Consider the following 42083-nt stretch of genomic DNA (forward strand, 5'->3'; position numbering starts at 1 on the left):
ATCTAACTCATTGAAACTCAAAGAGTTTTCCGTTTCGACTGCGCCGGAAGTGGGGCGAATTATAGAGACTCAGAATCTGCCGTCAACCCTTAATTTTGCTTTTTCTATCAATACGTTGCAGCACACCCGATAAACATCAATGCCTCTTCTATATAGAAGAAAGCCTCAAATGACTTGTGCCTCTTTAAAAGCCGTCACAGTCGACTCATCCAACCCGAGCACCCGCTGCAGCACCTCCAAGGTGTGCTCCCCCAGCAACGGAGGCGCGCGACGGTACTCCACAGGCGTCCTAGACAAGCGAATCGGGCTGGCGACCTGCGGCACCTTACCGGCCAATGCATGGGGCAGCTCCATCGCCAGCCCGCGAGCCCGCACCTGGGGATCGGCAAACACCTGCTCCAGATCATTGATCGGTCCGCATGGCACGCCGGCCTGCTCCAGCTGGGCTACCCATTCGGCCGTGGTCTTGAACACTGTCGCCTGGCGAATCAATGGGATCAGCACTGCTCGGTTCGCCACCCGCTGCTTGTTCGTCGCAAAACGAGGATCATCCGCCCACTGCGGCTGACCGGCGACCTCAGCAAATTTGCGGAACTGGCCGTCGTTACCCACGGTAAGAATAAAGTCGCCGTCAGCAGTAGGAAAATCCTGATAAGGCACGATATTGGGATGAGCATTGCCCAATCGCTTCGGTGCATTGCCTGTCGTCAGGTAGTTCATCGCCTGGTTGGCCAGGCAAGCCACTTGAACGTCCAGCAATGCCATGTCGATATGCTGACCATCGCCCGCCTGGTCGCGATGAGCCAGCGCCGCCAGGATGGCCGCGGTGGAATAAAGCCCCGTGAGGATATCCGTCAGCGCCACCCCGACCTTCACCGGCCCGGCGCCCTCATCACCCTCGGGCCGACCGGTGAGACTCATCAAGCCCCCCAGTCCCTGAATCATGAAGTCATAACCGGCGCGCTTTGCATAAGGACCGGTTTGGCCAAACCCGGTGATCGAGCAATAGATCAAGCGCGGATTGAGCGCCTTCAGCGAGTCGTAGTCCAGACCATACGCTGCAAGCCCACCGACCTTGAAGTTCTCGATCAGGATGTCGGATTTGGCCGCCAGCTCCCGCACCAGGTTCTGCCCCTCGGGCCGGGTGAAGTCGATGGTGACCGATTGCTTGTTGCGATTGGCCGATAGGTAATAAGCCGCCTCGGTCGTATTTTCGCCACGGCCATCCTTCAGGAAGGGTGGCCCCCAGGCACGGGTGTCGTCGCCATTGCCCGGACGCTCGACCTTGATGACCTCCGCCCCCAGGTCGGCCAGGATCTGGCCGGCCCACGGCCCGGCCAGGACTCTCGATAAATCCAATACCCGCAAGTGCGAAAGCGCGCCCATGGCCGTTCTCCTATTAATAGAACGCCTGGATACCGGTTTGCGCACGACCGAGGATCAGCGCATGAACATCGTGGGTACCCTCATATGTGTTCACCACTTCCAGATTTACCAGATGACGGGCAATACCGAACTCATCCGAGATGCCATTGCCGCCCAGCATGTCCCGCGCCAAACGCGCGATCTCCAAGGATTTGCCGCAAGAGTTGCGCTTCATGATCGAAGTGATCTCCACCGCCGCCGTGCCTTCATCTTTCATACGGCCCAGACGCAGGCATCCTTGCAGGGCGAGGGTGATTTCAGTCTGCATGTCAGCCAGTTTCTTCTGGATCAACTGATTGGCCGCCAATGGCCGACCAAACTGCTGACGATCCAGCGTGTATTGGCGAGCGGTGTGCCAGCAGAATTCGGCGGCACCCAAGGCGCCCCAGGAAATGCCGTAGCGTGCCGAGTTCAGACAGGTAAACGGACCTTTCAGGCCACGCACATCCGGGAAGATGTTCTCTTCAGGAACAAACACGTTGTCCATGACGATCTCGCCGGTGATGGAAGCACGCAGCCCGACCTTGCCATGAATGGCCGGCGCGCTCAGGCCCTTCCAGCCTTTCTCCAAGACAAAGCCCCGGATGTCGCCGGCGTCGTCCTTGCCCCAGACGACAAACACATCGGCAATCGGGCTGTTGGTGATCCACATCTTGCTGCCCGTCAGACTGTAGCCGCCTTCGACTTTGCGCGCGCGAGTAATCATCGCACCCGGGTCGGAACCATGGTTTGGCTCGGTCAGACCGAAGCAACCGATCCACTCACCGGAGGCCAGCTTCGGCAGGTATTTCTGCTTCTGGGCCTCGGTACCAAACTCGTTGATAGGCACCATGACCAGCGAGGACTGCACACTCATCATCGAGCGATAGCCGGAGTCCACACGCTCCACTTCACGAGCGATCAGGCCATAGCTGACGTAATTCAAGCCACTGCCGCCGTACTGCTCGGGAATGGTGGCGCCCAAAAGCCCCACTTCTCCCATCTCACGAAAAATCGCCGGGTCGGTTTTTTCATGACGGAACGCTTCCAGCACCCGGGGCGCAAGCTTCTGCTGGGCGAACTGCTCGGCAGTGTCGCGGATCATGCGCTCTTCTTCGGTGAGCTGTTGGTCCAGCAACAATGGATCGATCCAGTTGAAGCTCGCTTTACCGGCCATGAAAAAACCCTCGCCAATCAAATGAAAAATCGTGGATTGATCCTAGGCGCGGTTTCCTACAAGGGCAAACGACGATTACGCATGTGCTTGTGCTAATTTCTCACTCCGTAATCGTTACAACGCCTGTTTATCCCAATGATCAGTGAGGTCGCCGTATATGCGCCGCAAAATTCCCAGTACCGCCGCACTGGTCAGCTTCGAGGCCGCCGCACGCCATGAGAGCTTTACCAAGGCCGCACAGGAGCTTTCCCTCACCCAGGGAGCAATCTGCCGACAGATCGCCAGCCTGGAAGACTTTCTCAGCGTAGAGTTGTTCCGACGTTCGCGGCGCGGCGTCAAGCTGACTGAAGCCGGCCTGTCCTATAGCCGCCGGGTTGCCACCCAGTTGGACGCCGTCGAGCGCGACACGCTTTCAGTAATGGGACACACCGGCGCGAACGTGATCGAGCTGGCCGTGGTGCCCACGTTTGGAACCCAATGGCTGTTACCACGCTTGAAGGAGTTCCAAGAGCAACATCCGGAAGTCACCGTCAACCTGACCAACCGCACCCGCCCTTTTCTGTTTGCGGACACGGACTTTGACGCCGCCATCTATTTTGGCGATGGCGACTGGTCCGGTACCGAATCCCACAAGCTCATGGGCGAAAACCCCATGCCAGTCTGCAGCCCCGCGCTGTTGGGCGACCGCAACAATCTGACACCGCAAGCCATTGCCGAGTTGCCTCTGCTCCAGCAAACCACACGCCCATATGCCTGGCGCCAATGGTTCAACGCCCAGGAACTCAACGTTGCCCGCGACCTGACAGGCCCGCGTTATGAACTATTCTCCATGCTTGCCCAAGCCGCCATGCACGACATGGGAATAGCCTTGATTCCGCCCTTCCTGATACAGCGGGAATTGGCAGAAAAACGCTTGGTCATTGCCAACAGCAATGCGTTATCGAGCATCAAGGCCTATTACCTGATGATCCCGGAGCGAAAGGTCGAATCCGCGTCTCTGAGGGCTTTTCGTGATTGGCTGGTAGGCCAGGCCAGAGGCTATCTTCTTGATTAATAAAGAAATCACCCATAACCCACTCTGGTAGTAAGCTAATAAAAAGCGCTACAGATATAAGTTTTTGTCGCAATCAGTCAATCTGTTCAGAAATCAGTACAGTAGTCTCAGAAGCGTTCAAATACGTGGCTTTGAGCCATATCGCCCCACTCATCACGGCTCATTCATCTGGCCGATGGGAAAATTTATAAAATTGAGCCTGAATCCGGGAAAGGCACGGCCTGCATGGGTTTATAACCGATGATTGCGACATTCGGTCACAGGGTGACTTGTAGTTAATTTTTCGTCACCCGTCATAATCCCTTGAAGGGCTGTATTTTCGCCTGCAAAATGCCGCGCCCCGCCTGATTCGGCGGGATCGTGCTGATCCGCCGCCCCAGCCGCACCATCCGAAGTGCATGGGTTTACTCAATAAGATCACGCAGGAGATTTGACGTGCACATTGGTGTTCCTCTCGAAACCCAGACGGGTGAAACACGGGTTGCTGCTACCCCGGAAACCATCAAGAAGCTGATCGGCCAGGGTCATAAAGTCACTGTTCAGAGCGGCGCGGGTCTCAAGGCCAGCGTTATCGACAGTGCCTATGAAGCCGCCGGCGCGACCATTGGCAGTGCCAGCGACGCGTTCGGGGCCGAACTGATCCTCAAGGTGGTTGCTCCCAGCGACAGCGAACTGGCGCTGATCAAAAGCGGCACCGTGCTGGTGGGCATGCTCAATCCGTTCAGCAACGAAACCATCGCCAAACTGGCCGAATGCGGCATTACCGCGTTCGCCCTCGAGGCAGCGCCACGTACCTCCCGCGCCCAGAGCCTGGATGTACTGTCGTCCCAAGCCAACATTGCCGGCTACAAGGCCGTGCTGCTGGCCGCGCACTACTACCCACGCTTCATGCCGATGCTGATGACCGCCGCGGGCACCGTGAAAGCGGCGCGCGTGCTGATTCTCGGCGCAGGTGTAGCCGGGTTGCAGGCGATTGCCACGGCTAAACGCTTGGGTGCGGTGATCGAGGCTTCGGATGTACGTCCCGCAGTGAAGGAACAGATCGAATCCCTCGGCGCGAAGTTCGTCGACGTGCCTTATGAGACCGATGAAGAGCGCGAATGCGCGGTCGGTGTCGGCGGTTACGCTCGCCCCATGCCCGCCAGTTGGATGCAGCGCCAGGCCCAGGCGGTGCATGAGCGCGCCAAGCAGGCCGACATCGTCATCACCACGGCGTTGATCCCCGGCCGCAAGGCACCGACCTTGCTGAGCGCCGAAACTGTGGCACAGATGAAACCCGGCTCGGTGGTCATTGACCTCGCGGCTGCCCAGGGTGGCAACTGCCCGCTGACCGTGGCCGATCAGGTTGTCGTCGAGAACGGCGTGACCATCGTCGGCCCGACCAACCTGGCCGGAGAAGTCGCAGCCGACGCTTCGGCGCTATACGCCCGTAACCTGCTGGACTTCCTGAAGCTGGTCTTCACCAAGGAAGGTCAGTTCGACGTGAACCTGGAAGACGACATCGTCGCCGCGTGCCTGATGTGCCGCGACGGCCAGGTCATCCGCAAAAACGCCTAAGCAGGGATTCAGACAATGGAAGAGCTTATCTCCCCCGGTATCTACAACCTGATCATCTTCGTGCTGGCGATTTATGTCGGTTACCACGTGGTCTGGAACGTAACGCCTGCACTGCACACTCCGTTGATGGCAGTGACCAACGCCATTTCGGCGATCGTGATCGTCGGCGCGATGCTCGCCGCCGCGCTGACCGTGACACCACTGGGCAAGACCATGGGCACCCTGGCTGTCGCCCTGGCCGCCGTCAACGTATTCGGTGGCTTCCTGGTAACGCGCCGCATGCTTGAGATGTTCAAGAAAAAAGCCCCGAAAGCAAAAGAAGAGGCGCCCAAGTAATGAGCATGAACCTGGTAACGACGCTGTACCTGATTGCGTCGATCTGTTTCATCCAGGCCCTCAAGGGCCTGTCGCACCCGACCACATCCCGTCGCGGCAACCTGTTCGGCATGCTCGGCATGGCGCTGGCGATCGCCACGACCGTGGGCCTCATCTATAAGCTGGGGGCCGAACTTGCGACCGCAGGCATCGGTTACGTCATCGTCGGCCTGTTGATCGGCGGCACCGCCGGTTCGATCATGGCCAAGCGCGTCGAGATGACCAAGATGCCGGAGTTGGTGGCGTTCATGCACAGCATGATCGGCCTGGCGGCCGTGTTCATCGCCATCGCCGCCGTCGTCGAGCCGCAATCCCTGGGCATCGTCAAGCAACTGGGCGATTCGATTCCGGCCGGTAACCGCCTGGAGCTGTTCCTCGGCGCGGCCATCGGTGCAATCACCTTCTCAGGTTCCGTGATCGCCTTCGGCAAGCTGTCCGGCAAGTACAAGTTCCGCCTGTTCCAAGGGGCGCCGGTGCAGTTCGGTGGCCAGCACAAGCTCAACTTGATTCTGGGTCTGGCCACGCTGGGACTGGGCGTGATGTTCATGGTCACGGGTAACCTCGGCGCCTTCGCCCTGATGCTGGCCCTGGCATTCGTGCTGGGCGTGCTGATCATCATCCCTATCGGCGGTGCGGACATGCCGGTGGTGGTGTCGATGCTCAACAGCTATTCGGGCTGGGCAGCAGCGGGTATCGGCTTCTCGTTGAACAACTCGATGCTGATCATCGCCGGCTCGCTGGTGGGCTCCAGTGGTGCGATCCTCTCGTACATCATGTGCAAGGCCATGAACCGTTCGTTCTTCAACGTGCTGCTGGGCGGCTTCGGCAACAGCGCCGATGCGGCAGGCCCAGCCGGCTCGAAGGAAGCGCGTCCGGTGAAATCGGGCTCCGCGGATGACGCCACGTTCCTGCTGACCAATGCCGACACCGTGATCATCGTGCCAGGCTATGGCTTGGCGGTCGCACGGGCGCAGCATGCCTTGAAAGAGCTGACCGAGAAGCTGACCCACCACGGCGTGACCGTGAAGTACGCGATCCACCCGGTGGCCGGGCGCATGCCCGGACACATGAACGTATTGCTGGCCGAGGCCGAAGTGCCTTACGACCAGGTGTTCGAGATGGAGGACATCAACTCCGAGTTCGGCCAGGCCGACGTGGTCCTGGTGCTTGGTGCCAACGACGTGGTCAACCCGGCAGCGAAGAACGATCCGAAATCGCCGATTGCCGGCATGCCGATCCTCGAAGCCTTCAAAGCCAAGACCATCATCGTCAACAAGCGCTCCATGGCCAGCGGCTATGCCGGCCTGGACAACGAGCTGTTCTATCTGGACAAGACCATGATGGTGTTCGGTGACGCCAAGAAAGTCATCGAGGACATGGTCAAAGCCGTGGAATAACGCTCTGTGCCTCACTAAAACGCCCCGACTTGTCGGGGCGTTTTGATTTGTATCAAGGCCTGATGTTACCGATCCGGTAATGATGTTTTGCCTGAAACCCCCGTAATAGACGCCTCAAATGCGACTTTTGTCGCGGGTCGGGTACGGCGCGAATTCACTAGACTGCGCATCCTTGCTCCCAGCCCGAGAACACATTCCATGTACCGTGACCGCATTCGCCTGCCTTCGTTATTGAATAAAGTGATGAGCGCTGCCGACGCAGCCTTGTTGATCGAGGACGGCATGACCGTTGGCATGAGCGGCTTCACCCGTGCCGGTGAAGCGAAAGCAGTCCCCCACGCCCTGGCCGAGCGCGCCAAGGTCAGCCCGCTGAAAATCAGCCTGATGACCGGCGCAAGCCTGGGTAACGACCTCGATAAGGAGCTCACTCAGGCCGGCGTGCTGGCACGGCGCATGCCATTCCAGGTCGATAGCACGTTGCGCAAGGCGATCAACTCAGGGGAGGTGATGTTCATCGATCAGCACCTTTCGGAAACCGTGGAGCAGTTGCGCAACGCCCAGCTCAAGCTACCCGATATAGCCGTGATCGAAGCCGTCGCCATCACCGAACAAGGCCACATCGTCCCGACCACATCAGTGGGCAACTCCGCCAGTTTTGCTATCTTCGCCCGACAAGTGATCGTTGAAATCAACCTGGCCCACAACCCGGACCTGGAAGGATTGCACGACATCTATATCCCAACCTATCGCCCAACCCGCACGCCGATTCCCTTGGTGAAGGTCGACGACCGTATCGGCAGTACCGCCATCCCGATCCCGCCGGAGAAAATCGCCGCCATTGTCATCACCGACCAGGGCGACTCGCCGTCAACCGTGACACCCCCGGACAACGACACCCAGGCCATTGCCGATCACTTGATCGATTTCTTCAAGCACGAAGTCGCGGCCGGGCGCATGACCAACAAGCTTGGCCCGCTGCAGGCCGGTATCGGCAACATCGCCAACGCCGTAATGTGCGGGTTGATCGATTCGCCGTTCGAAGAACTGACCATGTACTCCGAGGTACTGCAGGACTCCACGTTCGACCTGATCGACGCCGGCAAACTGAGCTATGCCTCAGGCAGCTCCATTACGCTCTCGAGCCGGCGCAATGCCGATGTGTTCGCCAACCTGGAGAAGTACAAAGACAAGCTGGTCCTGCGGCCACAGGAAATATCCAACCATCCTGAAATCGTCCGCCGCCTGGGCATCATCGGCATCAATACCGCTCTGGAATTCGACCTGTATGGCAACGTCAACTCCACCCATGTCTGCGGCACACGAATGATGAATGGCATCGGCGGCTCGGGCGACTTCGCCCGCAACGCGCACCTGGCAATTTTCGTGACCAAGTCGATTGCGAAGGGAGGCGCTATCTCCAGCGTCGTGCCGATGGTCAGCCACGTGGACCACACCGAACATGATGTCGACATCCTGGTCACCGAGATCGGCTTGGCCGACTTGCGAGGCCTGGCCCCTCGGGAACGGGCGCGAGTCATCATCGACCGCTGTGTGCATCCGACCTATCGCCAGGCCTTGAACGAGTATTTTGAAGCGGCATGCGCCTTGGGTGGGCATACGCCTCACATCCTGCGCGACGCATTGAGTTGGCACCTGAACCTGGAAGAAACCGGATGCATGTTGGCTGTTTGATACAGCTGAATCAGCGCTGCAGCGGATACAGTTTTCGTCGGTCATGGACTTCTGGTGTTTACCGACAAAAACTGTACTGCTGTACCGGTGTTTTCAGAGCGAATTTTATTGCTTAACGCGCAAAAGCACCATAAAGCGCACCATAATTGTGCAGACAGGTACAGTTGCCTCAATATGGACCAGTACACCGCTCTTTAACAGTTAACTGGTCGCGCACAATACTAATGAACTGTATCTACAGAGTCTGGCCAAACGAGAGGATCATGGGCACCAGTTAAAGTTAAACCACTACCTAATCCCGCCATAAGCGGAAGGATGTCAACCATGGAACGTACACTCAGTTCCGAGCTGTTTTTCGAAGACAACGCTGCAAAAAACCAGGCTTCCCTGCCTCTTCGCATTATTGCCAACCTGATGCTGTGGCAGCGCCGTATCGCCAGCCGCCATCAACTGGCCCGTCTGGATGCTCGCCTGCTGGCTGACGCCGGTATCAGCGAAGCCCAGCGCTACGAAGAGCTGAGCAAGCCGTTCTGGCGCTAACTCAGCGTCGCTGGCCCTGACCCACCGGGTCCACCGCCAGCACCGAATTGAACAAGACAAGACCCGTCGCGGGAAACCGCGACGGGTCTTGTCGTTTCAGGGCTCTGAAACAAGCGTCTCAGCCCAGAACAGGTACAATTCTCATATTTCTTAATTTCAACAGGTACAGTTTGATTTTTGGCAATTCGAGAGAGTAGGCGCTCTATATCAGAGCTGTCCTACGCCGCGATCTGACTTACTATCCAGGCGAACGTGGCGAAGCGAGTCGGACAGGCGTCTCCTCTTCCCGCTAAAGAATCGGCATTCATCACCCAAGGAGTCTCATCATGATCCGTCTTCGTCTGCTCAGCGTTGCAGCCTTGCTGGCCGTAACTGCCCATGCCAATGCCAGCAGCTTCATCGTCACCACCGACTCCCTCGTTGGGGCTCTCAAGGCCACGTCCGATGCAACTTCCGATGCGACTTCGTCGCTGCGGGACAATAAAATCGTCCAGGCGGCCCGTGACGATGCCGCCAGCTTCGTGGCCAGCGAAGGCGCCATCCGTGGCGTGAAACTGGAAAGTGCCTTGGATTTCATCCGTCAGCAGGCGCCGCAGTTGAACGCCACCGATGCCCAGTTGGCCCAGGCGATCCTGGTGATCTGATCCAACATGAAACATCGGGCGGCCGAAGGTATCCCGATGTTTCAACGCTGGCTCTGGCCCGGCGGTTTGCGCTAGCCTTCAGGTTCACCATAAACCGTCGAGTGCCATGCGTTTTACCTCAGATCTGCCTATCGTTTTGTTCCTGGTCGCTGCCTGCTGGTCCGTTTCGGCTCATGCCTTCGATGTATCCACCCAACAGGTGGTGGTCAGCGGCTATGCCACGAGCATGGTGACCTCTGCGCCCTTCGACCATAAACTGATCGTCGCCGCTCGCGATGACGCGGCAGTATTCGTTGCCAGTGATGGGCAGTTGCGGGGCGCACGACTGGAGTCGGCCTTGGCTTATCTACGTCAGACCCAGCCAAAACTTCATGTCAGCGACCTTGAACTGGCACAGGCAATTCTCGTCCAATAGTTATCCCAACTTTCCGGAGTCGTTCCATGCGTAGCCCGCTGATTGCTGCCGCCCTAGGCCTGCTGGTATTGGCCGATGTGGCCCAGGCCCATACCCTGGTAGCCACCAGTAACATCATCGTTCGCGCCTCGCAGCGCACGATCGATTTCACTTCCGATACCACCACTTCCATCCGGGATTCGAAGATCGTCCGCGAAGCCCATGACGATGCAGCCAGCTTCGTCGCCAGCAACGGTGAAATCCGTGGCGCTCACCTCGAAGCCGCCTTCGACACCTTGCGTACCCGCGTGCCGGAAGCCCGCGATGCCAGCGATCAGGTCCTCGCCGAAGCCATCCTCGCACTGTGAGGCGGCTCGCCGCCTGGCTGGCGGCCGGGGTCCTGCTGCTCATGGGCAGTACTGCCCAGGCCGGCCTGCGACTGCACCTCAACGGCGAAGGCCTGAGCCTCGCGCAGCAGCAGGCCAGCCAGGCGCTGCTCGATGAAGCCATGGCGGCCCTGCCGCCACGTTTCATCGAGCAATTGGACCGCCGTATCGATGTCGGTTGGACCGACCGGATGCCAGCCAACGCGTATGGCCAAGCCTCGTTGGTGTCGCAGCTCGACCTCAACAGCAACCTGCTCGACAGCCTCACGGACGGCAGCGCCGCTACGCAAAAGACTCGCCGTCCCCACGGTACCGTGCGGCGAGAATTGCTGGCCACCGTCCTGCATGAACTGACCCACATCTATGACCGCGCACGTTTATGGCCGGATGCCGAGCGTGCGTTGATCCAGCGCTGCACGCGACGCCACAGTAGCGCCGGGCTGATCGGCCTCCCGGATGAATGCCGGGGCCAGAACGACCGCCGCTTCACCCTCAGTGATGATCCTCGTCTGCTGGACCTCGCTGGCTGGCCGCAATACGTCGGTCGTCGCGGTGAACGGGAGCAGCACAACCGCCAGGTCGCCCGCAGCCCAGACCTCTATGAGACCAGCAGCCCCAAGGAGTTCGTCGCGGTCAACATGGAGTACTTTCTCCTCGACCCGAGCTACGCCTGCCGACGGCCCGCGCTGTACCGCTATTATCAGGAACACTTTGGTTGGGCCCCGCCCGCCAAAGACACCTGCGCCAAGTCGTTCGCCTTCCTCAATGCCGGCAACGACTTCGCCAGGACACCACTGGGCAAGGTCGACCCAGAACGGGTCTACGCCATCGATTACCTGTTGGCAGAAGCCAACCAGAACTGGGTCAGCCGCTGGGGCCACAGCATGCTCCGCCTGGTGATCTGTGCACCCGGCCGCCCACGTGGGCCGGATTGCCGGCTGGATCTGGATCAACACCTGGTGCTCTCGTACCGTGCCTTCGTCGGTGATGTGCAGTTGTCCAGCTGGGACGGCCTGGTGGGCAAGTATCCGTCGCGACTGTTCGTGTTGCCGCTGGCCCAGGTGATCGATGAATACACCAAGACCGAACTGCGCAGCCTGGCGTCCGTACCGCTGAACCTGTCACGGACCGAGATCGAGGAGACGGTCGAGCACGCCGCCGAAATGCACTGGAGCTATGACGGCAGCTATTACTTCCTGTCCAATAACTGCGCGGTAGAGAGCCTGAAGCTGCTGCGCAGCGGCAGCAATAACGGGCAACTCAAGGGCCTGGACAGCATCATGCCCAACGGTTTGCTGGAAGTGCTCAAGGGGCGGGGCCTGGCGGACACCAGCGTGTTGGACGATCCCAAGGAAGCCCTGCGCCTGGGCTACCGCTTCGATTCATTTCGTGATCGGTATCAGGCGATGTTCAACGTGCTGAAAAAGTACCTGCCGATCAAACAGCAATCGGTAGAGGACTGGCTGGCCCTGGACGCCGCCGAGCGCCGTGTCTGGTTCGAACAGGCCGACCTGCGCACCAGCGCGGCATTGCTGTTGCTGGAACAGGCCAGTTATCGCCGGCAACTGCTGCTGGCCCAGGATGAAGTCAAACAACGCTACCTCGGTGCCCGCGAACTGCAGAACGGTGGCATGGAACGGGCCAACGCGACACTGCAGCAGATCCTCGCCAACAGTGGCTTCCTGAGCCGCCCTGCGGAGTTGCTGGGCAGTAGCGGCTACGGGTTGCCCCAGCCCAGCGAGTGGCAGCGACTGGAATCGGAAAGCAGCCTGCGCCAGAAACAGCTACAAACACTGACGGGCGATCTGGACAAGGAAGTCCGGGCTCTGCTCGAGCCAAGCCGCGCCGCTGAAATCGCCGCGAGCGAGGCCAACGTCAAGGAGCTTGGTGAACATCTGCGCAAACTGCATAAGGCGGGGGGTGGGTTGGAGCTGCCTTGATGAACCTCGCCACAATGAGCAGCCCGGGCAAAACTACAGATCATTTTCATGCACAACAAAAAAGGTTCAGAACCAGGTTCTGAACCTTTTTTGTTGCAGCAATAAATCAACTCATGCGTGCATTACGCACACCGTCGGCCAGGGCGGCGCACAAGCTCAGCACGCCATCGACGGCCTGCTCCGATGTCTCGGCGCTGGCGATATGGTCGATCAACGCCGAGCCGACCACCACGCCATCGGCCAATCGTGCAATGGCAGCGGCTTGCTCCGGCGTGCGGATGCCGAAACCGATGCTGATCGGTAGATCGGTATGGCGACGCAGACGCGCCACGGCTTCTTCCACATGCTCCAGCGTCGCGGCACCGGCGCCGGTCACGCCCGCCACCGATACGTAGTACACAAAGCCCGAACTGCCATTGAGCACCGTCGGCAACCGCACATCATCGGTGGTCGGTGTGGTCAGGCGGATGAAATCCAGACCCGCAGCCTGGGCCGGATCGCACAGTTCGCCGTTGTGCTCGGGCGGCATGTCCACCACGATCAGGCCATCGACGCCGGAATCCAGCGCTTCGCCAATGAAGCGTTGCACACCATATCGATGGATCGGGTTGAAGTAGCCCATCAGCACCAAGGGTGTCTCGCTGTTGTCCTTACGGAACTCGCGAACCATCTGCAGGGTTTTTGCCAGGTTCTGTTGAGCCCCCAGCGCGCGGATGTTCGCCAACTGGATCGCCGGGCCGTCGGCCATCGGATCGGTAAACGGCATGCCCAGCTCGATCACATCGGCACCGGCCGCCGGCAGGCCCTTGAGGATTGCCAGCGAGGTGTCGTAGTTCGGGTCGCCGGCGGTCACGAAGGTCACCAGGGCGGCGCGGTTTTGTTGCTTGAGTTCGGCAAAACGGGTTTGCAGGCGGCTCATCAGTGTTTCTCCTGCTGGGACTGTTCCATGTGGTGCATCACGGTTTGCATGTCTTTGTCGCCACGGCCGGAGAGGTTGACCACCATCAGGTGATCCTTGGGCAGGTTCGGCGCGCGCTTGAACACCTCAGCCAGGGCATGGGAGCTTTCCAGCGCAGGAATGATGCCTTCCAGGCGGCAGCATTTGTGGAAGGCGTCCAGGGCTTCGGCATCGGTGATCGAGGTGTACTGGACGCGACCGATGTCGTGCAACCAGGCGTGTTCCGGACCAATCCCCGGGTAGTCGAGGCCGGCGGAAATCGAGTGGGCATCGATGATCTGGCCGTCTTCGTCTTGCAGCAGGAAAGTACGGTTGCCGTGCAATACGCCGGGGACGCCACCGTTCAGGCTCGCCGCATGCTTGCCGGTTTCGATGCCGTAGCCAGCCGCTTCGACGCCGATGATCTCGACGCTCTTGTCGTCCAGGAACGGGTGGAACAGGCCCATCGCATTGGAACCACCGCCGATGCACGCCACCAGACTGTCCGGAAGGCGACCTTCCTGAGCTTGCAGTTGATCGCGGGTTTCCTTGCCGATCACCGCCTGGAAGTCGCGAACCATGGCCGGATACGGGTGTGGACCGGCCACGGTGCCAATCAGGTAGAACGTGCTGTCGACGTTGGTGACCCAGTCGCGCAGGGCTTCGTTCATGGCATCTTTCAGGGTACCGGTACCGGCGACCACCGGAATCACTTCGGCGCCGAGCAATTTCATGCGGAACACGTTGGCCTGTTGGCGCTCGATGTCGGTGGTGCCCATGTAGATCACGCAATCCAGGCCGAAACGTGCGGCCACGGTGGCAGTGGCCACGCCATGCATGCCGGCGCCGGTCTCGGCGATGATGCGTTTTTTGCCCATGCGCCGCGCCAGCAGGATCTGGCCGATGCAGTTGTTGATCTTGTGCGCGCCGGTGTGGTTCAGCTCCTCGCGCTTGAGATAGATCTTCGCTCCACCGCAGTACTCGGTCAGGCGCTCAGCGAAGTAGAGCGGACTCGGACGACCGACGTAGTCCCGCTGGAAGTAGGCCAGTTCCTCGATGAATGCAGGATCTTCCTTCGCCACTTCGTATTCACGGGCCAGGTCGAGGATCAATGGCATGAGGGTTTCAGCCACATAGCGGCCGCCGAATGCACCGAACAGGCCATTGGCATCGGGACCGCTGCGCAGGTTGAAGGGGGTCGTAGGCTGGGTCATGGGAACGCTCCAGGCAAATGCGTGAGAAGACAATGAGGTTCACTCTACCCCTGACATCTCGCCCTGAAAACCGATAAGATCGCCACAACCTGTCAGAAAAACTCACATATACCATGCGCCACGACCTGCCTCCCCTCAACGCCTTGCGTGCCTTCGAAGCCACCGCTCGCCTGAACAGCGTAAGCCAGGCAGCCGAACAGCTTCACGTCACTCACGGCGCCGTCAGCCGACAGTTGAAGGTGCTGGAAGAGCATCTGGGCGTCAGCCTGTTCGTCAAGGATGGAAGAGGCCTGAAACTCACAGATGCGGGCCTGCGCCTGCGTGATGCCAGCGCCGAAGCTTTCGAGCGGCTACGTAGCGCCTGCGCCGAACTCACCCAAAGCACGGCGGATGCTCCGTTTGTGCTGGGCTGCTCGGGCAGTTTGTTGGCGCGCTGGTTCATTCCTCGCCTGGGCCGACTCAATGCCGATCTGCCGGACTTGCGCTTGCATTTGTCCGCCGGCGAAGGTGATCTGGACCCCAGGCGCCCAGGGCTGGACGCTTTGCTGGTCTTTGCCGAGCCACCTTGGCCGGCGGACATGCAGGTGTACGAGTTGGTCAGCGAGCGGATCGGCCCAGTCATCAGCCCGCGTTATACCGGCTTCATCGACCTGAAATCCGCCCCGGCCAGCGCGCTGTTGGGCGAGTCGTTGCTGCATACCACGTCCCGCCCACAGGCCTGGCCGACCTGGGCAGGGCAAAACGACCTCGATCCACAGGCACTGAAATTCGGCCAGGGTTTCGAGCATTTATATTATTTGCTGGAGGCTGCGGTGGCAGGGTTGGGCGTAGCCATCGCTCCCGAGCCGTTGGTGGCCGAGGATGTGCGCGCCGGACGCCTCGTCGCGCCATGGGGCTTCGTTGAAACCCCGGCGCGACTGGCATTATGGCTACCCAAGCGCGCCTCAGACAGCCGCGCCCGGCAGTTGGCCCAATGGCTCAGGCATGAGTTGAGCCAACCGGCTTAATCACCGCGCTTGCACAGCAGATAAGCGGCCAACAGACCAAGGGCCCCGACCGCGACACCGGCGGTGGTCCACGGGTGCTCTTGAGCGTAATCGCGTGTGGCGAGCCCGGTTTCGCGGGTTTTCACCTTGACCTCTTCATACGCGTCGCTGAGCAGATGACGGGAATGCTTCAATGCATTTTCGGCGTTTGCCTTGAGCGATTTGAGGGTCTTACGCGACTCGTCCGAAGCGTCGTCCTTCAGGCTTTCCAACGACTTGAGCAGATTCTCGATTTCCGCTTCCATGCTTTGCAACGAGGCTTTGCGTAATGAATTGCTGGCCATGGTGGCTCTCTCCTGCAGTGGTTGAGTGCGTGTGAAAGTTGGGACTCCCGCCGTTTCTGAAAGTGCAGTAAATCTGAACTTCAGCGCGTGAACGGCACCACACGTAAGGCGAAAAATCGCTGCTAGGCTTTTGGTAGCCAAGCGGCTGGAAATAATCAGGAGAAACGTCATGACTGATCATCACACGTACAAAAAGGTCGAGCTGGTCGGCTCATCCGCCACCAGCATCGAAGATGCCATCAACAATGCCCTGGCCGAAGCCAGCAAGAGCCTCAAGCACTTGGAATGGTTCGAAGTCACCGAAACTCGCGGGCATATCGAAAACGGCCGGGCCGCGCACTTCCAGGTAACCCTCAAGGTCGGCTTCCGGATCGCAAATAGCTGAGGCGCGTGGAACTTGCACGCTGGCGGAGTGCCATAGGAATGGCGATGCGCTATCCGACGGGCGCATCCCTCCTGTTTAATACCAGCCTAATGATCCGACCAAGGAGTGCGAGCGATGAAAAAGTTGATGGTTGCTGTGGGTTTGCTGAGCCTTGCGGGTTCGGCGTTTGCCGCCGGTAAGTCCTGCGAGGAGCTGAAAAGCGAAATCGCAGCGAAGCTCGATGCCAAGCCCGTGTCAGGCTATTCGCTGGAAATCGTCGATAAAGGTGCGGCGGGTGACGGGAAAGTCGTCGGTACTTGTGAGGGCGGTACGAAGGAAATCGTCTACAAGCGCTGATGCTGCTCGAATGTCAAAGCCGACGCATGCGTCGGCTTTTTCATGGGCACGATTCAGCCCTTCATGACCTGCGCCAGCAATTCATATGAATGCAAACGGTCGGCATGCTCATACAGGTCGCTGGTGAATATCAGCTCATCGGCCTGGGTCTGCTCAATCAGTACCTCGAGGCGGGCGCGGATCTTCTGCGGCCCCCCGATCATCGCCAGGCCAAGGAAATCGCCCACCGCTTCTTTCTCATGGGGTAACCAGAGACCGTTCATGGTTTCGACCGGTGGACGCTGCACCAGGCTCTGGCCGCGCATCAGCGCGAGGATCCGCTGATACACCGAAGTCGCCAGATAATCAGCCTGCTCATCGGTATCCGCCGCCACCAAGGGCACACCGAGCATCACGTAGGGTTTGTCGAGCACCGCCGACGGCTTGAAATGGTTGCGGTAGATGCGAATGGCCTCATGCATAAAGCGCGGTGCGAAATGGGAGGCGAAAGCGTAGGGCAAACCGCGCTCACCGGCCAGCTGCGCGCTGAACAGGCTCGAGCCCAACAACCACACCGGCACGTTGGTCCCGGTGCCGGGCATGGCGATGATGCGTTGATCGGGGGTGCGCGGGCCGAGATAGCGCATCAGCTCGGCCACGTCGTCGGGGAAATCGTCCGCGCTACCGGAGCGCTCACGACGCAGAGCCCTGGCGGTCATCTGATCGGAGCCGGGTGCACGACCCAACCCCAGATCGATCCGACCCGGGAAGAGGCTTTCCAGGGTGCCGAACTGCTCGGCGATGATCAGCGGCGCATGGTTGGGCAACATCACCCCGCCAGAGCCGACACGAATAGTCGAAGTACCACCGGCCAGATAACTCAACAGCACCGCTGTCGCGGAACTGGCGATGCCATCCATATTGTGGTGTTCAGCCACCCAGAAACGGGTGTAGCCGAATTTTTCCACGTGCTGCGCCAGATCCAGCGAGTTACGCAAGGAACGGGCGGCATTGCCATCCTCGCGGACTGGCACGAGGTCGAGGGTTGAGAATTTCACTTCGGACAGCTGTTTCATGGGCCGGCGTCTCCAACGGGGCTTTTCCTACGGGCAAAAGCCTGCCGTTTTCTGTAGGTGTGTGCCTTGCAATGTGGGCATATACCCGAGTTTCAATAGCTGCAACGAATTTTCCTACTAAATTAGTCGACTAATCGATGAAGTGAACTTTGTCAGGCGGTCTATCCTCACAAGCCTGGCAGTCAAAAAACACCCGGCGCAACCCGCGCGCCGGATCTTGAGGAGGCAGACATGGCTATCATTAAGAAAGCATCGGCTCACTGGGAAGGTGACCTGAAAAACGGCATCGGCTCCATCTCCACGGAAACCGGCGTGCTACGTGAAGCACCCTATGGTTTCAAGGCCCGTTTCGAGGGCGGCCGCGGCACTAATCCCGAAGAGCTGATCGGCGCAGCCCATGCTGGCTGTTTCTCCATGGCATTTTCGATGATCCTGGGGGATGCCGGGTTCAAGGCCGACAGCATCGATACCAATGCCGAAGTGACCCTCGACCAGGTCGAAGGTGGCTTTGCCATCACCGCAGTGAAGCTGATTCTCAAGGCGAAGATTCCCGGCGCCAGCCAGCAGCAGTTTGAAGAGCTGAGCAACAAGGCCAAGGAAGGTTGCCCGGTTTCCAAGGTGTTGAACGCCAAGATCACTCTGGATGCCACGCTGGTGAACTGACCCCCCGCATCAGGATCGCAGCCGCCAAAGGCTGCGATCTTTCCCTGTTACCCGTTGAACGATGTGTGGTCGAATGCAGTAGGCAGTTTCAACGTACAAGCGGTACGTGCTGCAGTGAGGAGTTCGAGCATGAAACGGTTTGCCTTGGTCATTATTGGTTGCGCCTTGACCACCTCAGCCCTGGCGGCGCCAAAATCCTGTGAAGAACTGAAAGCGGAAATCGAGGCGAAGATCCAGGCGAACAAAGTGTCGTCCTACACCTTGGAAATTGTCATGAAGAAAGAAGTCCACGATCAGAACATGGTGGTCGGCACCTGCGAAGGCGGCAGAAAGAAAATCATCTACCAGAAGAACGACAATTAAGGAACGCAGTTGACCTGCCGCTCCTCGGCAACAATTTCACGCTTGGCATTATAGAGCCGGGCGCTTGGGGTAAACGCCAGGTTGCGGGCTTCCAGACGATAACGCTGGCCGGCCTCGAAATGATCGTAACGCACGATCATGTAGCACAACCGTTCCTGCGGTTCGGCCTGCATGCCCAATCCGCCACCACTCATGACCTCGAAGTCGAAGCGCACTTTCAACTCATGGCTGCCCGGCGAAACCTGGAAGAACCGCCCATCCCGCAGACGTTGCCCATCCAGGCCCTCGGCCATGAGCACTTTGCCGCCCGGCATGGGGGTCGCAAAATCGACCCAGGCCATGTTCGGATCGACCGGGGGCAGCGGACTTGATGCACAACCGCTCACCGAGACCAGGGCCAGTAACAGGATATGAAGGCGCATGATGAATTTCCTGAAGTCGAGTATTGAGCATAGCGCCGATCAACTCTGCTGGCAGCCCGCTGGCGTACCTTGGCCCACGACCTTGCGCTGCTGATCATAGAGCTTGGCCCACGGACGGAAACCGATGCTGCCGGCCTGCAACTGGTAACGCTGGCCTGCGTTGAAGTCCTTGAATTTCACATTCAACCGACAATCCCGCCACAACGGCTCGGCATCCGGGCCTATATTGCCGGGCTCGACGGCAAACTGATAACGCACGGTCAGCTCATGGGCGCCGGGCTGCACTTCGAAATAACGCCTGTCCACGGACATCTTGTCATCGACTTCCAGCGCTTGCAGCGCTGTATCCTGATGGTTGCCAAGATCGATCCACGCTTGCGAAGGATCAGGGTCGGGCAAGCTGGCACAACCGGTCAGCAGCAACAAGCCACTCGTCAGCATCAACACGCGCATAGCGAAGCTCCGGGCAGGCGGGATAGTCTTGTGGGCAGACTTTTCCCAGGGTGACTCCAATTGATCAGGCCGCGTTCCAGCCATCGGTTACTCGACCGTGTTTTCAGGATTTTGTTTCCGGGCCTCCTGCTTTTGTTACTCAACGGTTGTTCCAATGTCGGTTACTACAGCCAGCTCATCGGCGGACAGTTGCGGCTGTTGCAGGCCAGGGAGCCTGTCGACCAAGTGATTGCCGACCCCACCCGCGACGCCCGCTTGCGGCAGCACTTGGCCCAGGCCCGTGAAGCACGAACCTTCGCCAGCTCACATCTGCATCTGCCGGACAACAAAAGTTACCGCCTCTATGCGGACATTGGTCGGCCTTATGTAGTCTGGAATGTCTTTGCCACGCAGGAGTTTTCCCTGGCCCCACAAAACCACTGCTTCCCCATCGCCGGTTGCGTGGCGTATCGCGGTTTCTACAGCCAGAGTGCCGCCCGTGGCGAAGCGGCCTTGCAACGTTTGCGTGGCATGGACGTATCGATTGGCGGAGTAGAGGCTTATTCAACCCTGGGCTGGTTCAACGATCCGATCCTGAGCTCGATGATGCACTGGGGCGACGAACGCCTGGCCACGCTGATTTTTCATGAACTGGCACACCAGCGCTTCTACGTACAGGACGACACCGAGTTCAACGAATCCTTCGCCACCTTTGTCGAACAGGAAGGCACCCGGCAATGGCGTGCCAGCCGCGGGCTGGCACCGGATGATGGCAAGCAGATACTTCAGCGCGACCAGTTCATTCAATTGATCCTCGACACCCGTCAACGACTGGAAAAGCTTTACGCCCAGCCCCTGCCAGCCGAACAGATGCGCCAGAAAAAGGCCCAGGCGTTCGAACGGCTGCGCGCCGAGTATGCGCAGATGCGTGACAGCCAGTGGGCCGGCGACAAACGTTACGACGCCTGGGTCTATGCGCCGCTGAACAATGCACGGTTGCTGCCGTTCGGGCTCTACGACCAATGGGTGCCGGCGTTCGCGGCGTTGTTCCGGCAGACCTCGGGCGATTGGGTGGCGTTTTATGCCGCGGTGGAAAAGCTCGGCAGGCTGCCGGTGGATGAACGTAAGGCGGCGTTGAAGGCGTTGGCAGGGTCATAGCATCCATTGATTGAGCCGGCCTCATCGCGGGCAAGCCTTGCTCCCACAGGGGAGTCCTTCATGCCCGATGAGTTCTATGGGAGCAAGGCTTGCCCGTGACGGCTATCGAGCTACGCCCGCAAAAACGCCTGATGCAGCTCATCCACCGTCTGGAAGTGATACGCCGGACTCTCGGCCATGAGCTCCTCGCGACTGCCAAACCCATATCCCACCGCCGCCGCATCCAGACCATTGGTGCGGGCGCCGATCAGGTCATGTTTACGGTCACCGATCATCAGGGTGTTGGCTGGGTCGAGGCTTTCTTCGGCAAGCAAGTGAGCGATCAATTCGACTTTGTCGGTGCGCGTGCCATCCAGCTCGCTGCCATAGATCACCTTGAAGTGCCGCGCAAAATCAAAGTGACGAGCGATTTCCCGGGCGAAGACCCAGGGCTTGGAGGTGGCGATGTACAACTGCCGGCCCTGGCCGCCCAAGGTTTCCAACAGCGGCATCACCCCTTCGAAAACACGGTTCTCGTACAGGCCGGTGACCTTGAAGCGCTCGCGATAGAAATTCACCGCCTCCCAGGCCTTCGCTTCGTCGAAGCCATAGAACTGCATGAAGGCCTGTAGCAGCGGCGGGCCGATGAAATGTTCGAGACGGGTCACGTCGGGCTCGTCGATACCCAGTTTGCTTAAGGCGAACTGGATCGAGCGGGTGATGCCTTCACGTGGGTCGGTGAGGGTACCGTCGAGGTCGAACAGTACGGTCTGGTAGTGCATGCAAGCTCCTGGGTGAATGAATCAGTAGCAAGAAGGTTCATCTGTGGTGAGGGGATAAATCCCCTCGCCACAGTGATTCAACAGATGTTTCAGGGCTGGTCATAACCTTCAGCCAGGTGCAAATCCTTGAGCTTCACGTAGTTCGCCGCGCTGTAGGTGAAGAAGGCGTGCTCCTTGTCGGTCAGCGGCCGGGCTTGCTTCACCGGGCTGCCCACATACAGGAAGCCACTCTCGAGGCGTTTGCCCGGCGGCACGAGGCTGCCGGCGCCAATGATCACATCATCTTCGACCACCGCGCCGTCCATGACGATGCTGCCCATGCCGATCAGCACCCGGCTGCCTACAGTGCAGCCATGAAGCATGACCTTGTGGGCAATGGTCACGTCGTCGCCGATCAGCAAGGGGAAGCCATCGGGATTGAAAGGACCGGCGTGGGTGATGTGCAGCACGCAGCCATCCTGGACGCTGGTACGGGCACCGACGCGGATGCGGTGCATGTCGCCGCGAATGACCGTCAGTGGCCAGACGGAGCTGTCTTCGCCGATTTCAACGTCACCGATCACCACCGCAGTGCTGTCGACGAAAGCGCCCCGGGCAAGCCGTGGGGTGTGATTCTGGTACGTGCGAAGGGTCACGATAGGCTCTCTCTTTTCTACTGATAGTCGCTGCTAGCTGCGGTGAAGGTCGATTGTAATTAAGATGGGCCGATGTTTCTTCCAGCCAAGGTGCCAACCGTGAGCGTGAACAACCCTCTTTTACAGCCCTATGACCTGCCGCCATTCTCGGCGATCCGTGCCGAGCACGTGCAACCGGCCATCGAGCAGATCCTGGCTGACAACCGTGCCGCCATCGCGCAGATCCTCAAGACCCAAGGCCAACAGCCTACCTGGGCCGGCCTGGTGCTGGCGATGGACGAGCTCAACGATCGCCTGGGTGCCGCCTGGAGCCCGGTCAGCCACCTGAATGCCGTGCGCAACAGCCCGGAACTGCGCGAGGCCTACGAGGCCTGCCTGCCAGCGTTAAGCGCCTACTCCACCGAGCTGGGCCAGAACCGCGAGCTGTTCCAGGCCTTTGAAGCCCTGGCGAACAGCCCTGAGGCCGCCGGTTTCGACGTGGCGCAAAAAACCATCCTCGAACATTCCCTGCGGGATTTCCGTCTGTCGGGTATCGACCTGCCGCCGGAGCAGCAGAAACGCTACGCCGAGGTGCAAAGTAAGTTGTCCGAGCTGGGCAGCCGGTTCTCCAACCAACTGCTGGACGCCACCCAGGCCTGGACCAAGCACGTCACCGTTGATGCCGCCCTCGCCGGCCTGACCGAGTCGGCCAAAGCACAAATGGCTGCGGCCGCCCAGGCCAAGGGACTGGATGGCTGGCTGATCAACCTGGAATTCCCCAGCTACTACGCGGTGATGACCTACGCCGAAGACCGTGCCCTGCGTGAAGAAGTCTACGCGGCCTACTGCACCCGCGCCTCGGACCAAGGCCCGAATGCCGGTCAGAACGACAACGGCCCGGTGATGGAGCAGATCCTCGATCTGCGCCAGGAACTGGCCCAATTGCTGGGCTTCGCCAACTTCGCAGAACTGAGCCTGGCGACCAAGATGGCTGAGTCCAGCGATCAGGTCCTCAGCTTCCTCCGTGACCTGGCCAAGCGCAGCAAGCCGTTCGCCGCCCAGGACCTGGAACAACTGAAAGCCTTCGCCGCCGAGCAAGGCTGCCCCGACCTGCAAAGCTGGGACAGCGGTTTCTACGGTGAAAAACTGCGCCAGCAGCGTTACAGCGTGGCCCAGGAAGCCCTGCGCGCCTACTTCCCGATCGACAAGGTCCTGAGCGGCCTGTTCGCCATCGTCCAGCGTCTGTACGGCATCGAGATCGCCGAACTGAAAGGCTTCGATAGCTGGCACCCGGACGTGCGCCTGTTCGAAATCAAGGAGAACGGCCAGCACGTCGGCCGCTTCTTCTTCGATCTCTATGCCCGCGCCAACAAGCGTGGTGGCGCCTGGATGGACGGCGCCCGGGACCGTCGTCGCACCATTGATGGCGTGCTGCAAAGCCCGGTCGCCAACCTGGTGTGCAACTTCACCCCCGCCGACAGTGGCAAACCGGCACTGCTGACCCACGACGAAGTCACCACGCTGTTCCACGAATTCGGCCATGGCCTGCACCACTTGCTGACCCGCGTCGAGCACGCCGGCGTATCCGGCATCAATGGCGTGGCCTGGGATGCCGTGGAACTGCCGAGCCAGTTCATGGAGAACTGGTGCTGGGAGCCTGAAGGCCTGGCGCTGATTTCCGGCCACTACGAAACCGGAGAACCGCTGCCCCAGGACCTGCTGGAAAAGATGCTCGCGGCGAAAAACTTCCAGTCCGGCCTGATGATGGTCCGCCAGCTGGAATTCTCGCTGTTCGACTTCGAGCTGCACGCCACCCATGGCGACGGTCGCAACGTCCTGCAAGTGCTCGAGGGCGTGCGCGACGAGGTGTCGGTCATGCGTCCACCGGCCTACAACCGTTTCCCCAACAGCTTTGCCCACATCTTCGCCGGCGGCTACGCGGCGGGCTACTACAGCTATAAGTGGGCGGAAGTGCTGTCGGCCGATGCGTTCTCGAAGTTCGAGGAAGACGGCGTGCTCAACGCCGACACCGGTCGCGCTTTCCGCGAGGCGATCCTGGCCCGTGGGGGTTCCCAGGAGCCGATGGTGCTGTTCGTCGACTTCCGTGGCCGTGAGCCGTCGATTGACGCACTCTTGCGCCATAGCGGCCTGAGCGAGGACGCGGCAGCATGAGCGAGGGGCCTGTGATCACGAAAAAACGCTTTATCGCCGGGGCAGTCTGCCCGGCGTGCAGCGAGCCGGACAAGTTGATGATGTGGAACGAAGACGGCGTGCCTCATCGCGAGTGCGTCGCCTGCGGTTACTCCGACACGCTCAATGAACAAGGTCTGTCGGTGCCCAAGGAACTCGGCACCCGGGTCAACACGTCGGCGCTTAAAGTGTCGGACGCCAAGGTCCAGGCAGTGCAGTTCTTTCCCAACCCCAAGCTGAAGAAAAAAACCGACTGACATCTCCGGCATCACCTTCCGGGCCGCCCGGCCCGGGAGCGATACATATATACCGCCAGGCCTCACGCCTTCCTGCCCAGACTGGCCAGCCCAGACAGACAGGAAGGCTCTCCATGCCCCACGATGATAATCCCCTACTGCAGGCGTATGACCTGCCGCCATTTTCGCAGATTCAAGCCGAACACTTCTTACCCGCCCTCGACCGACTGCTTGCCGAAAGCCGCGATCAGGTGGCCCACATCATCAAGACCCAGACGCCCTTTCCCACCTGGGACGACCTCGTGTTGGCCATGGATGAAATCCACACACGATTGGAAGGCTTCGGTTACCTGCTGCACATTTTGACTACGACCCGGACAGGGGATGCCTGGGCCCGGGCTTCCCTGGATTGCAGTGAACGGTTACATGATTTCGTGGCTGCGCTGAAACAACACCCCACCCTGTTCGAGCTCTATCGGCGCTTGGCGGACAGTCAGATCGCCAAGCATTTCGCACCGACTCGCACGCGGGTCCTGAAGAAAATCCTGCGCCAATTTCAGCAGGACATGCCGGCAGGCCAGAGCCTGCTGAAGCTGCGCATTAAAGAGGTCCAGGGGTTATTCCTGGAAAACCTGCAAATGGCCAACCGGGCCTGGCGCAAAACCTTTGACGATGAAGCCCAGCTAAGCGGCCTGCCTTCGCGGTTCAAGCAACAGATGGCCCGTCAGGCGCGCGAAGCCGGCCAAACGGGATGGCTGCTGACGCTTAATGATGAATCGTTCGGCATCGTCACTCACTACGCCGACAACCGCTTCCTACGTCAACAGATGTACGAGGCCTACAGCACCCGCGCATCGGATCAAGGCCCACACGCAGGCCAGTTCGACAACACCGACGTACTCAGGCAATTGCTCGATGACCGTCATCAGTACGCCACCTCCCTGGGCTATTCGGACTTTGCCCAGCTGGCGATCGAGCCAGAGCAAGCCGCCTCCACCGAAGAAGTCATGACGTTCCTGCGGGCACAGCTCGAACGACAGCAGCGCCACTTCAAACAGGACGCCGAACAGCTCAAGGCTTTTGCCGCGCAGCAAGGTCTCAGCGACCTCCAGCCCTGGGACTACGCCTACCTGGCGAATCGACTTCGCCAGCAAGCAGCAGGCGCGTCCAAGGAAACACTGAGTGTCTGGTTTGCATTGGAGCCCACGTTTGCCCAGCTGTTGCGGATGGCGACGGAGTTGTTCGGCGTCGACTTCGTCGAGCGACAGGATGTGACGACCTGGCACCCGGACGTGCGTCTGTTCGAAGTCAGCGAGTGGGGCACGGTCATTGGCTACATCTATCTCGATCCATTTTCGGACACCAACCGAGACGGCTTTCCCAATACCACCACCCTGCGAAACCGCCATATCACCGCCGAGGGGCGCCCTAGGCATCCCATCGCCACGCTGCATGCCTGGCTGCCGCGCAGCGAAGGACCAGACCCAGTCCTGCTCGATCATCTGCAACTGCGAATCCTTTTCCATGAATTCGGCCATTGCCTGCAGCATGTCCTGACCCGCGCCGACTATCGCGATCTATCAGGCATCAACAGTCTGTCTCGCGATACCGCCGAATTTGCCGGGATCCTGTTCGAGCAATGGTGCTTCTCCAGGCAATGTCTAGTGCGGATCTCGAAGCACTACCAAACCGGAGAAAGGATGCCTGACGAGGTCGCCACTCAACTGCTGACCTTCGCCCGTACCCAGACCAGTTGGGAAACCGCGGTGCTGTTGCGCAGCGCATTATTCGACATCGAACTGCACCGCACCCACGGCGACGGACGGACCGTCCAGCAAGTATTTGACCAAGCCAACGCGCAGGTAGGGCATCTGCCGGTGTCCCCGAACGAGCGCTGGCCCAATGGCCTGGACTACTTGGTGACCGGCTACGGGGCGACGATCTACGCCTATGTCTGGGCGAAGGAACTGGCCATGAACGTGTTCCAGCGGTTCAAGCACGACGGCATATTCAACCCCACAACCGGCCGCGCGTTACGCGAAACCATTTTTGCGCCAGGTGACTCACGACCGTTATCCGTCTCCATCGCCGCCTTCTCAGGCACATCACCGATCAGCGCTCGGGAAGGATGATTTGCGGCTCAAGGTGATGGGCTGTGGTGGTCGAATTGACCCAGCTCTTCAAGGAACAAAGGGCGAACACGCTGGTGCTGCATTCACCGTTCGCCAAAGCAAGACGGAGTTTGTCCACATCGGCCTGCATCATGTAACGAACCCCATCCTTGAAGTGATGGCTGTCACCGAAACCGCCTTCGGTCATTTCGTTCAGCGCGTCCTCTTTGCTCCAGCCCTGCACCACCACCCTGTACATCGCCGCCACCAGCCCGGTGCGATCAGAACCGTGCTTGCAGTGCATCAGCACGGGCCCCTTGGCTTCGGCGGCCTGGACGGCACGCAAGGCCCGGAGGATGTCGCTGTCGTCGACATGATTGGTGCGATAAGGCAACCGTACCTGCTCGATGCCGGGGGTGGAGAGCCAGCGCGCATCGGATTCCGGCAGGAACGTAATGACCGTACCGATCCTGAGCTTCGTCAGCAGAGGCAGGGCTCCGCCATCCGGCAGGGAGCTGCGGTAAAGAGTGGGTGACATCTGGTAGAGGTTGTAATCCTTTTCCACCGGCTGCGCCCACTCGGCGGGCCTCGTTTGTACGACATCAGCGGCTTGGGCGTAAGGCCCGGCCAGCCCCATCAGCAAAGCCAGGCAACACAGAGAACGGGAGCGGAGCTTGAACATGCAGAGAAGGCCGCAAACAAAGGAATTCGAGGTGGAGCAGTTTCGACCCGTCCCGGTAAAAAACCTGTAACAAGGACGTCAAAGTGTTGTGAATTGCGGTCCGCAAATGGGCCAACATTCGCTCAGGCGCTGAATGGCACTGGTCCAATCCGAAGGCAGGCGATACTGTATGTACATACAGCATTGGAGTATTCCCCATGTCAGTTCCCCTTCCGCCTCGCGGCCGTGGCACCGCCGCCAATCCGCACAACCGCTTCGCCCCAAGTCGTTCGGTGGTCGAGGATGATGGCTGGTATCAGGAAGTACCGCTGACCCAAGGCACCGAAGTGAGTTTCGAAACGGCGAAGACCATCATCACCCGCAACACTTCGCCGGATATCCCTTTCGATCGTTCGATCAACCCGTATCGGGGCTGTGAACACGGCTGTATCTACTGCTATGCAAGGCCCAGCCATGCGTATTGGGACATGTCGCCGGGGCTGGATTTCGAAACCAGGCTGATTGCCAAGAGCAACACCGCCGACGTGCTTGAGGAGCAGCTCTCCAAGCGCGGCTATCAATGCGCGCCGATCAACCTGGGCTCCAATACCGATCCTTACCAACCCATCGAACGCGAACAGCGCATCACCCGTCGGATCCTGGAGGTGCTGCTGCGCTATCGTCATCCGGTGACCATCGTGACCAAGGGCTCGCTGATTCTGCGGGACCTGGACCTGCTCACCGAGCTGGCCCGGCAGAGACTGGTGGCAGTGATGATCAGCCTCACTACCCTGGACGATGAGCTCAAGCGTATTCTCGAACCCCGCGCTGCGGCGCCCAAGGCGCGGCTGCGAGCGATCAGGGTGATGCGGGAGGCAGGCATTCCCGTGGGGGTGTTGTGCGCGCCCATGATTCCGATGATCAACGACTGCGAAATCGAAAGCCTGCTGAACGAAGCCCATGCCGCCGGTGCCCAAAGTGCCTCTTACATCATGCTGCGCCTGCCGCTGGAAGTCGCGCCGCTGTTCGAGGAGTGGTTGCAGGCCCACTACCCGCAGCGCGCCGCCCATGTGTTGAGCCTGGTCCGCCAGAGCCGTGGCGGCGAGCTGTACGACAGCCAGTTCGGCAAACGCATGCGCGGCGAAGGTCCCTTTGCCGACCTGCTGGCCCAGCGCTTCGCCAAGGCGATCAAGCGCTTGGGCCTCGACCGGCGCGAAGGTTACAATCTCGACTGCGAGGCGTTTTGTCCGCCGGGTCGGCAGATGTCGCTGATTTGACTGAAGTTGCCCAGCAGCACAGGTCGGACAGGAAGGCACCTGCACTTTAGGTCATGCCCGAAATCATTGTCCTAGAGCCTCCGATTCAGTTTGAGTTAAGTTTCAACCGCTACCTTATTCATCGAGTGACTGACGGGTCGAACCCTTCGACCTGGATGTTTTTTAACCAGCCACTGGCGTTATGAGGATGAATCATGAGTGACAAGGATAAACAGCCGTTGGCTGCGTCGGCTTCAGCCCAACCCGAGGCGGAAACCGCCGATGCAGCGCTGCAGCATATTGTTGACGGCTTTTTGCATTTCCATCACGAAGTCTTCCCGCAGCAGGAAGAACTCTTCAAGAAACTCGCCACCGCCCAATCGCCCCGAGCGATGTTCATCACCTGCGCCGATTCGCGCATCGTGCCCGAGCTGATCACCCACAGCTCCCCAGGCGACTTGTTCGTGACCCGCAACGTCGGCAACGTCGTTCCGCCTTATGGACAAATGAACGGCGGCGTCTCCACCGCCATCGAATATGCCGTGCTGGCCCTTGGGGTACAGCACATCATTGTGTGCGGCCATTCCGATTGCGGCGCCATGCGTGCGGTGCTCAACCCTGAAACCCTGGAAAGAATGCCCACGGTCAAAGCCTGGCTGCGCCACGCCGAAGTGGCCAAGACCATGGTCCACGACAACTGCCCATGCGGCGACGAAAAACAGACCATGCCCGTCCTCACCGAAGAAAACGTGATCGCACAGTTGCAGCATCTGCGAACGCACCCTTCGGTGGCCTCGCGCATGGCCAGCGGCCAGTTGTTCATCCATGGCTGGGTGTACAACATCGAGACCAGCGAGATCAAAGCCTTCGATGCGGACCAGGGTCGTTTCCTGCCGCTCGATGGCAGCCATCCGATCCCGGTCGCGACGCCCAAAGCGCGCTTCTAATCGCTCCTAAATAAATCCTTGCGTGGTCAAGCCTTCCTGCTCTTCGAGCGGGCGGGCCTTGCCATGCCTGAAGAATCTTCGGGAGAGTCACCATGCGTGCTGCTCAATTGAAAGCTGTTCTGCCACGGGAGCTGCTGGCTTCGGTGGTTGTGTTTCTGGTGGCGCTGCCCTTGTGCATGGGCATTGCCATTGCCTCCGGCCTGCCGCCCGCCAAGGGTCTGATCACCGGCATCGTCGGCGGTCTGATCGTGGGCTTTCTCGCCGGTTCGAAGTTGCAAGTCAGCGGGCCGGCCGCCGGGTTGGCAGTGCTGGTTTTCGAACTGGTGCGCCAACATGGCGTAGGCATGCTCGGGCCGATCCTGTTGCTGGCCGGGTTCCTGCAATTGCTGGCCGGGCGTTTTCGCCTGGGCTGCTGGTTCCGGGTCACCGCACCTGCTGTGGTCTATGGGATGCTGGCGGGTATCGGCGTACTGATCGTGCTGTCCCAGGTTCATGTGATGCTCGATGCGGCGCCCAAGCCGTCAGGGCTGGATAACCTGACGGCGTTCCCCGGCGCAGTCGCCCAGGCGTTGCCGTCGTTCGGCTGGCAGGCCGGCCTGCTGGGTCTGTCGACGATTGCAGTGATGTGGCTGTGGGAAAAGTTTCGCCCTCATAGCCTGCGCTTCATACCCGGCGCCTTGCTCGGCGTAAGCTTGGCCACCGTTGCCAGCCTCGTGCTGGCCCTGCAGGTCAAGCGGGTCGAAGTGCCGGACAACCTCGCTGAAGCCATCGATTGGCTGCGCCCCGCAGACCTGATGAACCTGGCTGATCCAATGTTGCTGGTCGCTGCCCTGACGGTCGCGTTCATCGCCAGCGCCGAAACCCTGCTGTCGGCGGCCGCCGTGGACCGCATGCACAGCGGCGAGCGGGCAGACTTCGACCGCGAACTGTCCGCCCAAGGCATCGGCAACATGCTCTGCGGCCTGCTTGGTGCCTTGCCGATGACCGGGGTGATCGTACGCAGTTCGGCCAACGTCCAGGCCGGGGCCACTACGCGGATGTCGACGATTTTCCATGGCCTGTGGTTGCTGCTTTTTGTCCTGTTGCTGTCCAGTGTGCTGCAAAGCATTCCGGTGGCGAGCCTGGCGGGCGTGCTGGTCTACACCGGCTTCAAATTGGTGGACCTCAAGGCGTTTCGCGGCCTGGGCCGTTATGGCCGGATGCCGATGTTCACCTATGCCGCGACGGCGTTGGCGATCATCTTCACCGACCTGCTGACCGGCGTGCTGATCGGCTTCGGCCTGACCCTGGCGAAACTGGCCTGGAAAGCTTCGCGACTGAAAATCAGCCTGGTCGATCTTCCTCAGGAAGGTGAGATGGAACTGCGCCTGGTCGGTGCGGCGACCTTTCTCAAGGTGCCGGCGCTGACCCAGGTGCTGGGCACCATCCCCCAAGGCGTGACGGTGCACGTGCCGCTCAACAACCTGAGCTACATCGACCACTCCTGCCTGGAGCTGTTGGAAGAATGGGGCCGGGCGAACGCCAGCAAAGGATCGAAGCTGCTGATCGAATCCCGCGGGCTCAAGCGCCGGTTGGAGGGACGCTTGCGGACAACGGCCGGGGTTGGTGCAGCCTCTGCCTGACACGCTGATGAACGAATGTGGGAGCGGGCTTGCTCGCGAAGGCGGTGTAACAGCTAACCAAGAGGCTGTCTGACACTCCGCTTTCGCGAGCAAGCCCGCTCCCACAGATTGGCACTTGGAACAGGTGTACCCACGTACACCTGTCAGCTATGACAGTAGACGCATCCGTTGAGCCAGATTTAGTTTGTAGAGGAGGTATCTTCCCTATCTCCCATGGAGCATTCCATGAACTACACACTGGTATACAAGTTCAACGACTCTAATGAAGATGGCGTGTCCGAAGCCATAATCTCTCGCTATAACAATGGCTACAGGCCTGGGCTCAAGCCCGATGTCGTCGTCACGGCCTATGCCGATGCCAATGGCAGATATGAAACCGCTGAAGGTGTGGATGATGTCGAAGGCGACGACGACATCGACGCAGATGACGCGTCCTACTACACCCTTGCCGCCGACCTGGCCAGCGCCATGGTCACGTTGAGTAGCATGGATGAGAAGCGGCTGTACAAATGCATCATGGTTTCGTTTGGCAGCAATAGCCAGAACGCTGCACTACCCGACGTCAATATCGGCCTCTACAAGAAAGATTCCGACATGACCGCCCCCGACTCAGTCGTGACGGTCAGCGGCTACAACAAAGGACTCTATCGAGAAGTCGTCAACGCCAACGACGCCGACAGCGATGGCGACACTGACCTGGACGATCACTTGATCTATCGGAAGATCGCGAATTCCTTTGCCTCGATGAGAGATTTCAAGGCTTGAAAGCGGAGCGCATCCTGATGAACAAATGTGGGAGCGGGCTTGCTCGCGAAAGCGGTGTATCAGCTAACGAAGTGGTTGTCTGACACTCCGCTTTCGCGAGCAAGCCCGCTCCCACAGGGTTTTGTAACAAATACAGCTTTTTGTGGAGAATCAGCTCTGGATCAAGCCGCCGGCTGATCCAGCTCCAACCCCACACCCAAGCGCCGCGACATGCACGGCCAGCGCTTCCAGGCGGCGCCGGTGTGCGGGCTGCTGAGTTTCTCGCGATAGGTTTCCACCGACTCCAAGGCAAATGTCTCGTCGTTGAGCATCTCGTCAAAGGCGTGATGCACCACTTCATCGAGCTGGTTGGCAAAGGCTTCGCCGATCAACTGGTGGGCAATCAGATTGGCGACCGTCATGTCCAAGGGGATCAATGGCTGGCCGAAATGCTTGATGTACAGGTCGTTGACCTCTTCGACGAATCGATGGGCCAGGTAGGCTTCGTCCAAGAGGCTGTCGAGCCCGACATGGCCGGCCATGATCGTCGGCGGCTGGAGGAAATACTGTTCGGCGATTTTCAGCACCGGTTTGATTTGCGGCTCGATGCCCGCCTCCTTGGCGACCTCGTTGGCTGCATCCAGCAGGTCGGGAACTTCATCGATGTAGGCGGCGACAAACCGCGCCAGGACGTCGTTGGCGTTCGTCTCTGGCAATTGGATAGCCCGGTGCAGGTGCGGTAACTGGCTTTCCAGCTGACGGGCCAACTGGCCAGTCTCGGCTTCGTGTTGTTGGGCTTTTTGGATCTGCTCGCGCAATGCGGCGGTGTTCATGACAACTCCAGGAAAACAAAGGCAATGAAATAGGGAAGACATAACTTAGCTGGCGAATAAACACGCCTAAGACCTATTTGTCATAACTGCCTCTTCCTTGATGCGTCGCTGTTATATCGGTTTGCCATCATCTGGTTTCGCATCCTTCTCCATTCGCGGCTTCCAGCGCAAGTCCTGTCTGTTTCAAACGATTTACGCCATCGCGTTGCGAGGTTGCAGTCGCTGTCTATACTCGGTTCTGAATGGAGTTAGCTGATGAACCCGATGTACGGCAGCAAGGCATGGCGGTTCGAGTTCGTAGTCTGATGTAGCCGCTCTCCTTGCCGCAGGCTTTATGCCTACGGGATAACAAGAACGATAAGGGGAACCCGCAATGACGCGACATCCACATGTTTGGATGGGCCTCCTGTTGTGTTCGATTTTCAGCCAGGCGCAAGCTGCCTGGACTGTGAATATGGCGCCTGGAGCGACACAGATCAGCAATGCAGTATTCGACCTGCACATGACCATCTTCTGGATCTGTGTAGTGATCGGCCTCATCGTCTTCGGCGCCATGTTCTGGTCGATGATGATGCACCGCCGCTCCACCGGCCAGAACGCGGCCCACTTCCACGAAAACACCCGCGTCGAGATTCTCTGGACCATCGTGCCCTTCCTGATCCTGGTGGCCATGGCGATTCCCGCCACCGCGACCCTGATCAAGATGTACGACTCCAGCGAGTCGGAGATCGATATCCAGATCACCGGCTACCAGTGGAAGTGGCATTACAAATACCTGGGCCAGGACGTCGAGTTCTTCAGCAACCTGGCCACCCCCGCCGACCAGATCCATAACCAGAGCACCAAGGGCGAACACTACCTGCTGGAAGTCGACAAGCCACTGGTGCTGCCGGTCGACGCCAAGGTGCGCTTTCTGGTGACCTCCGCCGACGTGATCCATTCCTGGTGGGTACCGGCCTTCGCGGTCAAGCGCGACGCCATCCCCGGCTTCGTCAACGAGGCCTGGACCAAGATCGACAAGCCCGGCATTTATCGCGGCCAATGCGCCGAGCTGTGCGGCAAGGACCACGGTTTCATGCCCATCGTGGTCGAGGTCAAGAGCAAACCCGACTATGAAAAATGGCTGGGCGAACGCAAGGCTGAAGCCGCGCAGCTCAAAGAGTTGACCAGCAAGGAATGGACCCTGGAAGAACTCAAGGAACGTGGTGACAAGATCTACCACACCACCTGCGTAGCCTGTCACCAGGCCGAAGGCCAAGGCCTGCCACCGATGTTCCCAGCGCTCAAGGGCTCGAAGATCGCCACCGGGCCGAAGGCCGATCACCTGAGCATTGTCTTCCACGGCAAACCGGGGACCGCCATGGCCGCATTCGGCAAGCAATTGTCGGAGGTCGATATCGCCGCCGTCGTGACCTATGAACGAAACGCCTGGGGCAACAACAAGGGCGACATGGTCACGCCTAAAGAAGTGCTGGAACTCAAACAGGCGGAAAGCAAATGAGCCGGCCTGACGTGTGTTCCCGCAACCGGTCGGGGCTCATCGCCCCGCGCCGTCCAGCCCATCCGTTCGAAGGAGACAGGACATGAGTGCTGTGATCGATGACCACGGTCATGCCGGCGCCGACCACGCCCACGGCCCCGCCAAGGGTCTGATGCGCTGGGTACTGACCACCAACCACAAGGATATCGGCACGCTGTACCTGTGGTTCGCCTTCTCCATGTTCCTGCTGGGCGGCTCGTTCGCCATGGTGATCCGCGCCGAGCTGTTCCAGCCCGGCCTGCAGATCGTGGAACCGGCATTCTTCAACCAGATGACCACCATGCATGGCCTGGTGATGGTCTTCGGCGCGGTGATGCCGGCCTTCGTCGGCCTCGCCAACTGGATGATCCCGTTGATGATCGGCGCGCCGGACATGGCCTTGCCGCGCATGAACAACTTCAGCTTCTGGTTGTTGCCGGCCGCATTCCTGCTGCTGGTGTCCACGCTGTTCACCGCCGGCGGCGGGCCGAACTTCGGCTGGACCTTCTACGCCCCTCTGTCCACCACCTATGCGCCGGAAAGCGTGACGTTCTTCATCTTCGCCATCCACCTGATGGGGATCAGCTCGATCATGGGCGCGATCAACGTGATCGCCACCATCCTCAACCTGCGCGCCCCCGGCATGACCCTGATGAAAATGCCGCTGTTCGTCTGGACCTGGCTGATCACCGCGTTCCTGCTGATCGCGGTGATGCCGGTGCTGGCCGGTTGCGTGACGATGATGCTGATGGACATCCATTTCGGCACCAGCTTCTTCAGTGCCGCCGGCGGCGGTGATCCGGTGCTGTTCCAACACGTGTTCTGGTTCTTCGGGCACCCCGAGGTGTACATCATGATCCTGCCGGCCTTCGGTGCCGTCAGCTCGATCATCCCGGCGTTCTCGCGCAAGCCGCTGTTCGGCTACACCTCGATGGTCTACGCCACGGCGGCCATTGCGTTCCTGTCGTTCATCGTCTGGGCGCACCACATGTTCGTGGTGGGCATTCCACTGGTGGGCGAGCTGTTCTTCATGTACGCCACCCTGCTGATCGCCGTGCCCACCGGGGTGAAGGTGTTCAACTGGGCCAGCACCATGTGGCAGGGCTCGCTGACCTTCGAGACGCCGATGCTGTTCGCCGTGGCGTTCGTGATCCTGTTCTCCATCGGTGGTTTCTCAGGGCTGATGCTGGCCATCGCCCCGGCGGACTTCCAGTACCAGGACACTTACTTCGTGGTCGCGCATTTCCATTACGTGCTGGTGCCCGGCGCGATCTTCGGGATCTTCGCCTCGGCCTACTACTGGCTGCCGAAATGGACCGGCCACATGTACGACGAAACCCTCGGCAAGCTGCACTTCTGGCTGTCGTTCATCGGGATGAACATGGCGTTCTTCCCCATGCACTTCGTCGGCCTGGCGGGCATGCCCCGGAGGATTCCGGATTACAACCTGCAATTCGCCGACTTCAACATGGTGTCGTCCATCGGCGCGTTCATGTTCGGCACTACGCAGATCTTCTTCCTGTTCATCGTGATCAAGACCATCCGCGGCGGCGAGCCGGCACCGGCCAAGCCGTGGGATGGGGCCGAAGGGCTGGAATGGAGCGTGCCGTCGCCGGCGCCGTATCACACCTTTACTACGCCGCCGGAAGTGAAATGAGATGACACATAGGCCTCCTGTGGGAGCGGGCTTGCTCGCGAAACGGCCGACGCGGTCTGACGGAAATACCGCGTTATCGTTCTTCGCGAGCAAGCCCGCTCCCACAGGGTCCGGTGCACGGGATGGAAACCATGGCTGATTCGATTTCGATGAAAAAACTGGTCACCCGCCTGATGATCGTGGTGGTGGCGATGTTCGTCTTCGGTTTTGCCCTAGTGCCGATCTACGACGTGATGTGCAAAGCGTTCGGCATCAATGGCAAGACCGCCGGGCAGTACGAGGGCGAGCAGGTGGCCGATGCATCGCGGCAGGTTCGCGTGCAGTTCCTGTCGACCAATGCGGTGGACATGCCCTGGGACTTCTACCCCAAGGGCGATCAACTGGTGGTGCAGCCGGGCGCGGTGAACGAGATGGTCTTCGTGGCCCACAACCCCACCGACCGGCCGATGAGCGCCCAGGCCGTTCCGAGCATCGCGCCGAGCACCGCGGCGGCGTATTTCCACAAGACCGAATGCTTTTGTTTTACCCAGCAAGTGCTGCAACCCGGTGAACGGATCGAAATGCCCATGCGCTTCATCGTCGACCGGGACATGCCCAAGGATGTGAAGCACCTGACGCTGTCCTACACGCTGTTCGATATCACCGCTCGTCATCCACCGGTGGCTCAAAACACTGAACGATAGCGTGCCCGATAAGGAGAACAATAAATGGCAACTCACGAACACTATTACGTTCCGGCCCAGAGCAAATGGCCGATCATCGCCACGGTCGGGATGTTCGTCACGGTGTATGGCCTGGCGACCTGGTTCAACGACCTGAAGGCGGCTCGACCGGAATCCCACGGCCCGCTGATCTTCTTTGTCGGCGGCCTGCTGCTGGCCTACATGCTGTTCGGCTGGTTCGGCGCGGTGGTCAAGGAAAGCCGCGCCGGGCTGTACAGCCCACAGCTCGATCGCTCGTTTCGCTGGGGCATGAGCTGGTTCATCTTTTCCGAGGTGATGTTCTTCATCGCCTTCTTCGGCGCGCTGTTCTACGTGCGCCACGTCTCGGGACCGGCCCTGGGCGGCGAAGGCACCAAGGGCCTGGCCCATATGCTCTGGCCGAACTTCCAGTTCACCTGGCCCTTGCTGAACAACCCCGACCCGAAACTCTTCCCGGCCCCCAAGGAAGTCATCAGCCCCTGGGGCCTGCCGCTGCTCAACACCGTGTTGCTGGTCAGCTCCAGCGTCACGGTCACCATCGCCCACCACGCCTTGAAAAAAGGCCACCGTGGCGCGCTGAAGCTGTGGCTGGCGATCACCGTACTACTGGGTTGCGCGTTCCTGGGCTTCCAGGCTGAAGAATACATCCACGCCTACAAGGAACTGGGCCTGACCCTGGGCTCCGGGGTCTACGGCGCGACGTTCTTCATGCTCACGGGTTTTCACGGCGCCCACGTCACCATCGGCACGATCATTTTGTTCGTGATGCTGATGCGCATCATGCGCGGGCACTTCGACAACGAGCATCAGTTCGGCTTCGAGGCGGCGAGCTGGTACTGGCACTTCGTCGATGTGGTGTGGATCGGCTTGTTCATCTTCGTCTACGTGCTCTAGCGCTGTTTTTACCAGGGTGCGTGGGACACCAACTGGCCGCTGAAGAAGCCCCAGGCGATCAAGCCGACGGTGACAGCGGCCAGGCTGACCCGAATCGCCAGGGCGATCATCAGGCGATTGGAATCGCTTTCGTCCTTGACCAGAAAAAACAGGCCGCTGAACAGGCTGGTAACCGTGGCGATCAGCATCAGGACGATGGCTGCTTTTAGCATCAGGGACACTCCGGGGGGACGCGATGCACGTGAGTATAGCTTTCCCGTTCGATGACTTTCGGGCGGCACCATGAAAGGCTTCCGGCCGGGGCTCGTGCCGTCACTGGTGGTGGCCATCCTGGTGCCGGTGATGGTGTGCCTGGGCTTCTGGCAATTGAGCCGGGGCGAACAGAAACGCGTGCTCATGGCGAACTACGCCGAGCGTCGCGTGGCGCTGCCGATGGACAGCGCCGAGCTGCAGCAGACGGCGGACCCGGCCTTTCGACCGGTGCAGCTCAGCGGTCAGTTCGACCCCGAGCACAGCATCCTGCTGGATAACCGCCAGCACGACGGCAAGGTCGGCGTCGAGTTGCTGCAACCCTTTCTCGACCACCGGACCGGGCTGTGGCTGTTGGTCAATCGGGGTTGGCTGCCGTGGCCGGACCGCCGCACCCCGCCGGCCTTCGACACCCCCGAACAGCCCCTGAACCTGGAGGCCTGGGTCTACGTCGCACCCGGCACCACGTTCCAACTCCACGCCGACCCCAGCGGTGCACCGTGGCCACGCCTGGTCACCGCCATCGAGCCGGACAAGCTCTGGGCCGAGCTGGGCCGCCACGGTTTCGCCTATGAATTGCGCCAACAAGGCGGCCCCGGCGTCTACCGGACCGATTGGCCGGTGGTGAGCATGGGGCCGGAAAAGCACCTCGGTTATGCCGTGCAGTGGTTCGCCATGGCGGCGGCACTGTTCGGCCTTTTTCTTTATCTCGGATGGCATAACGCAGGGAGACACCATGGGAAGCGCCATGAATCCAACCAACACGTCTGAGGCACCCTCGGCCCACAGCCGCCGCAAGGGCCGTCTGCAATTGCTGCTGATCGTGTTCGGGGTCGTCGGCCCGATGATCCTGGCCACCGGCATGTACAAATTCCAGTTCTGGGTGCCGGACAGCCGCAGCTACCACGGCGAACTGATCGGCACCGGTCAGACCCGCGCCGAGATCGGCGTACAGGCCGATGAACAGCGCTGGCAGATCCTCGTCACGGCGCCGAAGGAATGCTCGGTGGACTGCCGGCAACTGGTCTACCTGGCCCGGCAGGTGCAGATCGGCCTCGGTCGCGACGCTTCCCGCGCCAGCCATGCCCTGGCCATCGCCCAACCGTTGGATGCCGAATATGACGCCCAACTGCAACGCGAATACCCGCAACTGCAACGCTACCCGCTGGACCTGCCGGTCTATCAGAAAGATGTTCAGAACACCGACGGCGCCCAACTGTGGATCATCGATCCCCACAGCAACCTGGTGCTGCGCTACGACGCCCGGGTCAAGGGCAAGGACCTGCTCAACGACCTGCGGCACCTGTTGAAACTGTCGAACATCGGATGAGGGCATCGACATGGCCAAACCAGGATTTCGCCTTGCGCTGTTTGCCACGCTGCTGGCACTGATCGTCGTATTGCTGGGCGCCTACACCCGCCTGACCCACGCCGGCCTCGGTTGCCCGGACTGGCCCGGCTGCTACGGGTTCATCAGCGTGCCCAAGAGCGAAGCCCAACTGGCCCATGCCGAGCTGCATTTTCCCGACGCCCCGGTGGAAGCCCACAAGGGCTGGAACGAGATGGTCCATCGCTACTTCGCCGGGACCCTGGGCTTGATGATCGTAGCGTTGGCGGCACGGTCCTGGATGAACCGCCACCGCCCGGGCCAGCCATTGAAGTTGCCGTTGTTCCTGCTGGCGGTGGTTTTCGCGCAAGCGGCATTCGGCATGTGGACCGTAACCCTGAAGTTATGGCCGCAGGTGGTGACCGGACATTTGCTGGGCGGCTTCGCGACGCTGAGCCTGCTGTTCCTGCTCACCTTGCGACTGTCCGGGGTGCTGCCGGCGCTGACCGTGCCCAAGCGCTTGCAACACTGGGCCACGGCCGGGCTGCTGCTGGTGATCGGCCAGATCGCCCTGGGCGGCTGGGTCAGCTCCAATTACGCCGCGGTGGCCTGCATCGACTTCCCCACCTGCCACGGCCAATGGCTGCCACCGGCGGATTTCGCCAACGGCTTCCACCTGACCCAACACATCGGCCCGAACTATCTGGGCGGCCAACTCGACAGCGATGCGCGCACCGCCATCCACCTGACCCATCGTATCGGCGCCTTGCTGGTGACCCTGGTGTTACTGGGGCTGGCCTGGCAGTTGAGAAGGGTCGGCATGACCCGGCTGGCTGGCCTGGTGCTGGTCGCCTTGGCCGCGCAGATCACCCTGGGCATCAGCAACGTGCTCTTCCACCTGCCACTGCCGGTGGCCGTCGCCCACAACGCCGGGGGCGCCGCGCTGCTGCTGACCCTGGTGCTGGTCAACTATCACGCCCGCACCAGCCTGGTCCGGGTCAAGCATCCGGTCCCGCTGCGCTGGCGGTTCAATCCGCATAAACACAGCGTCAGCCCCATCACCATTAAAGGAGAGATGCCATGGCAACCCTGACCGGTACACGCCACAGCCGGGCGATCTGGCGCGATTACCTGGAGCTGACCAAACCCAAGGTGGTGGTGCTGATGCTCATCACCTCGCTGGTGGGCATGTTCCTCGCCACCCGCGCCGGGGTGCCGTGGACCGTGCTGGTGTTCGGCAACCTGGGCATCGCCCTGTGTGCCGGCGGCGCGGCGGCGGTCAACCACGTGGTGGACCGACGCATCGACGCCGTCATGGCCCGCACCCACAAACGCCCCCTGGCCGAAGGCCGCGTCTCCCCCGCCGCCGCCCTGACCTTCGCCCTGGCGTTGGCCGTGGCCGGGCAAGCGTTGCTACTGGCCTTCACCAACCCGCTGACCGCCTGGCTGACCCTGGCTTCCTTGCTCGGTTACGCGGTGGTCTACACCGGCTTCCTCAAACGGGCCACACCGCAAAACATCGTCATCGGCGGCCTCGCCGGCGCCGCACCACCGCTGCTGGGTTGGGTCGCCGCCACCGGCCACGTCAGCGCCGAACCGCTGTTGCTGGTGCTGATCATCTTCGCCTGGACCCCGCCGCACTTCTGGGCCCTGGCGATCCACCGCAAAGAGGAATACGCCAAGGCCGACATCCCGATGCTGCCGGTCACCCACGGCGAGCACTACACCAAAATCCATATCCTGCTCTACACCCTGGTGCTGCTGGCGGTGAGCCTGATGCCGTTCGTGATCCAGATGAGCGGCCTGCTCTACCTGGTTTGCGCCCTGGTACTCGGCGCCCGGTTCCTGCAATGGGCCGTGGTGTTGTACCGTGGCAGTCGGCCGCACGCGGCGATCAACACGTTCAAGTACTCTATCTACTACTTGTTCCTGCTGTTCATCGCCCTGCTTGTAGATCACTACTTATTGTTGAGCCTATGACCCGAACCCAGAAAACCGTCTTCATCCTCGTGGCCGTGATCGCACTGATCCTCGGCCTGACCATCAACAAGGTGCTGACCGGCAAAGGCCAGGGCGACCAAACGGCCCTGATCGACGCCGGCATCATCCTGCTGCCCCAGGCCCGCACCCTGCCGGACGTGAAAATGACCGACCAGGACGGCCAGCCCGTGGCAGTGGATGGTTTGAAGGATAAATGGAGCCTGCTGTTCTTCGGCTACACCTTCTGCCCGGACATCTGCCCCACCACCCTCGCCCAACTGCGCCAGATCAAGAGCGAGTTGCCAAAAGAGGCTGTGGATAAGTTGCAGATTGTACTGGTGAGCGTCGACCCGAACCGCGACACGCCCAAGCAGCTCAAGCAGTACCTGGGGTACTTCGATCCGCAGTTCAAAGGCCTCACTGCTTCATCCATCGAAGACCTGCAAAAATTGGCGAATGCAGTGAGCATACCGTTCATCCCGGCGGACACCAGCAAGCCCAACTACACAGTGGATCACAGCGGCAACCTCGCCGTGATCGGTCCAGACGGCACCCAGCGTGGCTTCATCCGTGCGCCGTTGAATAACCAGAAATTGGTGGCGCAGTTGCCAGAGATGCTCAAGCGCAAATAGCACCCCCAGGGGCATGCCGCTCAACCAAGCCATGCCGATCCCTTGTGGTGAGGAAATTCATTGTTGTAGGGAACCTCATTGTGGCGAGGGGATTTATCCCCGCTGGGCTGCGCAGCAGCCCCCCAAAAAGCTGAATGCGGTCTACATGGCACAACGCGATGGCCGGGTCAGGGCAACAGGCCTCCAGCCCCCAATCTCTCTGTGGGAGCAACTGTCTTGGATGATTTATTTAGCCATTCTTTTTCAAGGCAGCAAAAGCTCTCACAGCTCTTGGCAGTGCAGATATCTGGAGAG

At 60.1% G+C, this 42083-nt stretch carries 45 protein-coding genes; 32 read left to right on the forward strand and 13 right to left on the reverse strand.

What is annotated here, in order from left to right; all coding sequences use genetic code 11:
- Positions 1–165 precede the first annotated feature (165 nt).
- On the reverse strand, positions 166–1386 hold the full coding sequence (locus tag FBY02_RS24870; protein WP_144930831.1) for a CaiB/BaiF CoA-transferase family protein: 1221 nt from the start codon (positions 1384–1386) through the stop codon (positions 166–168).
- A 13-nt stretch (positions 1387–1399) separates the two neighbouring features.
- On the reverse strand, positions 1400–2581 hold the full coding sequence (locus FBY02_RS24875; RefSeq protein ID WP_144930833.1) for an acyl-CoA dehydrogenase: 1182 nt from the start codon (positions 2579–2581) through the stop codon (positions 1400–1402).
- 157 nt (positions 2582–2738) lie between these two features.
- On the opposite strand from FBY02_RS24875, the gene FBY02_RS24880 reads away from it, so the two are divergent.
- The 10 genes from FBY02_RS24880 to FBY02_RS24925 all read left to right on the forward strand — a co-directional run bounded on the left by FBY02_RS24880 (position 2739) and on the right by FBY02_RS24925 (position 12560).
- Positions 2739–3635, forward strand: a complete 897-nt coding sequence (locus tag FBY02_RS24880) for a LysR family transcriptional regulator (protein WP_144930835.1) — start codon at positions 2739–2741, stop codon at positions 3633–3635.
- 435 nt (positions 3636–4070) lie between these two features.
- Entirely contained in the window at positions 4071–5192 is a 1122-nt protein-coding gene (locus FBY02_RS24885) for a Re/Si-specific NAD(P)(+) transhydrogenase subunit alpha (RefSeq protein WP_144930836.1), read from the forward strand.
- Positions 5193–5207: 15 nt separating this feature from the next.
- Entirely contained in the window at positions 5208–5528 is a 321-nt protein-coding gene (locus FBY02_RS24890) for an NAD(P) transhydrogenase subunit alpha (RefSeq protein WP_003220416.1), read from the forward strand.
- Positions 5528–6964, forward strand: coding sequence for an NAD(P)(+) transhydrogenase (Re/Si-specific) subunit beta (locus FBY02_RS24895; RefSeq protein ID WP_047704057.1), 1437 nt, complete (start codon positions 5528–5530; stop codon positions 6962–6964). The genes FBY02_RS24890 and FBY02_RS24895 overlap by 1 nt, the downstream gene beginning before the upstream one ends.
- Positions 6965–7162: 198 nt before the next feature.
- A complete protein-coding gene (locus tag FBY02_RS24900) occupies positions 7163–8656 on the forward strand; it encodes an acetyl-CoA hydrolase/transferase family protein (protein WP_144930837.1) in 1494 nt (497 codons plus the stop codon).
- A 324-nt stretch (positions 8657–8980) separates the two neighbouring features.
- Positions 8981–9196: a DUF1127 domain-containing protein gene (locus tag FBY02_RS24905; RefSeq protein WP_144930839.1), complete on the forward strand. Its 216-nt coding sequence runs from the start codon at positions 8981–8983 to the stop codon at positions 9194–9196.
- Between the two features lie 326 nt (positions 9197–9522).
- Positions 9523–9840 (forward strand): DUF2388 domain-containing protein, encoded by a 318-nt coding sequence (locus FBY02_RS24910; protein ID WP_055128286.1) that lies wholly within the window; start codon positions 9523–9525, stop codon positions 9838–9840.
- Positions 9841–9946: 106 nt separating this feature from the next.
- The gene (locus FBY02_RS24915; protein WP_144930840.1) at positions 9947–10255 is read left to right on the forward strand and encodes a DUF2388 domain-containing protein; all 309 of its coding nucleotides are present in this window, start codon (positions 9947–9949) and stop codon (positions 10253–10255) included.
- A 26-nt stretch (positions 10256–10281) separates the two neighbouring features.
- Positions 10282–10602 (forward strand): DUF2388 domain-containing protein, encoded by a 321-nt coding sequence (locus FBY02_RS24920; RefSeq protein ID WP_003187020.1) that lies wholly within the window; start codon positions 10282–10284, stop codon positions 10600–10602.
- The gene (locus tag FBY02_RS24925) at positions 10599–12560 is read left to right on the forward strand and encodes a DUF4105 domain-containing protein (RefSeq protein ID WP_144930842.1); all 1962 of its coding nucleotides are present in this window, start codon (positions 10599–10601) and stop codon (positions 12558–12560) included. Before FBY02_RS24920 ends, FBY02_RS24925 begins: the two co-directional genes overlap by 4 nt.
- Before the next feature lie 106 nt (positions 12561–12666).
- Here the strand turns inward: FBY02_RS24925 and trpA are convergent, their stop codons facing one another.
- Positions 12667–13479, reverse strand: a complete 813-nt coding sequence (gene trpA, locus FBY02_RS24930) for a tryptophan synthase subunit alpha (protein WP_144930843.1) — start codon at positions 13477–13479, stop codon at positions 12667–12669.
- On the reverse strand, positions 13479–14711 hold the full coding sequence (trpB, locus tag FBY02_RS24935) for a tryptophan synthase subunit beta (protein WP_047704050.1): 1233 nt from the start codon (positions 14709–14711) through the stop codon (positions 13479–13481). Before trpB ends, trpA begins: the two co-directional genes overlap by 1 nt.
- Before the next feature lie 113 nt (positions 14712–14824).
- Between trpB and FBY02_RS24940 the strand changes: the two genes are divergently transcribed.
- Positions 14825–15718: a LysR family transcriptional regulator gene (locus FBY02_RS24940; RefSeq protein WP_144930845.1), complete on the forward strand. Its 894-nt coding sequence runs from the start codon at positions 14825–14827 to the stop codon at positions 15716–15718.
- Here the strand turns inward: FBY02_RS24940 and FBY02_RS24945 are convergent.
- Entirely contained in the window at positions 15715–16041 is a 327-nt protein-coding gene (locus tag FBY02_RS24945; protein ID WP_024778479.1) for a YqjD family protein, read from the reverse strand. The genes FBY02_RS24940 and FBY02_RS24945 overlap by 4 nt on opposite strands.
- A gap of 169 nt (positions 16042–16210) precedes the next feature.
- On the opposite strand from FBY02_RS24945, the gene FBY02_RS24950 reads away from it, so the two are divergent.
- A complete protein-coding gene (locus tag FBY02_RS24950) occupies positions 16211–16426 on the forward strand; it encodes a dodecin (RefSeq protein ID WP_047704048.1) in 216 nt (71 codons plus the stop codon).
- A gap of 114 nt (positions 16427–16540) precedes the next feature.
- Positions 16541–16762, forward strand: a complete 222-nt coding sequence (locus tag FBY02_RS24955) for a DUF1161 domain-containing protein (protein WP_144930847.1) — start codon at positions 16541–16543, stop codon at positions 16760–16762.
- A 53-nt stretch (positions 16763–16815) separates the two neighbouring features.
- Here the strand turns inward: FBY02_RS24955 and FBY02_RS24960 are convergent, their stop codons facing one another.
- A complete protein-coding gene (locus tag FBY02_RS24960; RefSeq protein ID WP_144930849.1) occupies positions 16816–17817 on the reverse strand; it encodes an LLM class flavin-dependent oxidoreductase in 1002 nt (333 codons plus the stop codon).
- Between the two features lie 231 nt (positions 17818–18048).
- Between FBY02_RS24960 and FBY02_RS24965 the strand changes: the two genes are divergently transcribed.
- Together FBY02_RS24965 and FBY02_RS24970 are read left to right on the forward strand one after the other, a co-directional pair.
- Entirely contained in the window at positions 18049–18480 is a 432-nt protein-coding gene (locus FBY02_RS24965) for an OsmC family protein (RefSeq protein WP_144930850.1), read from the forward strand.
- A 129-nt stretch (positions 18481–18609) separates the two neighbouring features.
- Positions 18610–18843 (forward strand): DUF1161 domain-containing protein, encoded by a 234-nt coding sequence (locus FBY02_RS24970; RefSeq protein WP_144930852.1) that lies wholly within the window; start codon positions 18610–18612, stop codon positions 18841–18843.
- On the opposite strand, the gene FBY02_RS24975 is transcribed toward FBY02_RS24970, so the two are convergent.
- Together FBY02_RS24975 and FBY02_RS24980 are read right to left on the reverse strand one after the other, a co-directional pair.
- Complete coding sequence (locus tag FBY02_RS24975) at positions 18840–19265, reverse strand: hypothetical protein (RefSeq protein ID WP_144930854.1); 426 nt, start codon at positions 19263–19265, stop codon at positions 18840–18842. The genes FBY02_RS24970 and FBY02_RS24975 overlap by 4 nt on opposite strands.
- Positions 19266–19304: 39 nt before the next feature.
- Complete coding sequence (locus tag FBY02_RS24980) at positions 19305–19718, reverse strand: hypothetical protein (RefSeq protein ID WP_144930856.1); 414 nt, start codon at positions 19716–19718, stop codon at positions 19305–19307.
- Between the two features lie 60 nt (positions 19719–19778).
- Between FBY02_RS24980 and FBY02_RS24985 the strand changes: the two genes are divergently transcribed.
- A complete protein-coding gene (locus tag FBY02_RS24985; RefSeq protein ID WP_144930857.1) occupies positions 19779–20855 on the forward strand; it encodes an aminopeptidase in 1077 nt (358 codons plus the stop codon).
- A 110-nt stretch (positions 20856–20965) separates the two neighbouring features.
- Here FBY02_RS24985 and FBY02_RS24990 read toward each other — a convergent pair whose 3' ends face one another.
- Positions 20966–21616 carry an HAD family hydrolase gene (locus tag FBY02_RS24990; protein ID WP_144930859.1) on the reverse strand — a complete coding sequence of 217 codons (651 nt, stop codon included), beginning with the start codon at positions 21614–21616 and terminating at the stop codon, positions 20966–20968.
- A gap of 89 nt (positions 21617–21705) precedes the next feature.
- A complete protein-coding gene (locus FBY02_RS24995; protein WP_144930860.1) occupies positions 21706–22251 on the reverse strand; it encodes a gamma carbonic anhydrase family protein in 546 nt (181 codons plus the stop codon).
- A 72-nt stretch (positions 22252–22323) separates the two neighbouring features.
- Here FBY02_RS24995 and prlC point away from each other — a divergent pair, with 72 nt between their 5' ends.
- From prlC to FBY02_RS25010, 3 genes are all read left to right on the forward strand, one after another.
- On the forward strand, positions 22324–24402 hold the full coding sequence (prlC, locus tag FBY02_RS25000; RefSeq protein WP_178111920.1) for an oligopeptidase A: 2079 nt from the start codon (positions 22324–22326) through the stop codon (positions 24400–24402).
- On the forward strand, positions 24399–24677 hold the full coding sequence (locus FBY02_RS25005; RefSeq protein ID WP_144930863.1) for a YheV family putative zinc ribbon protein: 279 nt from the start codon (positions 24399–24401) through the stop codon (positions 24675–24677). Before prlC ends, FBY02_RS25005 begins: the two co-directional genes overlap by 4 nt.
- A gap of 113 nt (positions 24678–24790) precedes the next feature.
- Complete coding sequence (locus tag FBY02_RS25010) at positions 24791–26788, forward strand: M3 family metallopeptidase (RefSeq protein ID WP_144930865.1); 1998 nt, start codon at positions 24791–24793, stop codon at positions 26786–26788.
- On the opposite strand, the gene FBY02_RS25015 is transcribed toward FBY02_RS25010, so the two are convergent.
- The gene (locus FBY02_RS25015) at positions 26769–27449 is read right to left on the reverse strand and encodes a tyrosine-protein phosphatase (RefSeq protein ID WP_144930867.1); all 681 of its coding nucleotides are present in this window, start codon (positions 27447–27449) and stop codon (positions 26769–26771) included. The genes FBY02_RS25010 and FBY02_RS25015 overlap by 20 nt on opposite strands.
- Positions 27450–27646: 197 nt before the next feature.
- On the opposite strand from FBY02_RS25015, the gene FBY02_RS25020 reads away from it, so the two are divergent.
- The 4 genes from FBY02_RS25020 (at position 27647) to FBY02_RS25040 (ending at position 32018) form a co-directional block, all read left to right on the forward strand.
- The gene (locus FBY02_RS25020; RefSeq protein ID WP_144930869.1) at positions 27647–28705 is read left to right on the forward strand and encodes a PA0069 family radical SAM protein; all 1059 of its coding nucleotides are present in this window, start codon (positions 27647–27649) and stop codon (positions 28703–28705) included.
- Between the two features lie 194 nt (positions 28706–28899).
- Positions 28900–29631, forward strand: a complete 732-nt coding sequence (locus tag FBY02_RS25025) for a carbonic anhydrase (RefSeq protein ID WP_144930871.1) — start codon at positions 28900–28902, stop codon at positions 29629–29631.
- 92 nt (positions 29632–29723) lie between these two features.
- Positions 29724–31253 carry a SulP family inorganic anion transporter gene (locus FBY02_RS25030; RefSeq protein ID WP_144930873.1) on the forward strand — a complete coding sequence of 510 codons (1530 nt, stop codon included), beginning with the start codon at positions 29724–29726 and terminating at the stop codon, positions 31251–31253.
- A 225-nt stretch (positions 31254–31478) separates the two neighbouring features.
- Positions 31479–32018, forward strand: a complete 540-nt coding sequence (locus tag FBY02_RS25040; protein ID WP_144930875.1) for a hypothetical protein — start codon at positions 31479–31481, stop codon at positions 32016–32018.
- Between the two features lie 161 nt (positions 32019–32179).
- On the opposite strand, the gene FBY02_RS25050 is transcribed toward FBY02_RS25040, so the two are convergent.
- Entirely contained in the window at positions 32180–32830 is a 651-nt protein-coding gene (locus FBY02_RS25050) for a hypothetical protein (RefSeq protein WP_144930877.1), read from the reverse strand.
- Positions 32831–33203: 373 nt separating this feature from the next.
- Here FBY02_RS25050 and coxB point away from each other — a divergent pair, with 373 nt between their 5' ends.
- From coxB to FBY02_RS25070, 4 genes are all read left to right on the forward strand, one after another.
- A complete protein-coding gene (coxB, locus tag FBY02_RS25055) occupies positions 33204–34331 on the forward strand; it encodes a cytochrome c oxidase subunit II (protein ID WP_144930879.1) in 1128 nt (375 codons plus the stop codon).
- Between the two features lie 82 nt (positions 34332–34413).
- Positions 34414–36006: a cytochrome c oxidase subunit I gene (ctaD, locus tag FBY02_RS25060; RefSeq protein WP_144930880.1), complete on the forward strand. Its 1593-nt coding sequence runs from the start codon at positions 34414–34416 to the stop codon at positions 36004–36006.
- Between the two features lie 131 nt (positions 36007–36137).
- Positions 36138–36689 carry a cytochrome c oxidase assembly protein gene (locus tag FBY02_RS25065; RefSeq protein ID WP_047704029.1) on the forward strand — a complete coding sequence of 184 codons (552 nt, stop codon included), beginning with the start codon at positions 36138–36140 and terminating at the stop codon, positions 36687–36689.
- A 24-nt stretch (positions 36690–36713) separates the two neighbouring features.
- On the forward strand, positions 36714–37601 hold the full coding sequence (locus FBY02_RS25070; protein ID WP_144930883.1) for a cytochrome c oxidase subunit 3: 888 nt from the start codon (positions 36714–36716) through the stop codon (positions 37599–37601).
- Between the two features lie 8 nt (positions 37602–37609).
- Here FBY02_RS25070 and FBY02_RS25075 read toward each other — a convergent pair whose 3' ends face one another.
- A complete protein-coding gene (locus tag FBY02_RS25075; protein ID WP_144930885.1) occupies positions 37610–37813 on the reverse strand; it encodes a twin transmembrane helix small protein in 204 nt (67 codons plus the stop codon).
- Between the two features lie 70 nt (positions 37814–37883).
- On the opposite strand from FBY02_RS25075, the gene FBY02_RS25080 reads away from it, so the two are divergent.
- The 5 genes from FBY02_RS25080 to FBY02_RS25100 are packed head-to-tail and all read left to right on the forward strand — an operon-like array spanning position 37884 to position 41789.
- Positions 37884–38621: an SURF1 family protein gene (locus FBY02_RS25080; protein WP_144930887.1), complete on the forward strand. Its 738-nt coding sequence runs from the start codon at positions 37884–37886 to the stop codon at positions 38619–38621.
- Positions 38587–39180, forward strand: a complete 594-nt coding sequence (locus FBY02_RS25085; protein ID WP_144930889.1) for a hypothetical protein — start codon at positions 38587–38589, stop codon at positions 39178–39180. Before FBY02_RS25080 ends, FBY02_RS25085 begins: the two co-directional genes overlap by 35 nt.
- Positions 39181–39190: 10 nt before the next feature.
- Positions 39191–40270: a heme A synthase gene (locus FBY02_RS25090; RefSeq protein ID WP_144930891.1), complete on the forward strand. Its 1080-nt coding sequence runs from the start codon at positions 39191–39193 to the stop codon at positions 40268–40270.
- On the forward strand, positions 40258–41157 hold the full coding sequence (cyoE, locus tag FBY02_RS25095; RefSeq protein WP_144930893.1) for a heme o synthase: 900 nt from the start codon (positions 40258–40260) through the stop codon (positions 41155–41157). The genes FBY02_RS25090 and cyoE overlap by 13 nt, the downstream gene beginning before the upstream one ends.
- Complete coding sequence (locus tag FBY02_RS25100; protein WP_144930894.1) at positions 41154–41789, forward strand: SCO family protein; 636 nt, start codon at positions 41154–41156, stop codon at positions 41787–41789. The genes cyoE and FBY02_RS25100 overlap by 4 nt, the downstream gene beginning before the upstream one ends.
- Positions 41790–42083: the final 294 nt, after the last annotated feature.

Origin of the sequence: Pseudomonas sp. SJZ078, assembly GCF_007828255.1 — a bacterium.
In the GTDB taxonomy this organism is placed as follows: domain Bacteria; phylum Pseudomonadota; class Gammaproteobacteria; order Pseudomonadales; family Pseudomonadaceae; genus Aquipseudomonas.

Bases quoted from the DNA above. Each gene is read 5' to 3' on its own strand.
- FBY02_RS24870 (WP_144930831.1), bottom strand. From the start codon at position 1,386: ATGGGCGCGCTTTCGCACTTGCGGGTATTGGATTTATCGAGAGTCCTG.
- FBY02_RS24875 (WP_144930833.1), bottom strand. From the start codon at position 2,581: ATGGCCGGTAAAGCGAGCTTCAACTGGATCGATCCATTGTTGCTGGAC.
- FBY02_RS24880 (WP_144930835.1), top strand. From the start codon at position 2,739: ATGCGCCGCAAAATTCCCAGTACCGCCGCACTGGTCAGCTTCGAGGCC.
- FBY02_RS24890 (WP_003220416.1), top strand. From the start codon at position 5,208: ATGGAAGAGCTTATCTCCCCCGGTATCTACAACCTGATCATCTTCGTG.
- FBY02_RS24895 (WP_047704057.1), top strand. From the start codon at position 5,528: ATGAGCATGAACCTGGTAACGACGCTGTACCTGATTGCGTCGATCTGT.
- FBY02_RS24900 (WP_144930837.1), top strand. From the start codon at position 7,163: ATGTACCGTGACCGCATTCGCCTGCCTTCGTTATTGAATAAAGTGATG.
- FBY02_RS24905 (WP_144930839.1), top strand. From the start codon at position 8,981: ATGGAACGTACACTCAGTTCCGAGCTGTTTTTCGAAGACAACGCTGCA.
- FBY02_RS24910 (WP_055128286.1), top strand. From the start codon at position 9,523: ATGATCCGTCTTCGTCTGCTCAGCGTTGCAGCCTTGCTGGCCGTAACT.
- FBY02_RS24915 (WP_144930840.1), top strand. From the start codon at position 9,947: ATGCGTTTTACCTCAGATCTGCCTATCGTTTTGTTCCTGGTCGCTGCC.
- FBY02_RS24920 (WP_003187020.1), top strand. From the start codon at position 10,282: ATGCGTAGCCCGCTGATTGCTGCCGCCCTAGGCCTGCTGGTATTGGCC.
- trpA (WP_144930843.1), bottom strand. From the start codon at position 13,479: ATGAGCCGCCTGCAAACCCGTTTTGCCGAACTCAAGCAACAAAACCGC.
- trpB (WP_047704050.1), bottom strand. From the start codon at position 14,711: ATGACCCAGCCTACGACCCCCTTCAACCTGCGCAGCGGTCCCGATGCC.
- FBY02_RS24940 (WP_144930845.1), top strand. From the start codon at position 14,825: ATGCGCCACGACCTGCCTCCCCTCAACGCCTTGCGTGCCTTCGAAGCC.
- FBY02_RS24945 (WP_024778479.1), bottom strand. From the start codon at position 16,041: ATGGCCAGCAATTCATTACGCAAAGCCTCGTTGCAAAGCATGGAAGCG.
- FBY02_RS24950 (WP_047704048.1), top strand. From the start codon at position 16,211: ATGACTGATCATCACACGTACAAAAAGGTCGAGCTGGTCGGCTCATCC.
- FBY02_RS24955 (WP_144930847.1), top strand. From the start codon at position 16,541: ATGAAAAAGTTGATGGTTGCTGTGGGTTTGCTGAGCCTTGCGGGTTCG.
- FBY02_RS24960 (WP_144930849.1), bottom strand. From the start codon at position 17,817: ATGAAACAGCTGTCCGAAGTGAAATTCTCAACCCTCGACCTCGTGCCA.
- FBY02_RS24965 (WP_144930850.1), top strand. From the start codon at position 18,049: ATGGCTATCATTAAGAAAGCATCGGCTCACTGGGAAGGTGACCTGAAA.
- FBY02_RS24970 (WP_144930852.1), top strand. From the start codon at position 18,610: ATGAAACGGTTTGCCTTGGTCATTATTGGTTGCGCCTTGACCACCTCA.
- FBY02_RS24975 (WP_144930854.1), bottom strand. From the start codon at position 19,265: ATGCGCCTTCATATCCTGTTACTGGCCCTGGTCTCGGTGAGCGGTTGT.
- FBY02_RS24980 (WP_144930856.1), bottom strand. From the start codon at position 19,718: ATGCGCGTGTTGATGCTGACGAGTGGCTTGTTGCTGCTGACCGGTTGT.
- FBY02_RS24990 (WP_144930859.1), bottom strand. From the start codon at position 21,616: ATGCACTACCAGACCGTACTGTTCGACCTCGACGGTACCCTCACCGAC.
- prlC (WP_178111920.1), top strand. From the start codon at position 22,324: ATGTTTCTTCCAGCCAAGGTGCCAACCGTGAGCGTGAACAACCCTCTT.
- FBY02_RS25005 (WP_144930863.1), top strand. From the start codon at position 24,399: ATGAGCGAGGGGCCTGTGATCACGAAAAAACGCTTTATCGCCGGGGCA.
- FBY02_RS25010 (WP_144930865.1), top strand. From the start codon at position 24,791: ATGCCCCACGATGATAATCCCCTACTGCAGGCGTATGACCTGCCGCCA.
- FBY02_RS25015 (WP_144930867.1), bottom strand. From the start codon at position 27,449: ATGTTCAAGCTCCGCTCCCGTTCTCTGTGTTGCCTGGCTTTGCTGATG.
- FBY02_RS25020 (WP_144930869.1), top strand. From the start codon at position 27,647: ATGTCAGTTCCCCTTCCGCCTCGCGGCCGTGGCACCGCCGCCAATCCG.
- FBY02_RS25025 (WP_144930871.1), top strand. From the start codon at position 28,900: ATGAGTGACAAGGATAAACAGCCGTTGGCTGCGTCGGCTTCAGCCCAA.
- FBY02_RS25030 (WP_144930873.1), top strand. From the start codon at position 29,724: ATGCGTGCTGCTCAATTGAAAGCTGTTCTGCCACGGGAGCTGCTGGCT.
- FBY02_RS25040 (WP_144930875.1), top strand. From the start codon at position 31,479: ATGAACTACACACTGGTATACAAGTTCAACGACTCTAATGAAGATGGC.
- FBY02_RS25050 (WP_144930877.1), bottom strand. From the start codon at position 32,830: ATGAACACCGCCGCATTGCGCGAGCAGATCCAAAAAGCCCAACAACAC.
- coxB (WP_144930879.1), top strand. From the start codon at position 33,204: ATGACGCGACATCCACATGTTTGGATGGGCCTCCTGTTGTGTTCGATT.
- ctaD (WP_144930880.1), top strand. From the start codon at position 34,414: ATGAGTGCTGTGATCGATGACCACGGTCATGCCGGCGCCGACCACGCC.
- FBY02_RS25065 (WP_047704029.1), top strand. From the start codon at position 36,138: ATGGCTGATTCGATTTCGATGAAAAAACTGGTCACCCGCCTGATGATC.
- FBY02_RS25070 (WP_144930883.1), top strand. From the start codon at position 36,714: ATGGCAACTCACGAACACTATTACGTTCCGGCCCAGAGCAAATGGCCG.
- FBY02_RS25075 (WP_144930885.1), bottom strand. From the start codon at position 37,813: ATGCTAAAAGCAGCCATCGTCCTGATGCTGATCGCCACGGTTACCAGC.
- FBY02_RS25080 (WP_144930887.1), top strand. From the start codon at position 37,884: ATGAAAGGCTTCCGGCCGGGGCTCGTGCCGTCACTGGTGGTGGCCATC.
- FBY02_RS25085 (WP_144930889.1), top strand. From the start codon at position 38,587: ATGGGAAGCGCCATGAATCCAACCAACACGTCTGAGGCACCCTCGGCC.
- FBY02_RS25090 (WP_144930891.1), top strand. From the start codon at position 39,191: ATGGCCAAACCAGGATTTCGCCTTGCGCTGTTTGCCACGCTGCTGGCA.
- cyoE (WP_144930893.1), top strand. From the start codon at position 40,258: ATGGCAACCCTGACCGGTACACGCCACAGCCGGGCGATCTGGCGCGAT.
- FBY02_RS25100 (WP_144930894.1), top strand. From the start codon at position 41,154: ATGACCCGAACCCAGAAAACCGTCTTCATCCTCGTGGCCGTGATCGCA.